General features: G+C 71.2%; 54 protein-coding genes (1 of these 54 cut by a window edge). 9 read left to right on the plus strand and 45 right to left on the minus strand.

Going from position 1 to position 56,518, the window contains the following annotated elements:
- Positions 1-31 precede the first annotated feature (31 nt).
- The 18 genes from AB0D31_RS21735 to proS form a co-directional block, all read right to left on the minus strand.
- The gene (locus AB0D31_RS21735; RefSeq protein WP_362725673.1) at positions 32-589 is read right to left on the minus strand and encodes a helix-turn-helix domain-containing protein; all 558 of its coding nucleotides are present in this window, start codon (positions 587-589) and stop codon (positions 32-34) included.
- Positions 590-710: 121 nt separating this feature from the next.
- Positions 711-1,553, minus strand: a complete 843-nt coding sequence (whiG, locus tag AB0D31_RS21740) for an RNA polymerase sigma factor WhiG (protein WP_362725523.1) — start codon at positions 1,551-1,553, stop codon at positions 711-713.
- A gap of 241 nt (positions 1,554-1,794) precedes the next feature.
- Entirely contained in the window at positions 1,795-2,961 is a 1,167-nt protein-coding gene (gene dprA, locus AB0D31_RS21745; protein WP_362725526.1) for a DNA-processing protein DprA, read from the minus strand.
- On the minus strand, positions 2,958-4,574 hold the full coding sequence (locus AB0D31_RS21750) for a YifB family Mg chelatase-like AAA ATPase (protein WP_362725529.1): 1,617 nt from the start codon (positions 4,572-4,574) through the stop codon (positions 2,958-2,960). The genes dprA and AB0D31_RS21750 overlap by 4 nt, the downstream gene beginning before the upstream one ends.
- Before the next feature lies 1 nt (position 4,575).
- Positions 4,576-4,953 (minus strand): YraN family protein, encoded by a 378-nt coding sequence (locus AB0D31_RS21755; RefSeq protein ID WP_362725532.1) that lies wholly within the window; start codon positions 4,951-4,953, stop codon positions 4,576-4,578.
- Between the two features lie 183 nt (positions 4,954-5,136).
- Positions 5,137-5,445, minus strand: a complete 309-nt coding sequence (locus AB0D31_RS21760) for a DUF2469 domain-containing protein (protein ID WP_003965949.1) — start codon at positions 5,443-5,445, stop codon at positions 5,137-5,139.
- A gap of 55 nt (positions 5,446-5,500) precedes the next feature.
- Positions 5,501-5,986, minus strand: a complete 486-nt coding sequence (locus tag AB0D31_RS21765; RefSeq protein WP_362725535.1) for an NUDIX hydrolase — start codon at positions 5,984-5,986, stop codon at positions 5,501-5,503.
- A 117-nt stretch (positions 5,987-6,103) separates the two neighbouring features.
- On the minus strand, positions 6,104-6,847 hold the full coding sequence (lepB, locus tag AB0D31_RS21770) for a signal peptidase I (protein ID WP_362725537.1): 744 nt from the start codon (positions 6,845-6,847) through the stop codon (positions 6,104-6,106).
- 102 nt (positions 6,848-6,949) lie between these two features.
- Positions 6,950-7,804 carry a signal peptidase I gene (lepB, locus tag AB0D31_RS21775; protein ID WP_362725540.1) on the minus strand — a complete coding sequence of 285 codons (855 nt, stop codon included), beginning with the start codon at positions 7,802-7,804 and terminating at the stop codon, positions 6,950-6,952.
- Complete coding sequence (gene lepB, locus AB0D31_RS21780) at positions 7,749-8,957, minus strand: signal peptidase I (protein ID WP_362725543.1); 1,209 nt, start codon at positions 8,955-8,957, stop codon at positions 7,749-7,751. The genes lepB (AB0D31_RS21775) and lepB (AB0D31_RS21780) overlap by 56 nt, the downstream gene beginning before the upstream one ends.
- Positions 8,950-9,843, minus strand: coding sequence for a signal peptidase I (lepB, locus tag AB0D31_RS21785; RefSeq protein WP_362725546.1), 894 nt, complete (start codon positions 9,841-9,843; stop codon positions 8,950-8,952). Before lepB (AB0D31_RS21785) ends, lepB (AB0D31_RS21780) begins: the two co-directional genes overlap by 8 nt.
- A 56-nt stretch (positions 9,844-9,899) precedes the next feature.
- Entirely contained in the window at positions 9,900-10,250 is a 351-nt protein-coding gene (gene rplS / locus AB0D31_RS21790) for a 50S ribosomal protein L19 (protein ID WP_350232925.1), read from the minus strand.
- Between the two features lie 126 nt (positions 10,251-10,376).
- Complete coding sequence (gene trmD, locus AB0D31_RS21795) at positions 10,377-11,198, minus strand: tRNA (guanosine(37)-N1)-methyltransferase TrmD (protein ID WP_362725549.1); 822 nt, start codon at positions 11,196-11,198, stop codon at positions 10,377-10,379.
- A complete protein-coding gene (gene rimM / locus AB0D31_RS21800) occupies positions 11,198-11,785 on the minus strand; it encodes a ribosome maturation factor RimM (RefSeq protein ID WP_362725552.1) in 588 nt (195 codons plus the stop codon). The genes trmD and rimM overlap by 1 nt, the downstream gene beginning before the upstream one ends.
- Positions 11,786-12,002: 217 nt before the next feature.
- Positions 12,003-12,242, minus strand: coding sequence for an RNA-binding protein (locus AB0D31_RS21805; RefSeq protein WP_030206382.1), 240 nt, complete (start codon positions 12,240-12,242; stop codon positions 12,003-12,005).
- A 2-nt stretch (positions 12,243-12,244) separates the two neighbouring features.
- The gene (rpsP, locus tag AB0D31_RS21810) at positions 12,245-12,682 is read right to left on the minus strand and encodes a 30S ribosomal protein S16 (RefSeq protein WP_362725555.1); all 438 of its coding nucleotides are present in this window, start codon (positions 12,680-12,682) and stop codon (positions 12,245-12,247) included.
- Positions 12,683-12,921: 239 nt separating this feature from the next.
- A complete protein-coding gene (locus tag AB0D31_RS21815; RefSeq protein ID WP_114040425.1) occupies positions 12,922-13,524 on the minus strand; it encodes a hypothetical protein in 603 nt (200 codons plus the stop codon).
- A gap of 393 nt (positions 13,525-13,917) precedes the next feature.
- Complete coding sequence (proS, locus tag AB0D31_RS21820) at positions 13,918-15,330, minus strand: proline--tRNA ligase (protein ID WP_362725557.1); 1,413 nt, start codon at positions 15,328-15,330, stop codon at positions 13,918-13,920.
- A gap of 206 nt (positions 15,331-15,536) precedes the next feature.
- Here proS and AB0D31_RS21825 point away from each other — a divergent pair, with 206 nt between their 5' ends.
- Entirely contained in the window at positions 15,537-16,400 is an 864-nt protein-coding gene (locus AB0D31_RS21825) for an SAM-dependent methyltransferase (RefSeq protein ID WP_362725560.1), read from the plus strand.
- Between the two features lie 181 nt (positions 16,401-16,581).
- Here the strand turns inward: AB0D31_RS21825 and ftsH are convergent, their stop codons facing one another.
- From ftsH to AB0D31_RS21855, 6 genes are all read right to left on the minus strand, one after another.
- A complete protein-coding gene (gene ftsH, locus AB0D31_RS21830) occupies positions 16,582-18,513 on the minus strand; it encodes an ATP-dependent zinc metalloprotease FtsH (protein ID WP_362725562.1) in 1,932 nt (643 codons plus the stop codon).
- A 197-nt stretch (positions 18,514-18,710) separates the two neighbouring features.
- Positions 18,711-20,252: a signal recognition particle protein gene (gene ffh / locus AB0D31_RS21835; RefSeq protein ID WP_362725565.1), complete on the minus strand. Its 1,542-nt coding sequence runs from the start codon at positions 20,250-20,252 to the stop codon at positions 18,711-18,713.
- Positions 20,253-20,388: 136 nt separating this feature from the next.
- Complete coding sequence (locus AB0D31_RS21840) at positions 20,389-22,908, minus strand: [protein-PII] uridylyltransferase (RefSeq protein ID WP_362725568.1); 2,520 nt, start codon at positions 22,906-22,908, stop codon at positions 20,389-20,391.
- Between the two features lie 51 nt (positions 22,909-22,959).
- Positions 22,960-23,298, minus strand: coding sequence for a P-II family nitrogen regulator (locus AB0D31_RS21845; protein WP_267056647.1), 339 nt, complete (start codon positions 23,296-23,298; stop codon positions 22,960-22,962).
- On the minus strand, positions 23,295-24,635 hold the full coding sequence (locus AB0D31_RS21850) for an ammonium transporter (RefSeq protein ID WP_362725571.1): 1,341 nt from the start codon (positions 24,633-24,635) through the stop codon (positions 23,295-23,297). Before AB0D31_RS21850 ends, AB0D31_RS21845 begins: the two co-directional genes overlap by 4 nt.
- 340 nt (positions 24,636-24,975) lie before the next feature.
- Positions 24,976-26,451, minus strand: a complete 1,476-nt coding sequence (locus AB0D31_RS21855; protein WP_362725574.1) for a hypothetical protein — start codon at positions 26,449-26,451, stop codon at positions 24,976-24,978.
- A 461-nt stretch (positions 26,452-26,912) separates the two neighbouring features.
- Here AB0D31_RS21855 and AB0D31_RS21860 point away from each other — a divergent pair, with 461 nt between their 5' ends.
- Positions 26,913-27,578, plus strand: a complete 666-nt coding sequence (locus AB0D31_RS21860; protein WP_362725577.1) for a bifunctional DNA primase/polymerase — start codon at positions 26,913-26,915, stop codon at positions 27,576-27,578.
- A 111-nt stretch (positions 27,579-27,689) separates the two neighbouring features.
- Here the strand turns inward: AB0D31_RS21860 and ftsY are convergent, their stop codons facing one another.
- Positions 27,690-28,895: a signal recognition particle-docking protein FtsY gene (gene ftsY, locus AB0D31_RS21865; protein WP_362725580.1), complete on the minus strand. Its 1,206-nt coding sequence runs from the start codon at positions 28,893-28,895 to the stop codon at positions 27,690-27,692.
- 193 nt (positions 28,896-29,088) lie between these two features.
- On the opposite strand from ftsY, the gene AB0D31_RS21870 reads away from it, so the two are divergent.
- Together AB0D31_RS21870 and AB0D31_RS21875 are read left to right on the plus strand one after the other, a co-directional pair.
- On the plus strand, positions 29,089-30,543 hold the full coding sequence (locus AB0D31_RS21870) for a cytosine permease (protein ID WP_362725583.1): 1,455 nt from the start codon (positions 29,089-29,091) through the stop codon (positions 30,541-30,543).
- Positions 30,544-30,614: 71 nt separating this feature from the next.
- Positions 30,615-31,637 (plus strand): LLM class flavin-dependent oxidoreductase, encoded by a 1,023-nt coding sequence (locus tag AB0D31_RS21875; RefSeq protein WP_362725586.1) that lies wholly within the window; start codon positions 30,615-30,617, stop codon positions 31,635-31,637.
- Between the two features lie 307 nt (positions 31,638-31,944).
- Here the strand turns inward: AB0D31_RS21875 and AB0D31_RS21880 are convergent, their stop codons facing one another.
- From AB0D31_RS21880 to AB0D31_RS21900, 5 genes are all read right to left on the minus strand, one after another.
- Positions 31,945-32,337: a phage holin family protein gene (locus AB0D31_RS21880; RefSeq protein WP_362725589.1), complete on the minus strand. Its 393-nt coding sequence runs from the start codon at positions 32,335-32,337 to the stop codon at positions 31,945-31,947.
- Positions 32,338-32,457: 120 nt separating this feature from the next.
- A complete protein-coding gene (locus AB0D31_RS21885) occupies positions 32,458-33,876 on the minus strand; it encodes a sugar porter family MFS transporter (RefSeq protein WP_362725592.1) in 1,419 nt (472 codons plus the stop codon).
- 233 nt (positions 33,877-34,109) lie between these two features.
- Positions 34,110-37,667 carry a chromosome segregation protein SMC gene (smc, locus tag AB0D31_RS21890; protein WP_362725595.1) on the minus strand — a complete coding sequence of 1,186 codons (3,558 nt, stop codon included), beginning with the start codon at positions 37,665-37,667 and terminating at the stop codon, positions 34,110-34,112.
- Between the two features lie 198 nt (positions 37,668-37,865).
- Complete coding sequence (locus tag AB0D31_RS21895; RefSeq protein WP_267056637.1) at positions 37,866-38,084, minus strand: hypothetical protein; 219 nt, start codon at positions 38,082-38,084, stop codon at positions 37,866-37,868.
- A 391-nt stretch (positions 38,085-38,475) separates the two neighbouring features.
- The gene (locus tag AB0D31_RS21900; protein WP_362725598.1) at positions 38,476-38,769 is read right to left on the minus strand and encodes an acylphosphatase; all 294 of its coding nucleotides are present in this window, start codon (positions 38,767-38,769) and stop codon (positions 38,476-38,478) included.
- Between the two features lie 282 nt (positions 38,770-39,051).
- Here AB0D31_RS21900 and AB0D31_RS21905 point away from each other — a divergent pair, with 282 nt between their 5' ends.
- Positions 39,052-39,891, plus strand: coding sequence for a CAP domain-containing protein (locus AB0D31_RS21905; RefSeq protein WP_362725601.1), 840 nt, complete (start codon positions 39,052-39,054; stop codon positions 39,889-39,891).
- A gap of 213 nt (positions 39,892-40,104) precedes the next feature.
- On the opposite strand, the gene AB0D31_RS21910 is transcribed toward AB0D31_RS21905, so the two are convergent.
- Positions 40,105-40,695, minus strand: coding sequence for a flavodoxin family protein (locus AB0D31_RS21910; RefSeq protein ID WP_362725603.1), 591 nt, complete (start codon positions 40,693-40,695; stop codon positions 40,105-40,107).
- Positions 40,696-40,896: 201 nt separating this feature from the next.
- Between AB0D31_RS21910 and AB0D31_RS21915 the strand changes: the two genes are divergently transcribed.
- Positions 40,897-41,325, plus strand: coding sequence for a helix-turn-helix domain-containing protein (locus AB0D31_RS21915; protein ID WP_362725606.1), 429 nt, complete (start codon positions 40,897-40,899; stop codon positions 41,323-41,325).
- On the opposite strand, the gene mutM is transcribed toward AB0D31_RS21915, so the two are convergent.
- The 9 genes from mutM to AB0D31_RS21960 all read right to left on the minus strand — a co-directional run bounded on the left by mutM (position 41,298) and on the right by AB0D31_RS21960 (position 50,469).
- Complete coding sequence (gene mutM / locus AB0D31_RS21920) at positions 41,298-42,167, minus strand: bifunctional DNA-formamidopyrimidine glycosylase/DNA-(apurinic or apyrimidinic site) lyase (RefSeq protein ID WP_362725608.1); 870 nt, start codon at positions 42,165-42,167, stop codon at positions 41,298-41,300. The genes AB0D31_RS21915 and mutM overlap by 28 nt on opposite strands.
- Before the next feature lie 133 nt (positions 42,168-42,300).
- On the minus strand, positions 42,301-43,110 hold the full coding sequence (gene rnc / locus AB0D31_RS21925) for a ribonuclease III (protein WP_362725611.1): 810 nt from the start codon (positions 43,108-43,110) through the stop codon (positions 42,301-42,303).
- A 19-nt stretch (positions 43,111-43,129) separates the two neighbouring features.
- Positions 43,130-43,303: a 50S ribosomal protein L32 gene (gene rpmF / locus AB0D31_RS21930; protein WP_007493396.1), complete on the minus strand. Its 174-nt coding sequence runs from the start codon at positions 43,301-43,303 to the stop codon at positions 43,130-43,132.
- Positions 43,304-43,305: 2 nt separating this feature from the next.
- Positions 43,306-43,953, minus strand: a complete 648-nt coding sequence (locus tag AB0D31_RS21935; protein ID WP_362725676.1) for a DUF177 domain-containing protein — start codon at positions 43,951-43,953, stop codon at positions 43,306-43,308.
- 226 nt (positions 43,954-44,179) lie between these two features.
- Positions 44,180-45,256 carry an ATP synthase F0 subunit B gene (locus AB0D31_RS21940; protein WP_362725614.1) on the minus strand — a complete coding sequence of 359 codons (1,077 nt, stop codon included), beginning with the start codon at positions 45,254-45,256 and terminating at the stop codon, positions 44,180-44,182.
- Positions 45,257-45,364: 108 nt separating this feature from the next.
- Positions 45,365-45,844, minus strand: coding sequence for a pantetheine-phosphate adenylyltransferase (coaD, locus tag AB0D31_RS21945; protein ID WP_362725679.1), 480 nt, complete (start codon positions 45,842-45,844; stop codon positions 45,365-45,367).
- Positions 45,845-45,870: 26 nt separating this feature from the next.
- On the minus strand, positions 45,871-46,467 hold the full coding sequence (gene rsmD / locus AB0D31_RS21950; RefSeq protein WP_362725617.1) for a 16S rRNA (guanine(966)-N(2))-methyltransferase RsmD: 597 nt from the start codon (positions 46,465-46,467) through the stop codon (positions 45,871-45,873).
- Positions 46,468-46,513: 46 nt separating this feature from the next.
- Positions 46,514-48,733, minus strand: coding sequence for an ATP-dependent DNA helicase RecG (gene recG, locus AB0D31_RS21955; RefSeq protein ID WP_362725619.1), 2,220 nt, complete (start codon positions 48,731-48,733; stop codon positions 46,514-46,516).
- Positions 48,734-48,864: 131 nt separating this feature from the next.
- The gene (locus AB0D31_RS21960) at positions 48,865-50,469 is read right to left on the minus strand and encodes a DAK2 domain-containing protein (RefSeq protein WP_362725622.1); all 1,605 of its coding nucleotides are present in this window, start codon (positions 50,467-50,469) and stop codon (positions 48,865-48,867) included.
- 268 nt (positions 50,470-50,737) lie between these two features.
- Between AB0D31_RS21960 and rpmB the strand changes: the two genes are divergently transcribed.
- Positions 50,738-50,923 carry a 50S ribosomal protein L28 gene (rpmB, locus tag AB0D31_RS21965; RefSeq protein WP_267056627.1) on the plus strand — a complete coding sequence of 62 codons (186 nt, stop codon included), beginning with the start codon at positions 50,738-50,740 and terminating at the stop codon, positions 50,921-50,923.
- A 183-nt stretch (positions 50,924-51,106) separates the two neighbouring features.
- Here rpmB and thiD read toward each other — a convergent pair whose 3' ends face one another.
- Together thiD and AB0D31_RS21975 are read right to left on the minus strand one after the other, a co-directional pair.
- Positions 51,107-51,889 (minus strand): bifunctional hydroxymethylpyrimidine kinase/phosphomethylpyrimidine kinase, encoded by a 783-nt coding sequence (gene thiD / locus AB0D31_RS21970; RefSeq protein WP_362725624.1) that lies wholly within the window; start codon positions 51,887-51,889, stop codon positions 51,107-51,109.
- The gene (locus tag AB0D31_RS21975; RefSeq protein ID WP_362725627.1) at positions 51,886-52,851 is read right to left on the minus strand and encodes a thiamine-phosphate kinase; all 966 of its coding nucleotides are present in this window, start codon (positions 52,849-52,851) and stop codon (positions 51,886-51,888) included. Before AB0D31_RS21975 ends, thiD begins: the two co-directional genes overlap by 4 nt.
- 224 nt (positions 52,852-53,075) lie before the next feature.
- Between AB0D31_RS21975 and AB0D31_RS21980 the strand changes: the two genes are divergently transcribed.
- Positions 53,076-53,309 carry an Lrp/AsnC ligand binding domain-containing protein gene (locus AB0D31_RS21980; RefSeq protein WP_120721180.1) on the plus strand — a complete coding sequence of 78 codons (234 nt, stop codon included), beginning with the start codon at positions 53,076-53,078 and terminating at the stop codon, positions 53,307-53,309.
- 20 nt (positions 53,310-53,329) lie between these two features.
- Positions 53,330-53,800, plus strand: a complete 471-nt coding sequence (locus AB0D31_RS21985) for a DUF3515 family protein (RefSeq protein ID WP_362725629.1) — start codon at positions 53,330-53,332, stop codon at positions 53,798-53,800.
- Here the strand turns inward: AB0D31_RS21985 and AB0D31_RS21990 are convergent.
- The 3 genes in view from AB0D31_RS21990 to AB0D31_RS22000 are tightly spaced (at most 57 nt apart) and all read right to left on the minus strand, a layout consistent with a single transcriptional unit that may run on beyond the window.
- Positions 53,797-54,954, minus strand: coding sequence for a D-alanine--D-alanine ligase family protein (locus tag AB0D31_RS21990; protein WP_362725632.1), 1,158 nt, complete (start codon positions 54,952-54,954; stop codon positions 53,797-53,799). The genes AB0D31_RS21985 and AB0D31_RS21990 overlap by 4 nt on opposite strands.
- Positions 54,955-55,011: 57 nt before the next feature.
- Positions 55,012-56,025 (minus strand): NAD(P)H-dependent glycerol-3-phosphate dehydrogenase, encoded by a 1,014-nt coding sequence (locus tag AB0D31_RS21995; protein WP_362725634.1) that lies wholly within the window; start codon positions 56,023-56,025, stop codon positions 55,012-55,014.
- Positions 56,022-56,518, minus strand: the 3' portion of a protein-coding gene (locus AB0D31_RS22000; protein WP_362725637.1) for a lysophospholipid acyltransferase family protein. Its footprint extends 256 nt past the window's final position; only the last 497 of its 753 coding nucleotides appear in the window; its start codon lies off the right edge, out of view; it ends in the stop codon at positions 56,022-56,024. The genes AB0D31_RS21995 and AB0D31_RS22000 overlap by 4 nt, the downstream gene beginning before the upstream one ends.

Below are 56,518 nucleotides of genomic sequence, written 5' to 3' on the forward strand. Positions count from 1 at the left end.
GGGGGGGGGGGGCGGGGAGGCCCCCAGAGGGTCAGCCCCGGGTGCCGCGCAGGGCCATGGCCACCGCCGCGTCGGTGATGGCGGTGGGGGGCTCCGTGGGGCTTTGTTCGATGCGGCGGACCGCTGCGTCGACGATGCCCTGAAGGAGGACCGCGGCCAGGCGGGGCTGGTCGTGGCCGAGGTCGGCGAGGGCTTCGACGATCATGGCGATGAGGCCGCCGTGCGCGGCGCGGATCTTGTCTCGGGCGCCGGCGTCGAGTTCGCTGGCGGAGATGGCGACGACGGCCCGGTGACGCTGGTCGCCGACGAGGCCGAGCTGATGGCGTACGTACGCCTCGACCTTGCCCTCGGGGGTGTCGGCCCGCTCCATCGCGCCTTCGATCTCTGCGGCCCAGATCGGGAAGTCGGCGGCGCAGAGTTCCTCGACGACCGCGGCGCGCGAGCGGAAGTACTCGTACACGGAGGAGCGGGCGAGGCCCGTGCGCTCGGCCAGGGCCGGGAACGTCAGCGCTTCCGTCCCGCCCTCTGACAGCAGGGAGCGTGCGGCGTCGAGGAGGGCGTCACGCTGCATGGTGCGGTGCTCGGCCACGGAGGCCGCTCGGATCCTGGGCACTGTTCCACTTTACGGCCGGGCCGCCCGAGCAATTTTACGGCCGGGCCGCCCGGGCGATCGGCAGGGACGATTCACCGGACTCCCCCGGTGCGAGGCCTCAGCGCCCGACGTCGGCCAGTTTGGCCCGGAGCTGGAGCACCGACTTGGTGTGGATCTGGCTGACCCGGCTCTCGGTGACGCCCAGGACGTTGCCGATCTCGGCGAGGGTGAGGCCTTCGTAGTAGTAGAGCGTGACGACGGTCTTCTCGCGCTCGGGGAGCGTGTTGATGGCGCGGGCGAGCAGCCGGCGCAGTTCACGGTCTTCGGCGACCTCGACGGGGTCGTCGGCGGAAGTGTCCTCCAGGGTGTCCATGAGGCTGAGCCGGTCGCCGCTCTCCCCGCCCACGTGCAGCAGCTCTTCGAGTGCCACCACGTTGGCGAGCGACAACTGGCTGAAGACCGCGTGGAGTTCCTCCACGGCGATACCCATCTCGGCGGCTACCTCCAGCTCGGACGGGGTGCGTCTGAGCTGGGCTTCGAGGGTCGCGTAGGCGCGTTCCACGGCGCGCGCCTTCTGGCGCACGGAGCGCGGGATCCAGTCGAGGGCGCGCAGTTCGTCGATCATCGCGCCGCGGATGCGGGTGATGGCGTACGTCTCGAACTTGATGGCGCGGGCGATGTCGAACTTCTCGATGGCGTCGATGAGGCCGAAGACTCCGGAGGAGACGAAGTCGGCCTGCTCGACGTTGGGCGGCAGGCCCACGCTCACGCGTCCCGCGACGTACTTGACGAGGGGCGAGTAGTGCAGGATCAACTGCTCGCGCAGCCGCTCGTCGCCGGTGGCCTTGTACGACCGCCACAGCTCGTCGACGGACGAGGGTGCCGTTGGCCGCACGGTGCCGCTGCCGCGGGCAGCGGGCGGCACTGCCGTGCGGTCAGACCCGGAGATGTGCTGGGGCATGCGTTGCCTTGAGCCGTTCTGATGTGCCGTTAGCGGGGGCTGTTTTCGGTCGGGAGCCTCGTGAGCGTAGCGTGACTGCGCCGTCGCGGTGCGCGAAGCGCGGGTGCGCGGGCGCGGCCGCTCCCCCGGGCCGGGGCGCACCCACAGGTCGGGGCGGCCGCGCCGTGCGCGGGCCCCGAAAGCGCTGTCGTGCGGCCCGCGGTGGACATCGCTTCTCACCTTGTCACCCGAATGCCCCAGGTCAAGTACCGCCTCGCCGCGTGCTTGCCGTGTGCAGTACGCCGGGTGTCAACTTCCAGCCGTCGCCGACCCGTTCGACGAATCCGAGGGAGTGCAGTTCGTAGAGCCGGCCGAGGGCTTCGTCGGTGCTGGTGCCGGCTTCTCTGGCGAGATCTCGCACATCGGCCGTGCCGCGGGACGGCAGGGCTTCCAGTACACGGCCGGCGCCGGGTGCGAGCAGGTCGCGGGGCAGGACGGGGCCGCGCCGTGCGGGGGCGAGATCCCCCATGTCACCGACGAGTTCGACGACTTCCGCTGCGTCGGTGACCAGCACCGCTTCGCCGCGCAGCAGTTCGTGGACGCCGGCCGAGAGCCCGCTGGTGGCGGGGCCCGGGACCCCTATGGTGAAGCGCCCCAGTCGCTGCGCCGCGCGGGCCGTGGCGAGTGAGCCGCTGCGGTATTCGGCTTCGACGACGACGGTTCCCCGGGTCAGGGCGGCGATCACTCGGTTGCGCACGATGAATCTGCTGGGCGTTGGATGGTCGCCGGGCGGTAATTCGCCCACGAGGAGGCCCTGTTCGGCGATGCGTCCGATCAACTCGGCGTGGCCGCGCGGGTAGACGACGTCGACTCCGCAGGCGAGGACGGCGATGGTGGCACCGCCTGCGGCGAGGGCGCCGCGGTGCACCGACCCGTCGATGCCGGCGGCCGCTCCGGACACGACGACCCACCCCTTCTCGGCGAGTCCCGAGCCCAGGACGGCGCCCATGTGGGCTCCGTAGGGGGTGCAGGCGCGGGCGCCCACGACGGCGACCGAACGCAGTGCCCATATCCGCAGGTCGGGGCGGCCCCGCGCCCAGAGGCCGACGGGCCGGGCGTCGGCGAGGTCGTCGAGTTGGCGGGGCCATTCCTCGTCGCCGGGGACGAGGAACCTGGCGCCGGCGGCCGCTGCGGTCTCCAGGTCGCGCTCGGGGTCGGCGAGGGCGGCTCGGCGGCGGAGGCCTTCGAGCCGTGCGGGGGTGGCCCCCGGAAGGTCGTCCTGGGGGCCTTGCGGGCGCGTGAGGCGGCGCAGTAGGCCGGCCGCGCCGTAGGTGCGCAGCCAGCGGCCGCCGCGTTCGTCGCCGGGCTCGATGACGCGGGTGAGGGCTGCTCTGGCGAGGCGTTCGGTGCCGCTCTCCGGGGCGTTCACCGCATGCTCCCGGCCGGCATGGGGGCGCCTCGGGAGATGCCGGTGCGCAGTTCGAGGGCGAGGGCGACGTGGCCCTCGTCGGGACGGTCGTCGCCGGCCAGGTCGGCGATGGTCCAGGCGACGCGCAGGACGCGGTCGAGTCCGCGGGCGGTGAGCAGGCCGCGTTCCATGTCGCGTTCGGCGCCGGCGAGGGCGCCGGGCGCGGTGAGCCAGCGGGTGCGCAGTTCGTGTCCGGGTACTTCGCTGTTGCTGTTCCACGGGGTGTCGGTGAGGCGGGCCGCGGTGCGTTCCCTGGCTGCCAGGACGCGCTCGGCGACGAGGACGCTGGGCTCGCCGCGGCCGCCTGCGCCGAGGAGGTCCTCGCGGCGTACGGGTTCGACTTCGACGCGCAGGTCGACGCGGTCGAGGAGCGGGCCGGACAGCCGTGCCTGATAGCGCCGGATCATGGAGGCGGGGCATTCGCAGCCCGCTCCGTGCAGGGTGTGCCGTCCGCAGGGACAGGGGTTGGCGGCGAGGATCATCTGGAAGCGGGCGGGTAGCCGGATCACTCCGGCGCTGCGGGCGATGACGACGTGTCCCGATTCGAGGGGCTGACGCAGGGCGTCGAGGGCTTTTCCGGAGAATTCGGGCGCTTCGTCCAGAAATAGCACTCCTCTGTGTGCGACGGAGACGGCGCCGGGGCGTGGCAGGCCGTTGCCGCCGCCGACGAGGGATTGCATGGTCGCCGAGTGGTGCGGGGCGCAGTAGGGGGCGCGGCGGACGAGGGGTTCGCCGGGCGGGAGGATTCCCGCGACCGAGTGGACGGCGGTGACTTCGAGGGATTCCTGACGGGTGAGGGGCGGCAGGATGCCGGGCAGTCGCTCGGCGAGCATGGTCTTTCCCGCGCCGGGCGGGCCGGAGAGCAGTAGGTGGTGGCCGCCCGCCGCGGCGATTTCGAGGGCGGCGCGGGCGGCGTGCTGGCCCGCGACGTCGACGAGGTCGAGGTCGGTCTCGCGCGGGCCGGATGAGAGGCCGGTGCCGGCTCCGGCGCCGGGCACCACCAGCCCGGCGAGCATGGCGTCGGGGCGGCCCCTCTCGGCGGGCTCCTCCTCAGGTACGGGTTCGTCGGTGAGGACGGCGACGAGCTGGCGCAGGCTGCGGACGCCCAGGACGGAGATCCCGGGGACGAGGCTCGCCTCGGCGGCGGTCTGTTCGGGGACGACGACCTGTTCGTAGCCGGCCTCGGCCGCGGCGAGCACGGCGGGCAGGATGCCGCGGACGGGGCGTACGCGTCCGTCGAGGCCGAGCTCGCCGATCATGACGAGGTCGGTGAGCTCGCGGGGGTCGATGCGTTCGGCGGCGCCTAGGATCGCGCAGGCGATGGCCAGGTCGAAGCCAGCGCCGCTCTTGGGGACGGATGCCGGGCTGAGCCCGACGGTGAGCTTTTTCTGGGGCCAGGCGTCTCCGGAGTTGACGACGGCGGCCCGCACCCGGTCGCGGCTTTCGGCGAGGCTCTTGTCGGGGAGGCCGACGAGGGTGAAGGCGGCGACGCCGGGTTCGAGGCCGGCCTGGACCTCGACGACGACTCCTTCGACGCCGACGAGGGCGACCGAGCAGGTGCGTGCGAATCCCATGTCAGGCCACCCCCCGCACGTGTTCGGCACGCGGGGCGCCCTTGCGGGGCAGGATCACGCCCACGACGTCGATGCGTACGCCGCCGGGCGGTGGGCCTCCGTGGTCCGCGAGCCAGTGGTCTGCGAGCCGTTTGAGGCGGTCGGCCTTGACCGCGGTGATGGCGGCCATGGGGTGTTCGTAGGCGCCGCTTCTGCGGGTCTTGACCTCGCAGATGACGAGCGCGGGGCCGCCGGGCGCCGTCGCATCGTGGGCGACGATGTCGATTTCGCCGGTCCTTCCGCACCGCCAGTTGCGGGCGAGGACGGTCATTCCGGCCGCTTCGAACAGCCGTACCGCCAGGTCTTCGCCGTATTTCCCGAGTGCTCCGCGAGCGTTCATCCGGCACCACCTCCGGCACCGACTCTCACGCATCCCGCGCCAGCGAGTGGATCTTGGTGGACAACTCCGCGGTTGTGGAAAACTCCGTCACTCGAAGGGCGCCCTCCGCGGCACCCGGCCACTTCTCCGAGCCTTGCCTCCGCGCCCGGCGGCGCCCCAACACCCCTCGGTTCAGCCCCCGGTTCAGCCCCCCGGCAGTTCGAGGTCGCTCTTGTTGAGCTCCTCGATGTTCACGTCCTTGAAGGTGAGGACCCGTACCTGCTTCACGAATCTGGCCGGCCGGTACATGTCCCAGACCCAGGCGTCCGCCATCGACACCTCGAAGAACACCTCGCCCTGCACCGAGTGCACCTGCATCTCGTAGTCATTGGTGAGGTAGAAACGCCGCTCGGTCTCGATCACGTATTTGAACAGACCGACGACGTCGCGGTACTCCCGGTAGAGCTTCAGCTCCATCTCGGTCTCGTACTTCTCGAGGTCCTCGGCGCTCATGGCATGTTCCCCTTCAGCCGTGCGTCCCCCTATTGTGCGTCAGCCGCCCCGGCCCCTAAACGATTTCCGGGGCCAGGACCACCGGCGCGTGCGGAGGACCCTCGTCGAGCAGCGTGCGCAGCAGCTCGGCGAGCCTGGTCGGGTACACCGTCTCACGGGCCGCGAGGAGTTCGGCGGAGGTCCACCACCTCAGCCCCGTGGTACTGCGCAGCTCCAGCTCCGTCAGGGCCGTCGGCGCGGCCTCGGTCTGGGTGGTGCGGGCCAGGTAGTACCACTCGTCCTGGTCCCAGCGGCGCCCGTCGAAGGGGAAGGAGCACCTGCGCTGCCACAGCACCGGGCCCAGCTCGACCTCTGTGATCCCGGTCTCTTCCTTGAGTTCGCGCAGGGCGGCCTCGGCGCGGGTCTCATCGCCCTCCAGGCCGCCGCCGGGCGTGAACCACCAGCTGTCGGCGGGGTCTTCGGGCTCGTGGCCGTGCATCAGCAGGATGCGGTCCTGCGGGTCGAGCAGGACGACGCGGGCGACCTTGCGCGGTCCCGTCACGGGCTTCACCTCCCGGTGCCCGGACCGGCCCGGGCGACCTTGCGCGGTCCCGTCACGGGCTTCACCTCCCGGTGCCCGGACCGGCCCGGGCGACCTTGCGCGGTCCCGTCACGGGCTTCACCTGCCCGCGGGCGAGGCGGTGCGGGTCCTGCTGCGCCGGGCGAGCGAGGCGACCGGCCCGTAGGAGGCGCCGGCCAGGATCAGCACGACGCCGAGCACGATGGCGCCCAGGATCAGTTTGAGCGGGCCGGGCCGCGAGAGGCCGCCGGGTAGCTTGGCGAAGCCCGAGGGGCGCTCCAGCATGCCGCCCAGGGGCCATGCAACGGCGTCCACACGGGCGGTCACCGCGGTCAGCGGCACGGAGCCGTTGGCCGCGTCGTCCAGGTGGACGCGGGAGTCGAGCGAGACCAAACGGTCGTCGCCGAGGAGGAAGACCTGGCCTTGCGGGACCTTGGCTTCGAAGGGCGTTCCCGAGGCGGGCGTCATGCCGTGCAGATACGGCTCCTCGACCGGGGTGCCGTTGACGGTCAGCCGGCCGCCCGTGCCACAGCACTTCACGGTGTCCCCGCCGATGCCGACGACCCGCTTGACCATGGGCACGTTGGCCCAGGCCTTGTCCTGGAAGACCACGACGTCGCCGCGGCGTACATCGTCGCCGGATATGCGCTGGGCCAGTACCCGGTCGCCGGCCTTGACGGTCGGCTCCATGGACTGGGTGGGCACGGTGTACGGCTTGTACTGCACGACGCCCCAGGCGAACCCGCCGAGGAAGAGGACACAGCCGACGGCCACGGCAAGCCCCGACAGCACACTGCCGAGACTCCGGCCGCGGCCGTCGTGGTCCAGTCCGTTACCGCTCATCGCAGCGCTCCCTTTCCGGCAGCGCCCCGGGACGCGTGTGGCGCCCGGGACCCCGGAGATCGACATCCGGGACCGCACCCTACCCGGCGGTACGCCCGCCGGTCAGCCCTTGGCCACCGGGCTTTCCGCCTTGACCTGCGCTTGAAGGAGCTTGCGGCGTCGCCACAGCACCATCGGCACGGCGCCGGCGAGACCCACGGCGGCGGGCGCGGCCGAGCCCATGGAGCTCAGGCCGGGCTGGTCGAAGGTGTCGGGGACGCCGAGCCAGTCGAGACGGTTGAGCGGCCAGGCGATGGTGAAGGCGCGGCCGACGACCTCGTCGGTGGAGACCGTGCCGCCGCCCGTGAGCTCCTGGTGGTAGCGGGAGTCCAGGGAGTTCTGACGGTGGTCGCCCATCACCCAGATCCGGCCCTTGGGCACCGTGATCGGCCCGAACGGCTTGTCGTCGCAGGCGCTGTTGCCCGGGTAGATGTACGGCTCCTTCAGGGCCTTGTGATTGACCATGACCGGGCCGCCGGCCTTGCACTCGACCGTGTCGCCGCCGACGGCGATGACCCGCTTGATCAGGTCCTTCTCCTCGGCGGACGGCATCAGGCCGATGAAGCTGAGGAACTTCTGAGCCGCGTTCGGCGTGGGGGTGGGCTCACCGTCGAGCCAGCCGCCCGGGTCGTGGAAGACGACGACCTCGCCGCGCTGCGGCTCCGCGCCGAACCACGGCGTGAGCTTGTCGACGAGCACCCGGTCCCCGCGCTGCAGGGTGTCCTGCATCGAGTCCGAGGGGATCGAGAAAGCCTGCACCAGGAACGTTTTGATCAACAGGGCCAGGACCAGCGCGATGCCGATGAGGAGCGGCAGCTCCTTCCAGAAGGAGCGCGGCTTCTTGGGGGCCCGGCTCTCGCCGTCACCGGGCTCTTCGCCGGACCCGCCGTCGCCCCGGCCGCCGTCCTGCGCCGGCACCCGGTGTTCGGGCGCGGAAGCGTCCACCGGTGTGCCGGGGGGGTGTTCCACCGCGGGTCCCGGGGAGGAATCGGCGAGCTCGCTCTCCGGCCGCTCCTCCGGCTCTTCGCGTCCGGATCGTGCGCCGACCGCCAAATCCCCCACATCCACTCCTCACTCGTTGCCACCGCCTGGCCCGTACGAGGCTCAGGCCCACCACTCCCATAACGAGCGGGAGTTCCGCAGGGGTCGGGGGCTGGGTCGCCTGGTCGGGGTCCGCCGCCGGATCCCGGGACGCCACCCTATGCGACGCGGCCGTCGCAAAAGCGCCGGGCGCGGCGGGCACCGAGCCGAACGTGGGCGGTACTTCGAGCCTGCGCCAGTGAGAGAAAGGCCAGGCCACGACCACTGCGCGGCCCACCACCCCGGAGACGGGGACCGTGCCCTGGTGGCCGTCGTCGAGGTGGTATCGGGAGTCGGCGGAGTTGGTCCGGTGGTCGCCCATGACGAAGATCCGGCCTTGGGGAACCTTTACCTCGAATTGGATTTGCGTGGGCGGATCGGTGGGGGGTGTGAAGACGTAGGGCTCGTCGAGGGGTACGCCGTTGACGGTGATCCTGCCGTCCGTGCCGCAGCACTTCACGGTGTCGCCGCCGACCCCGATGACGCGCTTGATGAGGTCCTGCTCGTTGTCCGACGGCAGCAGGCCGATGAAGGTGAGGCCTTCCTTGATCTGTTTGACGCCGACGGGGTCCTCGCTCGTGGACGTCTTCTGTTCGCCCTTGAGCCAGCCGCCGGGGTCCTTGAACACCACGACATCGCCCCGTTCCGGCTTCGAGCCGAACCAGGGCGTGAGCTTGTCGACCAGGACGCGGTCGCCGATGGTGATCGTCTGCTGCATCGAGCCGGACGGGATCACGAAGGCCTGCACGAGGAAGGTCTTCAGGACGAGGGCGATGAGCAGCGCCACGGTGATCAGGAGCGGTATCTCGCGCACCGCCGACCTGCGTCTGCGTCGTTTCACCCGGCGGGCGAGCCGGCGCCGCTCGGCCCGGCCGGCCTGCCCGCGCCGGCCGGCGGGCGCCGTGGTGGTGGGCGGAGCGGTGGTGGGGCGGGACCCGGTGGGCAGCGGCTGGTCGCGGGCGTCGGGGCGCGGCCGCCCGCGGTTACCCATGTCCCCCGCCGGCATCGCGTACGTCCGCGAAGGCGCCGGAGCTTCCGACCGTCGTCCACCGGCCCAGCGGCCAGCCGATCAGGTCGGCCCGGCCGATGACCCGGTCGACGGGCACCATGCCGCCGCCGGGGTCGCCGAGGTGGTCGCGGGAGTCGCTGGAGCGGGAGCGGTGGTCGCCGAGGACCCACAGGGTGCTGTCGGGCACGACGATGTCGAAGGGCACCTGCGAGGGGGTGTCGCCCGGGTGGAGATAGGGCTCGTCGACGGCCGTGCCGTTCACCTGGATCCTCCCCCGCCGGTCGCAGCAGACCACGTGGTCCCCGCCGACGCCGATGACGCGCTTCACGTAGTCGGTGCCGGCGGGCTCGGTCAGACCGAGGGCCGCACCCAGGGAACGCACCGCACGGCCCACCGGGTTCCCGTCCTGCGTCTCCTGCACGAAAGAGCCCCGGCCGTCGAAGACGACGACGTCGCCGCGGCGGGGGGTGTCGCCGAAGTCGTAGGCGAGCTTGTTCACCAGGACGCGGTCGCCGACCTTGAGCGTCGGTTCCATCGAGCCGCTGGGGATCAGGAAGGGCTGGACCACGAAGTGACTGAGCAGCAGGAGGAAGACGACGCAGAGCGCGAGCAGGGCCCCGGCCTTGCGCCAGGGGCCGTCCAGGTGGCCCGAGAGCCCGGTGGGGCGTGAGCCCGAGGGGGCGGCCGAACGCGGACCCGGGGAGGCGCTGGGATGCGGACCCGGGGAGGCGGTGGGACGCGGGCCCGGAGAGGCGGTGGGACGCAGGCCCATAAGGGCGGTGAAACGCGCGGAGCGCGACCGGCGCGCCTGACCCTGGTCGGGGTCGGCGGGGCGGTCGCGCTCCGTGTGCTGTGCTTCGGTGTCCATCGGGGCCAGAGCTTATCCGGCCGCCGTCAGACCCGTGCGCGGGTGTGAGCCGGGGCTCAGCGGTCGCGCTTCTCCTTGATCTTCGCGGCCTTGCCGCGCAGCTCACGGAGGTAGTAGAGCTTGGCGCGACGGACGTCACCGCGGGTCACGACCTCGATCTTCTCGAAGATCGGGGAGTTCACCGGGAAGGTGCGCTCGACGCCGACGGAGAAGGAGACCTTGCGGACCGTGAAGGTCTCGGAGACACCGGCGCCCTGGCGGCGGATGACGACGCCCTTGAACTGCTGGATACGGGAGCGGTTGCCCTCGATGACGCGGACGTGGACGTTGACGGTGTCACCCGGGCGGAAGGCCGGGACGTCGCTGCGCAGCGTGGCGGCGTTGACGGAGTCGAGCAGGCTTGCCATGAAGGACTACTTCCTCACTGATGCCACAGGTCATCAGCGGAATTCGAGATGAATGGGGTGCTGTGCGCGAAGGGCGGGCGTCGTTCCCCCTGTGGCAGGGGCGCCGGCTGAGCGTACGGCAGCGGCCTATTCTTCCACGTCGCTGGGCCTGCGCCAAAATCGGCCGCCGGGCTCGGGGGCCCAGCCGAGGATCGAGAGGGTTTCGCGGTCCTTCTTGTCGAAGGCGGAGGCCTCACAGCGCTCGATCAGGTCGGGCCGGTGGAGGGCGGTCCGCTTGAAGGCCTCGTCCCTGCGCCAGCGGGCGATCTTGCCGTGGTGGCCGCTGAGCAGGACGTCCGGGATGCCGTGTCCGCGCCACTCGGGGGGCTTGGTGTAGACGGGGCCTTCGAGGAGGTTGGCCATGGCGCCTGGTGCGAAGGAGTCGTCGCGGTGGGACTCGGCGTTGCCGAGTACGCCGGGCAGGAGCCGGGCCACGGCCTCGGTGATCACGAGGACCGCGGCCTCGCCGCCGGCCAGGACGTAGTCGCCGATGGAGACCTCGTACACGGGCAGCCGGGTGGCGTACTCGTCCATGACGCGCCGGTCGATGCCCTCGTAGCGGGCCGGCGTGAAGATCAGCCACGGGCGCTCGGAGAGCTCGACGGCGAGCTCCTGGGTGAAGGCGCGGCCGCTGGGTGTGGGCACGACGAGGACCGGGCCGTGTGCCCCGGACTCGTATCCGTCGGCGAGGGCGTCGTCCAGGCAGTCGCCCCAGGGCTCGGTCTTCATGACCATGCCGGGGCCGCCGCCGTAGGGGGTGTCGTCGACGGTGTTGTGCCGGTCGTACGTCCAGTCGCGCAGGTCGTGGACGTGGACGTCGAGCTGGCCGCGGGCGCGGGCCTTGCCGACCAGGGAGACGTTCAGCGGGTCGAGGTACTCGGGGAAGATGGTGACGACGTCGAGCCGCATCAGCGCGCGTCCTCCGCGTCGCGGGCGTCGTCTTCGCCTGCGGCGGCCTCGTCATCCCTGGATGAGGCGATCTCGGCGCGGTCGTCGATCAGGCCGGGCGGCGGGTCGATGACCGCGCGCTGCTCCTCCAGGTCGATCTCGGTGACGATCTGCTCGACGAACGGGATCATCACCTCGGTTCCGTCGGGGCGCTCCACGATGAAGAGGTCCTGCGAGGGCAGGTGGGTGATCTCGGTGATGCGGCCGACCTCGGTGCCGTCGGCGAGGACCACGTCGAGGTCCATGAGTTGGTGGTCGTAGTACGCGTCGGGTTCGTCCGGGAGCTCCGCCGGGTCCACGTCGGCGATGAGCAGGGTGTTGCGCAGGGCTTCGGCGGCGGTGCGGTCGCGCACGCCCTCGAAGCGCAGCAGCAGCCGGCCGCTGTGTACCCGGCCGGTCTCGATGGTCAGCGGGCCCACCGACGCCGGGTCGGTGGTGAGTACGGCGCCCGGGCCGAGCCTCAGCTCCGGCTCGTCGGTGCGCACCTCAACGGTGACCTCGCCCTTGATGCCGTGGGCGCGGCCGATCCGCGCGACTACCAACTGCACGCTTGCTTCTCCTTCGGACAACTTCCGGCACATTCCGATGACGACCGGTGGCGGGGCTCCACCCGGGCTCTACGCGGCCTCGGTGAAGGCCGCAGCCTTCGTTTCTGCTGGGTCCACTACTAGGTCCACTATCGCCCGGAATACGACTGCGGGCCGGGGAGGGCCAGAAGCCCTCCCCGGCCCGAGCCGGCGTATCTAGGTAAAGCGACCCTACTGGTCAGCGGACCTGGTCCACGTCGACGAGGTCGACGCGGATGCCACGGCCGCCGATTGCACCCACGACGGTGCGCAGGGCGCGGGCGGTACGGCCATTGCGGCCGATCACCTTGCCGAGGTCTTCGGGGTGGACCCGGACCTCCAGCACGCGCCCCCGGCGCAGGTTGCGCGAGGCGACCTGCACGTCGTCGGGGTTGTCGACGATGCCCTTCACGAGGTGCTCGAGAGCCTCCTCGAGCATGCTCAGGCCTCGGTCGACTCGGCGGCGGCCTCGGCCTCGTCCGCCTTCTTCTCGGTCTTCTTGGCCTTCTGGGTGATGGCCTCACCCTTGGCCTCGTCGCCCTCGAGGGTCTTGGCGAAGGCCTCGAAGGAAGCGCGCTTGTCGGCCTTCGGCTCCGGCTGGAGCAGCGGCGCGGGGGCCGGGAGGCCCTTGTGCGCCTGCCAGTCGCCGGTGAGCTTCAGGATGGCGAGAACGGCCTCGGTCGGCTGGGCGCCGACGGACAGCCAGTACTGCGCACGCTCGGCGTTGACCTCGATGCGCGACGGGTTGTACGTCGGGTGGTACAGACCGATTTCCTCGATCGCGCGACCGTCACGGCGAGTGCGGGCGTCGGCGACGACGATGCGGTAGTGCGGCTGGCGAATCTTGCCGAGGCGCTTGAGCTTGATCTTGACTGCCACTGGAGTGGTGTCTCCTGGTCTTGACGTGGTTGGGCACATGAGATGCCACGTGGGGTTGCGGTACTCGGGTGCCCGATGGACGCGTCAGCCGGAGGCGAGAGGGTTCCTGTGCGGCTGTCGAGTACAGCTAGCCATTGTGCCACACGCCTGGAGTGCGCACGCCGGGGGTCCGTAGGGACCTCCGGTGGCCCGCTCCCCCGGACCTCGCCGCCCCTGCCGGCGGCCTGGCCCGGGGTCGGTCAGCCGACCGCGGCGACCACTTCGGCCCCTTCCGGAATGCGGAACGGCTTGCCGCAGCCGCCGCAGACGATGGGGGCCTGGGCCAGGACGGAGGGGACCACGCGCACGTTGCGCCCGCAGTCGCAGACCGCCTTGACCCGCACGCCTCCTCCGGAGGAGCCGTGCCGGGCGGCAGGTCCGCGGAAGGAGCGCTTGGTGTCGGCGGCGGTGGCGACGGTGTGCGCCTTCAGCGCGCGTTGCAGTCGTTCGATGGTGGGGCGGTAGCGGCGCCTGGCCTCGGCGTTCAGCGTGACCAGGGAGAAGCCGCTGCTGGGGTGCGGTTCCTCGGGGTGGTCGAGGCCGAGCTCCTCGGCGATCGCCAGGAACCTCCGGTTGTGGTAGCGGCCGGCGCGGGAGGTGTCGCGGACACCGCGGGCGGCGGCAATGCCGTGGACTGCCTCATGGAGCAGTCGCTCGAAGGAGAGCTCGGCGCCGCAGGCGGACGACGACTCTCCGATCAGGGACTCGGGCGCGGCTAGGTCCGGCAGCTCGGAGTGGTACCGCTGAATGTCGGCCCACGCCTGTGCCAGCTCTGCGGCGAGAACAGGTGGTGTCGTGCTCACGTCGTGACAACGAGCCGCAGGGCCGCTGTGTTCCTATTCCGGGGCATCCCAAATAATTTGCTCGTACCCGTCAGTTGGCATTGATGCGTGCGGACGAGGGCGGGTGCGCTGATCTGCGGAGAAGGCTCACAGCTCACACCAAGGTATGACGTAGCGGCGGGTACGCCCCGGCGGGTAGAAGAAGTACGCACGCGGAAGCGGCCGTTGCCGACGCGGACGCAAGAGGGGTTTCAGCCGACTCGGGGTGGCCTGTGCGCCACCCGTGGCGTGCCGGGCCCGGCACGCCACGGCGGGCCCGGTCCTCCTCGGCAGGCGCGAGCCCTCCCTCGGCGGGCACGACCCCTCCCGCGACAGGGGGGCGGGCCCCCTCCCTTGGCAGGCGCGGTCCTGCCCTCAGTAGGCGCGGGCCACGATCGCGACCGTACCGGGTGCGTCATCGGCGTCGGGCACCGACCCGTCCTCGGCGACCAGGCACCGCACGGACACGGCCTGTTCGGCGAGCTCGGCCTCGCCCTCGGGCCCGAGGTCCGCCCAGGGGATGCGCGCCCAGCCGCCCGCGATCGCGGCCTCGGCCGCCGCACCGACGGTGGCGACATCGCTCGTACGGGACTCCCGGCGCTCGCGGGACTGCTTCAGGAGCAGCGCCTGGTCCTCTTCGAGGACGGCGGGCAGCAGCCCGGCCAGGGCGTCGAGGGAGACGGGTTCCTTGCCGCCGGGGATGCGGCGGGCCAGCATCGCGGTGCCGGCCTCCAGGTCGCGTGGCCCGATCTCGACGCGTACGGGGACGCCCTTGAGCTCCCAGTCCACGGCGCGGCGGCCGAAGGGGGTGTCGATGCGGTCGTCGACCTGGACGCGCAGGCCGGCCGCTCTGAGGCGGTCGCCGACCTCGCGGACCTTGGCGACGGCCTCGTCGCCCTTGATCGCCACGACGACGACCTGGACGGCGGCGAGGCGGGGCGGCACCCGCAGTCCGTCGTCGTCGCCGTGCGACATGATCAGGCCGCCGACCATGCGCGTGGAGACACCCCAGGAGGTCTGCCAGACGAGCTCCCGCGTGCCCTCCTTGGAGAGGTACCGGGTGTCGAACGCCTTGGCGAAGTTGGTGCCCAGTTCGTGGCTCGTGCCCATCTGGAGCGCCTTGCCGTCGCCCATCATCCCTTCCAGGGTGAGGGTGTTGACGGCCCCCGCGAAGCGCTCCCTGGCGGTCTTGCGGCCGAGGACGACATCGATACCGAGGACGTTGATCATGAAGTCGGCGTAGACGTCGCGGTGGATGCGGGCCGCGTAGTCGCGGGCGTCCTCATAGGCGGCGTGGGCGGTGTGCCCTTCCTGCCACAAAAATTCGCTCGTTCGGAGGAAGACGCGCGGCCGCATCTCCCAACGGACCACGTTGGCCCACTGGTTGATGAGCAGCGGCAGGTCGCGGTAGCTCTGGACCCACTTCGAGAAGGAGGCGTTGACGATCGTCTCGGAGGTGGGCCGCACCACGACGGGCTCTTCGAGCTCCTTGCCGCCACCGTGCGTGACCACCGCGAGCTCGGGCGCGAAGCCCTCGACGTGCTCAGCCTCGCGAGTCAGGTAAGACTGTGGGATGAACAGGGGGAAGTAGGCGTTCTGGGCGCCTGCTTCCTTGATGCGCGCGTCCATCTCGTGCTGCATCCGCTCCCACAGGCCGTAGCCGTACGGTCGGATCACCATGGTGCCGCGCACGGGACCGTTCTCCGCGAGCTCGGCCTTGTTGATCAGATCCTGGTACCAGCGCGGGAAGTCTTCCGCCTGGGGCGTGAGAACGGGTGCCTTGGCCATGGCGCGCATGGTACGGCGCAGGGTGGCGGAACGTACATCGCCTTCCGGCCCCTCCTGCCCCGTGCTGTGCGTGCCGGATGCCTCCGCCCTCTGGACGCGGGGCGGGATGCGGAGTTCCCTGGCATACGGGGGAAGTGCGTACGGACATTCACGGGGGGCTGTTCTTCAGGGCACAACTGACCTCTCGGCGGATTGGGGCGCTTTCCATGACACCAACGCTCGTCCGGCATCAGTCCCGCACGACCGCCGCCCCCGTGGCGGGCTCGTCCGAGCGCGCGCGGGACTGGGCGGAGATCCAGGAACGGATGCTGGTCCCTCTTGTCGAAGCGGCGTACCAGCGGCTCGACGTCGGCCCGTCCAGCAGGCTGCTCGGGCTGGGCTGCGGCTCCGGGCTCGCCCTGCTCATCGCCGCCTCGCGGGGTGCCGCGGTGACCGGTGTGGACCGTCCCGAGCGTGCCGCGCGGCTCGCGCTGGCGCGTGAGCGGCTGACGCCGCAGCCCGGCCGGGACGGCGCCCCGGCGACGGGCGCGGCCCGTCTGGTGTCGGGCGGGCCCGCCGACGCCGCGGGGCCCGGTCACGCTCCGTACAACGTGATCACCGCGTTCGAGCCCATCGGCTGTGCGGCCGGTGACACCGAGGGTCTGGTGCCCACGCTGACGTCGGCCGTGGGGCTCGCGGAGCGCGGCACCCCGGTGGTGCTCGTCGGCTGGGGTCCTCCGGAGCGGTGTGCGACATCGGCGGTGCTGCGGGTGGCGACGCGGCTGACCGCCCGGCTGAACGAGGCCCCGCGCTGGCGGCCGAGCCTGCGCGACGACCTGGAGGACGTGGCGGCACGGGCCGGGCTCAGGCCGGACGGTTCGGGCCGGGTGGCGTGCCCCTTCGGGTACGCGGATCTGGACAGCGCGATACGGGGGCTGCTCGCGACGGGTGCCTTCGACGCGGCGGCCCGCGCCACCGACCAGGCCCAGGTGGAGAAGGAGCTCGTCGAGGCGCTCCACGGGCACGTCCGGCGCGACGGCACGGTGTGGATGCCCAATGTCTTTCGCTATCTGATCGCCCGCACACCCTGAATGTTTGCAGGCGACCGCTGGATGTCCGTAACGGCCGCCTGGGGGCGGGCAGTTGAGACACCTCGGTGGGATTGGGCCCACCGAGGACAGTTGGGGTGCCTTGCGGTATCGGGGCGGCGAAGGGCAGTCGAGGCGCCCTCCCGGGATCGAGCCACCCCTCCCCCGGGCCGCTCCGGTCTCGCTACGCCCCCGCCTTCGCCAGGCGGGGGATGCCGGCGGCCCGGTAGGCGGCCGCTTCCTCCAGGGTCTCGTTGGCGAGCAGTGCCTCGGCGAGGGCGTCCAGCTTGTCGCGGTTGTCGCGCAGGAGCCGGCACGCCTGCTCGTAGCACTCGTCGACGATGCGGCGCATCTCGGCGGCGATGGCGTCCAGGGTGCCGGGCGCCGCGGAGAGCCCGTACGCCTGCTGGGCGTCGCTCGGCAGCGCGGCGAGCGGGCCGATGCGGTCGCTCATGCCCCAGCGGGCGACCATGCCGCGGACCAGGTTGGTGACCTGTTCGAGGTCGTTCTCGGCGCCGGTGGTGATGACGTCGAAGACGATCCGCTCGGCGGCCATGCCGCCGAGCGCGCCGATGATCCGGCCGCGCAGATACTCCTCGGTGTACGCGTACTTGTCGGCGTCCGGCGTGGACAGGGTGACGCCGAGCGCCCGGCCGCGCGGCACGATGGTGACCTTGCGGACCGGGTCGGCGCCGGGCTGGAGCATGCCGAGCAGCGCGTGGCCGCTCTCGTGATAGGCGGTGCGGCGGCGCTCCTCGTAGGGCATCACCAGGGGCCGCTCGGCGCCGAGTTGGACCTTTTCCAGGGCGTCGGAGAGGTCGGCCTGCCCGACCTGACGCTGTTGGCGTTTGACGGCGAGCAGCGCCGCCTCGTTGGCGAGGTTGGCGAGGTCGGCGCCGGTCATGCCCGGGGTGGTGCGGGCGACCTGCTCCAGGTCGACGTCGTCGGCCATCGGGATCTCCCGGGTGTGGATCCTCAGGATGGCGGTGCGGCCGTCGCGGTCGGGCGGGCTGACGTGGACGACGCGGTCGAAGCGGCCGGGCCGGGTGAGCGCCGGGTCCAGGACGTCGGAGCGGTTGGTGGCGGCGAGCACGATGACGCCTTCGGAGCCGGAGAAGCCGTCCATTTCGGTGAGGATCTGGTTGAGGGTCTGTTCGCGCTCGTCGTGGCCGCCCATGCCGGAGCCCCCGCCGCGGGCCCGGCCGATGGTGTCGATCTCGTCGATGAAGACGATCGCGGGGGCGACCTTGCGGGCCTCGGCGAAGAGTTCGCGTACCCGCGAGGCACCGACGCCCACGATCATCTCGATGAACTCGGAGGCCGACGCGGAGAAGAACGGCACCCCGGCCTCGCCCGCGACGGCCCGCGCGAGGAGGGTCTTGCCGGTGCCGGGCGGGCCCGCGAGCAGGACACCGCCGGGCATCTTGGCGCCCATCTCCCGGTAGGCGCCGGGGTTCTTGAGGAAGTCGACGACGTCGTTGAGTTCGCCCTCGACCTCGTCGATACCGGCCACGTCCTCGAAGGTGGTGCGCTTGCCGCCGGCCATCTCCACGGGTTTGGGCGGGGCCTTGCGGCCGAGCATCCCGCCGGCGCCACCGCCGAGCCCCGCCCTCATGCGCCGGGCGATGAACAGCCACAGGACGACGAGCAGCAGCATCGGGGCGAGCGAGATGAGCAGGTTGGCGAGGAAACTGCGGTGCTCGACGACCGGCTCGGCGGTGACGGTGACGTTCTGCTTGGTGAGCTGGGCCCACAGGTCGTCGTCGGCGAAGGTGGGGCGCTGGGTGGTGAATTCCGTGTAGTCGCCGCTGCCTTCGCCGGAGGGGACGGGCTCCTTCTTCTTGAGCTTGCCCTGGATGGCGTCGCCCTTGGCGTAGATCTTCGAAACGTTGCCGGCCGCGACCTGTTTGCTGAATTCGGTGTACGAGACGGTCGTCTCGTCGCCGTCGTTGAAGAACGACAGGATCAGGTTGGTGATGAGGTAGACGATCAGGGCGGTGAGGATCAGCCGGCCCCAGCCGCCGGGCATCTTCTTCTTCGGCGCGGGCGGCGGCGGCGCACCTTCCGAGCGCCACGGCTGGTCGGGGCGGTCGCGCGGGGGTACGGAAGTGGGCACGTGCTCTCCTCATGGCCGGTACGCGCCATTATTGGAGACCCGCGCAGATAGGGCATTCCGGGCGGTCCTGACGGGGTGCGGGCCCGGTGACCACTCGGCGCGCCGCCCCGGGCGGGCGGGCACGCGCGAGGGGCGCCGCCCGGACCTGCCGGGAGGCGCCCCTCGTTCGTCGACCGCGGGCTTTCGCCCCAGGGCTGTCAGCCCATGAACTTCTTGAACTCGTCGGGCAGCTCGAAGTTCTTCTGCTCCTCCGCGGAGGGCAGACCGAGCGCGCCGCCCTGCGCCTTGCGCTCGGCGGCCGCGGCCTCCTCGGCCTTGCGCTTCATCGGGTTGCCACTCTTGCGCTTGCCCTTGCTCTGCTTGATCTGCTTCTTCTGCCGGCCGGGACCGCCGCCCATGCCCGGCATCCCCGGCATGCCCGGCATGCCGCCGCCCTGGGCCATCCGGGACATCATCTTGCGGGCGTCGAAGAACCGCTCGACCAGGTTCTTGACGGCGCTGACCTCGACGCCGGAGCCCTTGGCGATACGGGCGCGACGCGAGCCGTTGATGATGGTCGGGTCGTGGCGCTCGCCCGGGGTCATCGACTTGATGATGGCCGCGGTGCGGTCCACATCGCGCTCGTCGATGTTGTTGATCTGGTCCTTGATCTGCCCCATGCCGGGCAGCATGCCGAGCAGCTTGGAGATGGAGCCCATCTTGCGGACCTGCTCCATCTGGGCCAGGAAGTCGTCGAGCGTGAAGTCCTTGCCCTTGCTCGACGCCAGCTTGGAGGCCATCTTCTCGGCCTCGGCCTGGCTGAACGTCTTCTCCGCCTGCTCGATCAGGGTGAGCAGGTCACCCATGTCGAGGATGCGGGACGCCATGCGGTCCGGGTGGAACGCGTCGAAGTCCTCGAGCTTCTCGCCATTGGAGGCGAACATGATCTGCTTGCCCGTGACGTGCGCGATGGAGAGCGCCGCGCCGCCGCGGGCGTCGCCGTCGAGCTTGGAGAGGACCACGCCGTCGAAGCCGACGCCGTCCCGGAAGGCTTCCGCGGTGTTGACCGCGTCCTGGCCGATCATCGCGTCGACGACGAAGAGGACTTCGTCGGGGCTGACGGCGTCGCGGATGTCCGCGGCCTGCTGCATCAGCTCCTGGTCGATGCCGAGGCGGCCCGCGGTGTCGACCACGACCACGTCGTACTGCTTGGAGCGGGCGAACTCGATGGAGTCCTGCGCGACCTTGACCGGGTCGCCGACGCCGTTGCCCGGCTCCGGCGCGTAGACCGCGACGCCGGCGCGCTCGGCGACGACGCTCAGCTGGTTGACGGCGTTGGGGCGCTGGAGGTCACAGGCGACCAGGAGCGGGGAGTGACCCTGCTCCTTGAGCCACTTGCCGAGCTTTCCGGCGAGGGTGGTCTTACCGGCACCCTGGAGACCCGCGAGCATGATCACGGTAGGCGCGGTCTTGGCGAACCTGAGGCGCCGGGTCTCGCCACCGAGGATGCCGACGAGCTCCTCGTTGACGATCTTGATGACCTGCTGGGCCGGGTTGAGGGCCTGGGAGGTGACGAGGCCGGACGCGCGCTCCTTGACCTGCTTGATGAAGGCGCGAACGACGGGCAGCGCGACATCGGCTTCCAGGAGCGCGATGCGGATCTCGCGCGCCGTGGCGTCGATGTCCGCCTCGCTCAAGCGTCCTTTGCCCCGGAGGTTCTTGAACGTCGCACTCAGGCGGTCGGAAAGGGTATCGAACACGGTGGTTGCGGGTCCTCGGCTCGTGGGGCGGTCGGGTGAACGAACCCCAGGGTATCCCGGGGGAGGGCGGCGCGCGGGGGTGCCTGCTGAGCGCATCCCCGCGGGGTGTCCCGCAGGACCGGCTCCGGTACGTCGCTCAGACCGGCCCGGCCGCGTCGCTGAGCGCCGCCTCCAGCTCCTTGGCCACTTTCGCCGCCTCTTGCGGCGCGAGCGGCACTCCGTCTCCGTCCGTCACATAGAAGGCGTCCACGGCGTTGGAGCCCAGCGTCGACACATGGGCGGAGCGCACCCGCACGCCGGCCGTCTCCAGGGCGTGGCCGATGCGGTGCAGAAGGCCGGGGACGTCCTGGGCTCGTACCTCGATGACGGTGGCGTGCCGGGAGGCCGAGGGGGCGACCGTCACCCGGGGCGGTGGCGCCTGGCCGCCGTGGCGCCGGGGGTAGGCGGCCGCGCGTTCGGCCAGGCGGGCCTCGATGTCGAGGGAGCCGTCGAGCGCCCGCACCAGGTCGGCGCGGAGCCGGGCCGCCTGCGGCAGCGCGCCGTACTCGGCGGCCACCCGCCACTGGAGGAGCAGCACCGGGCCGCCGACCGGATCGGGGAGTTCGACGGCGCGCAGTTCCGCGGTGCGGACGGTCAGGCGGTGCAGCGCGAGGACCCCGGCCGTCACGGGCAGGATGCCCGGCCGGTCGGGGACGGCGACCAGGAGTTCCGCACCGAGGGGTTCCTCCTCCCGCTCTCCGTCGGCCTGCGATCCGTCGCCCTGCGCTCCGTCGGCCTGCGCTCCGTTGGCCTGCGCTGCGTCGGCACGGGCGCGCAGCGCGAGGACAGGGCCGCAGGTGCGGTGGGCCTCCACGGCGAGGCGTTCCTGTTCGGCGGTGATCGCGGCGGGCTCGGGGTCGGCGGGCTCACCCGCGAGGACCGCCGCGGCCCGCCCGACCAGATCGGCGACGAGCGCGCCGCGCCAGGACGACCAGGCGGCGGGGCCGGTGGCCAGCGCGTCGGCCTCGGTGAGGGCGTGCAGCAGTTCGAGGGTGCCGGTCGAGCCGACGGCGTCGGCGACCGCGCCCACGGTCGCCGGGTCGTCGAGGTCGCGCCGGGTCGCGGTCTCGATGAGCAGCAGGTGATGACGGACGAGGGTGGCGACGACGGCCACGTCGGCGGCGGTGAAGCCGATCCGGGCAACCATGTCGCGGGCGATGGTCTCGCCGGCCACGGAGTGGTCGCCGGGCCAGCCCTTGCCGATGTCGTGCAGGAGGGCGGCGATCAGGAGCAGGTCGGGGCGGTGCACCCGGCGGGTGAGGTGGGAGGCGCGCACCGCGGTCTCGACGAGGTGGCGGTCGACGGTCCAGGTGTGCACGGCGTTGCGCTGGGGCCGGCTGCGGACGCGTTCCCAGTCGGGCAGCAGCCCGGTGATGAGTCCTTCCGCTTCGAGGGCTTCCCAGACCGGGACGGTGGCGGCGCCCGCGCCGAGCAGGGTGACGAGCTGATCGCGGGCCTCGGCGGGCCAGGGCGTCGGCAGGGGGCGGGCGGTGGTCGCGAGGCGGCGTACGGCGTGCAACGAGATGGGCAGGCCGGACCGGGCGGCCGCGGCGGCGGCGCGCAGCGGCAGGACGGGGTCCTTCTCGGGGCGTGCGGTCAGCGCGAGCACGACCTCGCCGTCCTGCTCGACGACGCCTTCGGCGAGCGGGGTGCGTACGGGGGCGCCGGTGTGGCCACCGCCGAAGAGCCGGCGCAGGCGCGGCCGGGCGGAGCGGGCGCGCAGCACCCGGCCGACCTCGCGCCAGGTGACGTCGCCGGCGTAGGAGATGACGCGGGCCGACGCCGAAACCTGACGGAGCATCACATCGGCGTCGAGGAGGTCCAGTTCGGCCGCGACGGCGTCCTGTTCCTGGAGCGCGAGGCGGTCGGTGGCGCGTCCGGTGCACAGGTGCAGCGCGTCGCGTACGTCCAGGAGGCGGCGGCGTGCCTCGGCGAGGCCCTCCCTCGGGGCGTCCGCGAGCCAGGACGCGGCGACGGCGCGCAGCGCTGTGGCGTCGCGCAGTCCGCCCCTCGACTCCTTGAGGTCGCCTTCCAGGAGGTACTGCAACTCGCCATGGCGCTCGGCTCGTTCACGGCACAGCTCGTCGAGTTCGGGCAGCCGAGCGGGGGCGGTGTTGCGCCAGTCGGCGAGGACGGTGGTGCGCAGCGCGGAGGTGAGGGCGAGGTCGCCGGCGACATGGCGGGCGTCGAGGAGGCCGAGCTGCACCTTGAGGTCGTCGCCCGCGGTCTTGCGGGCCTGGGCGGCGGTGCGCACCGAGTGGTCGAGGTCGAGGCCGAGGTCCCATACCGGGTACCAGAAGCGGTCGGCGAGCAGGGCGACGGCGTCGGTGTCGGCCCGGCCGTCGTGCAGGAGCAGCAGGTCGAGGTCGCTGCGCGGGGAGAGTTCGCCCCGGCCGTAGCCGCCGACCGCGACCAGGGACGCGCCGCTCACCCCGGCCTCGCGGGCGGCGGCGGTGAACAGCGTGGCCAGCCAGGCGTCGGTCAGCTCGGCCAGGGCCGTGCGGCGCGGCGGCCCGGACGACCCCTTCTCGGTGAGAAGGCGCAGCCGGGCCGCCGCGTAGCCGCCGGGCTCGGGGCCCTCGTCACGGGATTCGGTACTCACTTCAACGCTCGCCACCCAGCAGCTCCTTGACCGTGCCGACCCCGACCCCGACCCATCGGACACCGCCTACAGCGCGTCGGGTCCGCGTTCGCCGGTGCGCACCCGTACCGCCGTCTCGACGGGCACGCTCCACACCTTCCCGTCGCCGATCTTGCCGGTGCGGGCCGCCTTGACCACGACCTCGATGAGTTCCTCGGCGTCGTCGTCCTCGACCAGGACCTCGATGCGGATCTTGGGTACGAGGTCGACGGTGTACTCGGCGCCGCGGTAGACCTCGGTGTGGCCGCGCTGCCGTCCGTATCCGCTGGCCTCGGTCACGGTCAGACCGTGCACCCCGAAGGCCTGGAGGGCCTGCTTGATCTCGTCGAGCCGGTGCGGCTTGACGACCGCGGTGATGAGCTTCATGCGTCCACCTTCTTGTTCGCTGCCAGGCCGCCCGGGGCCGCGACGGTCCTGCGGGGTGCGGTGCCGCCGCCCGCGCCGCTGAAGTCGTAGGCCGTCTCGGCGTGTTCGACCTGGTCGATGCCGGAGATCTCGTCGTCCTCGGGGACCCGCATGCCGATCGTCTTGTCGAGCGCGAAGGCGAGGACCGCGGAGACCACCAGGGAGTAGCCGAGGACGGCGCCGACGCCGAGCGCCTGCTTGCCGAGCTGGTCGAGGCCGCCCCCGTAGAAGAGGCCCTTGGCGGTGGACTGTACGCCGCCGGTGGCGAAGAGGCCGACGAGGAGGGAGCCGGTGATGCCGCCGACCATGTGGACGCCCACGACGTCGAGCGAGTCGTCGAATCCGAAGCGGTACTTGAGGTTGATCGCCATGGCGCACAGGACACCGGCGATCACGCCGATCGCGATGGCGCCGAGCGGGCTGACGCAGCCGCCGGAGGGGGTGATGGCGACGAGGCCCGCGACCGCGCCGGACGCGGCTCCCAGCGTGGTGAAGGAGCCGTGGCGGAGCTTCTCGTACACCAGCCAGGCGAGCATGGCGGCGGCTGTGGCGACCTGGGTGTTGACGAACATCACGGCGCCCACGCCGTCGTCGTTGCCGAGCCAGGAGCCCGCGTTGAAGCCGAACCAGCCGAACCACAGCAGGCCCGCGCCGAGCATGACGAGCGGCAGGCTGTGCGGCCGCATCGGGTCCTTCTTGAAGCCGACGCGCTTGCCGATGACGAGGATCACGCCGAGGGCGGCCGCACCCGCGTTGATGTGCACGGCGGTACCGCCGGCGAAGTCGATGACGCCCTTCTTGAAAAGCCAGCCGTCCGAGGCCCACACCCAGTGCGCGACGGGGAAGTAGACGACGGTGACCCACAGGGCGGTGAACAGGGCCCAGGCGCTGAACTTGACACGGTCGGCGAGCGCCCCGCTGATGAGGGCGGGTGTGATGACCGCGAACATCAGCTGGAAGACGGCGAAGACGTAGATCGGGATGGTGTATCCGGGCCAGAGCTGGACCAGGCCGATGCCGCTGAGCCCGAAGTACGCCTTGGACCAGCCGATGAAGCCGTTGCTCTCGCCGAAGGCCAGGCTGAATCCGTAGAGCACCCACAGGATCGTGACGATGCCGAGGCTGATGAAGCTCATCATGAGCATGTTGAGGGTGCTCTTGACGCGGACCATCCCTCCGTAGAAGAAGGCGAGCCCGGGCGTCATGATCATCACCAGCGCTGAGCAGATCAGCATGAATCCGGTGTTGGCGCTGGACAGCTGCGGGGCGTCAGCTGCGAGCGTGATGCCTGGGGGCATCGGCGTCTCCTCGTCGTCGGTAGGCCCGTGCGGGGGCGTTACTCGGGCGGGAACTGGCGGGTGGCCGGTTATGCGCCATGAGGTTGTCCCAGCGCGGTTTCCGTCTATGCCGCACGATGTTTCGCCGCAGTGACGAAGGAGGCGGGCGTGTTACGCGCCCGTGAACTGCCGGATCGGCGGGAGTGCGGGACGGCCGTCCCGGTGGGTCCCGCGGGCACCGGACCGGCCGCGGCCTCACCCGCTTGACCTGGCGTGGGGGAGCCGAGTCGGGCAGAACGGGGTGAAGGTCGCGGCCGGCGTCTTTTGTATGCCGTCGCCGTCGGGGGCGACGTCCGGTGCCTCAGACGGCCTCGGCCGTCTCGGGCAGCTCCCTGGTGAGCAGGTCGGTCATGCGGACCACCTCCGCGACGTCGGAGAAGTCGCGGGCGGCGGTGTCGACGGTCTTGCGCAGCCGGGTGTTGACCCGCTCGGAGCGGACCCGCTTGGCGACTCTGAGGGCCTGCTCGGCCAGGACGGTCGACTGCTCGGGCTCCCGCTTGAGCAGGTGCACGGTGGCCATGCCGATGAGGTTGAGGGCGTAGGAGCGCTGGTGTTCGTCGTCCTTGCCGAACAGGTCGACGGCCCGGCCCATCACGGGCTCGGCGAGCGAGGCGTAGGTGGGGCTGCGGCCGGCCACATAGGCGAGGTCGCGGTAGGAGTGGGCGTTCTCGCCGTTGAGCTCGGCCTCGGAGAAGAAGCGGATCCAGTCGGGCTCCGGCTCGCCGTCGAGCCCGGCGTCACCGAAGGTGTCCTCGGCCATCCGCGCGGCCCGCTTGGTCTTGCTGGGCTGGCCCATGTTGGCGTAGGCGCGGGCCTCCATGGCGTACAGCATGGCCTGGGTGCGGGCGGTCGCGCAGTCGCGGCTGCCGTACTGGGCGAGGTGGATGAGTTCGAGCGCGTCGTCGGGCCGGCCGAGGTGGATCATCTGGCGGCTCATCGACGACAGGATGTACGAGCCGAGGGGCTTGTCGCCCGCTTCCTTGGAGGCGTGCAGGGCGAGCACGAAGTACTTCTGGGCGGTGGGCTGGAGGCCGACGTCGTAGCTCATCCAACCGGCCAGTTCCGCGAGTTCGGCCGCGCATTGGAAGAGACGCTTGGCGGTGGCGGCCGGCTGGGGCTCCTGGAGCAGGTCGGTGACCTCGTGGAGCTGGCCGACGACGGCCTTGCGGCGCAGTCCCCCGCCGCTCTGCGCGTCCCACTGGCGGAACATGGCGGTGGTGGATTCGAGCAGTTCCAGCTCGGGCTTGGAGAGCCGGGAGGGGCGGCGGGCGCTCGCGGCGGTCTCGGGCGGGCCGGGCTCGCTCGCCGGGGAGGGCACGAGCCAGCGCTGCATGGGCTCGATCAGGGCGGGGCCCGCCGCGAGCATCAGGGAGGTGCCGAGGAAGCCACGCCGGGCGAGCATCAGGTCGCTGCGGGAGAACTCGCTGAGCAGCGACACCGTCTGGGGGCCGGCCCAGGGCAGGTCGACCCCGGACACGGAGGGCGACTGGTGGGCCTGGCGCAGGCCGAGGTCCTCGATGGCGACGACGCTGCCGAAGCGCTCGGAGAACAGCTCGGAGAGGATCCGGGGGATCGGCTCGCGCGGCATCTCGCCGTCGAGCCAGCGCCGCACCCGGGAGGTGTCGGTACTGATGTGGTGCGCGCCCATCTGGCGTGCCCGGCGGTTGACCTGGCGCGCCAACTCGCCCTTGGACCAGCCGCTCCGTACGAACCACGAACTCAGCTGCTCGTTGGGGCGCTTGCCGGCGCTCGTACCACTAGCCCCACTGCCGCCCACTGGGACGCCCCCAATCTGCTGAAGCCTCATGTGCGTCGGTTGTGCGTCGATTGCGCGAACCCCTATCAGAATGCCGCTAGTTGGGCCTCCTGTCCCGCGGTTGCACCCGCTCGGACCGGAGACCGGCTTGCCCCCGGCATACCCGCGGGTGCGTATACCCCCCAGGCCTGTGCACCGACAGTAATCCTACGATCACCCGTCCGGCCATGGCGATTGAGGAAACGCCACCATTCGCCACCCCTTCGAATGAACTCCCTTGCGGCCGGGCGCGATTCACTTGACACATGACGATCAGCGTCGGGTGGAGCGGAGTGAGCCGGGGCGCACGGCGCACATCGCACCACCCCTTTCACGACCGTGTCCGACCTGGCGGAGACGGAATGTGACGGGAAAACTCCGGATCGTCACGACTATGTCACTGGCGTCGTAACCACGGACGCGGCAGACCCGTTGGAGGGGGCATGGGCTTCACGATCGGCGGCAGCCGGGGTATCAGGGAGACCGGGCCCGGCTCCTGGCGCCGCGGCCGCTCCACACGGACGTCCCGCACGAGCGAGGTCACCGCGGTGGCCGAATACACCGGCCTGTGGGGCTGGGACGTCGCTCCGGGCGCCCGCGCCCTGAACGGCGAGTGCTCCTGCGGGAGTTCCTCCTGTACCGCGCCGGGCGCGCATCCACTCTCCTTCGCACCGGAGGTCCCGGCCGGCGCCACGCTCGACGAGGTGAGCGAGGCGTGGTCGCGGTGCCCGGGCGCGTCGGTACTGCTGCCGGTCGGGCGGAGCTTCGACGTCCTGGACGTGGCGGCCCCCGCCGGGCGGCGGGCGCTGGTGCGTCTTGAGCGAATGGGGCTTCCGCTGGGTCCGGTGTCGTCGACGCCCACCGGCCGCACCCACTTCTATGTGGCCCCGGGGGCCTCGGGCGAACTCCCGGGGCTGCTCTACCGGATGGGCTGGGACGACGCGGTCCTCGACCTGCGCTGCCCGCCGCGCGGCAGCTATGTACCGGCGCCTCCCTCGGGCGAGGTGAACTGGCTGCGTCCGCCCTCCCTGGACAAGGCGACCCGTCCCCCGCAGGCCCGCCTCCTGCTGGGCACGCTGGCGTACATCTGCCATCGCTCGGCGGCGTAGGCGCCCCGCACCCGCCCCGGCCGCGCGAACGCCCCTGGCCGGGGCGGGCCGGCCATACGAACGCCCCGCCGCACCTGACCGGTGCGGCGGGGCGTCGTTGCGTACGTACCGCTAGTCGCCGATGAGCGCGTCGACGAACGCCTCCGGTTCGAACGGGGCCAGGTCGTCCGCGCCCTCGCCGAGTCCGACGAGCTTGACGGGGACGCCCAGTTCGCGCTGGACGGCGATGACGATGCCGCCCTTGGCGGTGCCGTCGAGCTTGGTCAGGACGATGCCGGTGATGTCGACGACCTCGGCGAACACGCGGGCCTGGACCAGGCCGTTCTGCCCGGTCGTGGCGTCCAGGACGAGCAGGATCTCGTCGAGCGGGCCGTGCTTCTCGACGACGCGCTTGACCTTGCCGAGCTCGTCCATGAGGCCGGTCTTGGTGTGCAGCCGGCCGGCGGTGTCGATGAGGACGACATCCGCGCCCTCGGCGATGCCTTCCTTGACGGCGTCGAACGCGATGGAGGCGGGGTCGCCGCCCTCGGGGCCGCGCACGGTGCGGGCGCCCACGCGCTCGCCCCAGGTCTGGAGCTGGTCGGCTGCGGCCGCGCGGAAGGTGTCGGCCGCGCCGAGCACGACGGACTTGCCGTCGGCGACCAGGACGCGGGCGAGCTTGCCGGTGGTGGTGGTCTTGCCGGTGCCGTTGACGCCGACGACCATCACGACGCCGGGGACGGTCTCGCCGCCCTCGGTCTTGACCTCGCGGTCGAAGTCGGGGCCGAGCAGGGTCAGGAGCTCCTCGCGCAGCAGGGTGCGCAGCTCGACGGGGGTGCGGGTGCCGAGCACCTTGACGCGCTCGCGGAGCCGGTCGACCAGCTCCTGGGTGGGCGCGACGCCGACGTCGGCCGTGAGCAGGGTGTCCTCGATCTCCTCCCAGGTGTCGTCGTCGAGGTGCTCGCGGGAGAGCAGGGTGAGCAGCCCCTTGCCGAGCGAGTTCTGCGAGCGGGCGAGGCGGGCCCGCAGCCGGACGAGCCGGCCCGCGGTCGGCTCGGGCACATCGAGCGCCGGCGCCTCGACGAGGGGCTCCTCGATGACGACCGGGGTGGCGGGCGCCTCGGGAAGGCCGACCTCCTCGATGGTGCGGCGCGGTTCCTGCGCCGTCTCCGCGGCGTCCTCACCGACCTGAGGTTCGGCGGGCGGGGCTGTGATGGTCGGCGTGCTCGGCGGCGCGGTGGGAGGCAGCTGCTTCTTCTTGCGGCTGCTGACCACGAGCCCGCTGATCGCGCCGACCGCGACCAGGGCGATGACTACAGCAAGGATGACGAATTCCATAACCGTCCCAGTATCAGGTATGGGCAGCGGGAGAACCCATTTTGTGGGTTCCTCCGAGCACGGAACGGAATTATGGGGCAGGTGTCGGATTAAAGTACGATAGAGGAGGAAGCATCAACGCGCGTAGAGTCCCCTTCGACCATCCCCACCGGCTCAGCGTCGAGCCGAGCGAGAGGCACGGAACTCCACCCCCATGAACACTGGCACCACCGACGAAGCGCAGAGCACCCTGGAAACGCACGGCCTTGAGCCGGTGCCGGATGCGGAGCGCACCGCGAGAACCCGCGAGCTCTTCCCCACCTGGGTCGCCGCGAACATCAGCGTGCTGCTGCTCACCATGGGCGCCAGCCTCGTCGTCGCGTACAAGCTCAACTTCTGGCAGGCGCTCGTCGTCGCCGTGGCCGCGCCCATTGTCTCCTACGGCCTGGTCGGCCTGATCGGGATCGCGGGCAAGCGCGGCGGCGCCCCCGGCATGGCGCTCTCCCGCGCGGTGTTCGGCCAGCGCGGCAATCTGCTGCCCGGTTCGCTGATCTGGGTGGCGCGCTGGGGCTGGGAGACCATCAACGCGGTGACCGGCGCCTACGCGGTGCTGACCGTGCTCGACATCCTCTTCGGGATCAAGAGCAACACGTTCCTGATCATCATCACGCTCGCCGTCTTCGTGGTCATCACGTTCGCGATCTCGGGTCTCGGCATCCACGTCGTGCAGAAGTGCAACAAGTACGCGACGTTCCTGTTCGGCGCGTTCTCCGTGCTGGTCCTGGTCTATCTGGTCATGAACACCGACTGGTCCGCCGTCTTCCACCAGCCGGCCGGCAAGACCTCCCTGATGGTCGCGGGCACCGGCATGATCGCCGCGGGCGGCGTCAGCTGGATCCCCTCCGCCCCCGACTTCGCCCGCTACCTGCCGCGTACCGCCTCCGCTAAGGCGATCGTCGGCAACTCCATCGGCGGCGCCGGCATCGTGGTCCTGCCGATGGTCCTGATGGGCGCGGTCATGGCCGTCTCCACACCGGACCTGGCCTCCGCCGCCGACCCGGTGTCCTTCCTCGGCGAGATCCTGCCGCTGTGGATCGCGGTGCCCTACCTGCTGATCGCGATCGTCGGCATGCTCCTGATCAACTCGATGTCGATGTACTCGGCGGGCTTCACCGCGCAGACCCTCGGCTTCAAGATCCCCCGGCACTGGGCGGTCTCCGTCAACGCGGTCATCTCGCTGGTCTTCGGCGGCATCCTGATGCTGGTCGCCACCAGCTTCATGGGCTCCTTCATCGCCTTCCTCTCGCTGCTCGCCGTCGCGTTCTCGGCGTGGGTCGGCGTGTTCGGCGCGGACATGCTGCGCCGCACGGAGTACGACGCGAAGGCGCTGCTCGACACCACCCGCACCAGCGCCTACTGGTACAAGGGCGGCTTCTCCCCCGCCGCGGTCGCCTCCTGGGCGGTCGGCCTGCTCGGCGGCCTGATGTTCACCAAGTCCGACTGGTTCACCGGGCCGCTCTCCGCGAACAACCCGATCGGTGAGTACGGCCTCGGCTGGGTCGCCACCATCGTGATCTCGGGCCTGCTGTACGTCGCCCTGCCCAAGCCGCCGGTGGTGCGGGCAGAGGCCGCCGAGACCACCAAGTCCGCCGAGAGCCTGGCTGTCTGACGCCCCGTCAGCTACCGTCCCCCTTCGCCCGGGGTTCCCCACGGAACCCGCTCGGTGGAGGGGGATTTCTCATGCCGTTCACGGTCGTCCGTATGAATCTGGTGGACCCGCACGCCACCGCCCAGTCGCTCTCCGCCCGCTACCGGGCAGCTCTGGAGATGGCCGCGTACGCCGACGACCGGGGCGTCGACACCATCCAGGTCGAGGAGCACCACGGCACGGACAACAACTGGCTGCCCTCCCCCTTTGCCTTCGCCGGCGCGGTCTTCGGCGCGACACAAGGAACTTCAGCGGCGCGCAGCGCCTCCATGGGGGGCGGTGGCCGGGCGACGGGCGGGCGCATCGCGGTGACCGTCTCGGCGATCATCGGCCCGCTGTACGACCCGCTGCGCCTGGCCGAGGACATCGCCGTCCTCGACCTGGTGAGCGGCGGCCGTCTGGTGACGGTCTCGGGGATCGGTTACCGGCCCGCCGAGTACGAGCAGCAGGGCGTCGAGTGGGGCCGGCGCGGCAAGCTCCAGGACGAGCTGCTCGAAACGCTCCTGAAGGCGTGGAGCGGCGAGGAGTTCACGTACCGGGGACGCCGGGTGCGGGTCACACCGCGCCCCTTCACCGAGCCGCATCCGATGCTGCTGGTCGGCGGCTCCTCGCGGGCGGCCGCCAACCGCGCGGCCCGGCTCGGGCTGCCGTTCTTCCCGAGCGCGCACCTGCCGGAGCTCGAGGCGTACTACAACGAGAAGCTCGCGGAGTACGGCACCGAGGGCTTCTGCATGATGCCCGCGGCGCGCACCCCTCTGCTGCACCTCAGCGAGGACCCGGACCGGACATGGGCGGAGTACGGCGAGCACTTCCTGCACGAGGCGCGGATGTATGCGTCCTGGCAGTCCAAGGACATCCGCTCCGCGGTGAAGTCGGGGGCGACGACGGTGGAGGAGCTGCGCGCGGAGGGCGTCTACCGCGTGCTGACACCCGAGGAGTGCGGCTCGCTCGACGCGGAGAGTCTGGTGCTGCATCCGTTGTGCGGGGGGATGCCGGTGGATGAGGGGTGGCGGAGTCTGACCTTGTTCTGCGAACGGGTGCTGCCGCGCCGGTGAGGTCCCGTCCCGTCAACTCCGGCCGCCGCGGCCCTGACTACTCGATACCGGCCGGCATGGGCCACCTCAGCCCGTCCGGCGTGAGAGGACGAGCGCCCTTCAAGGCGCGAACGGGGTCCGGGGCGGAGCCCCAGGGGCCCGGCCTTCGGCGTGCGGACCGTGCGTGGCTGGTCGCGCAGTTCCCCGCGCCCCTGTAGGGCACCCGGAGCCAACCAATCACACCCACCGCGCGGAGCCGGGCAGGGCACCCAACACCGACCGGTCCCGCCCGGCGTGGCGCGAGCTCGCGGGGTTGGGGGAAGCCCCCTCAGGCCGGCTCCGCGGACGCCCTCCGCGGCTTCAGGGCCAGCAAGACGAGCGTCACCGCCCGCACGATGACCCCGCCGAGCAGCGCCGTGAGGAAGCCGTCGACCTCGAAGCCGTCCAGCTTGCCGCCCACCCACTCCGCGAGCAGCCACACCAGCGTGTCCTGGAGGATGCCGGCGGCGCCGAGGATCAGGAGCATGACCGGCGGGCTGGTCCTGATGTCGTCCGGGTAGCACGAGATCAGCTGGTTGATGAACGCGAACACCATGCCGGTCAGCACGAATCCCAGGACGGGCGAGGACCCTTCGCGCAGCGATATCCCGGGGAGCAGCGTCGCCACGCCCACCCCCACGAGTATCGAGCCGACCAGCGGAAGATTGCTCTTTCTTTCCATGGCCGGGAGAATCGCACGCCATCCCCGGACCCAGGAATTCCGTACCAAACCCAAACCGACCGCCCCGGCTCGATGCGCGAGCCGGGGCGGTCGGGTGAGAGGAGAGCGGGGCAGCGGGGATTAGCCCATCTCCTCCAACGCCTTGCCCTTGGTCTCCTTGACGTACTTGAGCACGAAGGGGATCGAGAGCGCGGCGAAGATCGCGTAGATGATGTACGTGCCGGACAGGTTCCAGTCCGACAGGCTCGGGAAGCTCGCGGTGATGGCCCAGTTGGCGATCCACTGCGCGGCCGCGGCGACACCGAGGGCGGCGGCACGGATGCGGTTCGGGAACATTTCGCCGAGGAAGACCCAGACCACCACGCCCCACGACAGGGCGAAGAAGAGCACGAAGACGTGGGCGGCGATCAGAGCCACGACGCCCTCGGTGTTGGGGAGCTTGCCGTCGACGAGGTGGGCGGAGAACGCCCAGGCCTCGACCGCGAGGGCGATCGCCATGCCGATGGAGCCGACGAGCGCGAGCGGCTTGCGGCCGACCCGGTCGACCAGGACCATCGCGATCACGGTGCCGATGATGTTGATGATCGACGTGGTGAACGAGTAGAAGAACGAGCTCGACGGGTCGATGCCGACGGACTGCCACAGCGTCGAGGAGTAGTAGAACGCGACGTTGATGCCGACGAGCTGCTGGAAGACGGAGAGGCCGATGCCGACCCAGACAATGGGCAGGAAGCCCATCTTGGAGCCGAGCAGGTCCTTGAAGCTCGACTTGTGCTCGGACTTCATCGCGTGCTCGATCTCGGCGACGCGCGCGTCGAGGTCGACGTCCTTGCTCTCGACGTCGGCGAGCACCTTCTTGGCGTCCGCCTCGCGGCCGACCGAGATCAGGAAGCGCGGGGACTCGGGGATGGCGAAGGAGAGCAGCCCGTACAGGATGGCCGGGACGACCATCACGCCGAGCATGACCTGCCAGGCCTCCAGGCCGATGATCTTGCCTCGCTGGTCGCCGCCCGCGGCGTTGAGGATGCCCCAGTTGACGAGCTGGGAGATCGCGATGCCGATGACGATGGCGGCCTGCTGGAAGGAGCCGAGCCGGCCGCGGTAGGCGGGCGGTGCGACCTCGGCGATGTAGGCCGGGCCGATGACGGAGGCCATGCCGATGGCGAAGCCGCCGATGATCCGCCACAGGGCGAGGTCCCACAGCGCGAAGGGCAGCGCGGAACCGACGGCACTGATGGTGAAGAGGGTCGCCGCGATCTGCATGCAGCGGATGCGTCCGATGCGGTCGGCGATCCGGCCCGCGGTCGCGGCGCCGATCGCACAGCCGATCAGGGCGATGGCGATGACCTGGGCGAGCGTCCCCGAGCCGATGGAGTACCGGTCGCGGATCGCCTCTACGGCGCCGTTGATCACGGAACTGTCGTAGCCGAAGAGGAAGCCGCCCATCGCGGCCGCCGCCGTGATGAAGATGACATGGCCGAGGTGGTCCGGTGCGGTGTGGCCGCCTCCGGACGCCTGCGCCTGCGCGGTACTGGTCACGTGTACTCCTGGGGCCGCCCGGCAGCGTCGCCGGACGTGAGGGGACTCTTACAAGTGGTGCACACCTTCCGGATACCCACCACTTGAAGGTAAAAGCAACGTTGCAGAGACTATGCCTTCAAGTTTCGAAGTCAATACCTGGGAGGTGGTGACCTTCGAGGCAGGACTCGCCCCACGTTGTTCAAGACTTGAACATGGGCTGGTGCGGCGAAGAGACGGCCGACGCCCCCGGGTCAGCGCAGCCGCTGGCTGATGACCTTGGAGACGCCGTCGCCCTGCATCGCGACGCCGTACAGCGCGTCGGCGACCTCCATCGTCCGCTTCTGGTGCGTGATCACGATGAGCTGCGAGGACTCCTGGAGCTCCTGCATGATCCGGATCAGCCGTTGGAGATTGGTGTCGTCGAGCGCGGCCTCGACCTCGTCCATCACGTAGAACGGACTGGGCCTGGCCTTGAAGATGGAGACGAGCAGGGCCACCGCGGTCAGCGAGCGCTCGCCGCCCGAGAGCAGCGAGAGCCGCTTGACCTTCTTGCCCGGCGGACGCGCCTCCACGTCGATCCCGGTGGTGAGCATGTTGCCGGGGTCGGTCAGGACAAGCCGGCCCTCGCCACCCGGGAAGAGCCGCGAGAAAACGCCTTCGAACTCCCTGGCCGTGTCGCGGTAGGCCTCCGTGAAGACCTGCTCCACCCGCTCGTCGACCTCCTTCACGACTTGAAGGAGGTCGGCCCGGGTCTTCTTGAGGTCTTCCAGCTGCTCGGAAAGGAACTGGTGGCGCTCCTCCAGGGCCGCGAACTCCTCAAGGGCGAGCGGGTTGACCTTTCCGAGCTGCTGGTACGCCCGTTCGGCTGCCTTGAGCCGCTTCTCCTGCTCGGCCCGCACATAGGGAACCGGCTGGTTGCGCGGGTGGTCCGGGTCATCCGGCAACTCCTCTCCGTCGGCGGGCGGTGAGGGGGCCACCGGCTGGTCCGGCCCGTACTCGGCCACGAGCCCCGCCGGCTCGACCCCCAGCTCCTCCAGCGCCTTGGTCTCCAGCTGCTCGATCCGCAGCCGCTTCTCCGCTCCTAGTACCTCGCCGCGGTGAACTGAATCAGTGAGTTTGTCGAGCTCCGCCTTGAGGTCGCGGCCCGCGCCCCGCGCGGCGGTCAGTTCCTGCTCGCGCTCGGCCTTGGCGGAGTCGGCCCCGGCCCGCTCGCGCTCGGCCCGTACCAGCGACACCTCGACGTGGGCGAGGAGGATACGGGCGCCCGACGCGACGGCTTCGGCGACGGCCGCCTCGTGCCGCAGCCGGGCGCGGCGCTGCTCGGCCCTGGCCCGCGCCTCGCGTTCGGCCCGCGCCCCGCGGTCGAGCGCCTCGGCCCGCCCGGCGAGCGCCTTGACCCGCTCCTCGTGCGTACGGGCCTGGAGGCGGGCCTCCATCTCGGTCTGGCGGGCGTTGGCGCCGTCGGCCGCGAGCCGGTCGCGCACCGAGGTGTCGGGCTCCTCCTCGACCGGCATCTCCTCGGCGACGAGCAGCCGCTCGGTCAGCTCCTCGGCTTCCTCGGTGGCCCTTTCCAGGGCCTCCTGGGCCCGGGTGGCCGCGGCGGCGGTCCGTTCGGCCTCGCCGGCCGCTCCCCTGGCCTGCCCGGCGAGGCGGCCGAGCTGCTGGGCGACGGAGGACCGCGCCTTCTCGGCGTGCCGCCTGCGCTCCCCCAACTCCTCGACGCGTGCGGCCAGTTGACCGCGCCACTCGGCTGCCGCCCGCTGCGCCCCGGCCAGTTCCTCGCACCGTACGGCCAGGTCGGCGAGGTCGGCGGCGGCCTCGTCGACGGAGGCCTGGATCTCCAGGAGGCTGGGCGCGCCGGCCGAGCCGCCGTGTGCGAAGTGGGCGCCGAGCACATCGCCTTCGGCGGTGACGGCGGTCAGCGCGGGCCGCGCGTAGACGAGGTCCTCGGCGTCTTCCAGGGTGGCGACCACCACGACGTCGCGGAGCAGGCGCCGCACGGCGGGCATCAGCTCGGCGGGGCCGCGCACCAGGTCGGCGGCGCGGGGCGGGCCGTCACCGCGGGCCGGCCGCTCGTCCTGGTCCTCGGGGGCGCCGCTCAGGAGCAGGGCCGCGCGGCCGGCGTCCTGTTTGCGCAGGGTGCGGATGGCTTCGGCGGCCGAGGAGGGTCCGCTGACCGCGATGGCGTCGGCGGCGGCGCCCAGCGCGGCGGCGACCGGCACCTCGTACCCCTGGGCCACGGTGAGCAGTTCGGCGGCGGGGCCGAGCAGCCCGGTCAGCGCGTCGCGCGCACCGAGCAGCGCGCCCGTGCCGTCCTTGCGGCGCAGGCCGAGAGCGAGGGCGTCGTGCCGGGCGGCGACGGCGGCGCGGGTGCGCTCGGCTGCGGTGGTCTCCTCGCGGGCGGCACTCAGCGCGGCCTCGGCCGCGGCGAGCTCCCGCTTGGCGGTGTCGTGGGCGTCGGCGAGCTCGGTGTCATCGGCTTCGAGGCCGTCCACTTCGGCCTTGAGCTGCTCGTACTCCTCCTCCGCGAGGGCGGCCCGCTCGCCCGCCTCGTCGCGGGCTGCGGCGAGCCGGTCGATCTCCGCCTGCGCGGAACCCGCCCTGCTGCGGGCCGCGTTGACCTGGCCGTGCAGCCGCGCGAGGCCTTCGCGGCGGTCGGCGATGGCGCGGGCCACATCCTTCAAACGCCGTTCCTCGGCGGCAAGTTCCCGCTCCAGGTCGGCGCGGTGGGCGGTGGTGTCCTCCAGGGCGTGCTCGGCCGCTTCGAGTGCGGCTTCGAGTTCGGCCTCCTGCTCGCGGATCCGGGCGGCCTCGCGCTCCATGTCCTCGGGATCGCGGCCGCGCCGCTCCTCGGGGGGCTGGGCGCTCGCGCTGGTGACCCGGGCGTCGGCGAGCGAGATCGTGCCGCGCACCCGCTCGGCCAGCTGGGACAGCTCGTACCAGGTCTGCTGGGCGCGCTGGAGCCGCGGCGCCAACTGCCGTACCTGCTCTTCGAGGTGGGCCTCGCGGGCCAGGGCCGCTTTGAGGTCGGCCTCCGCGCTCTCCTTGCGGCGCAGCAGCTCGGCCTCGTCGGCGATCTCGGCGCTGAGCGCCGCGCGCATGCGCACGAGGTCGTCGGCGAGCAGGCGCAGCCGGGCGTCGCGCAGGTCGGCCTGGATGACGGCGGCGCGGCGGGCGACGGCGGCCTGCCGGCCGAGGGGCTTGAGCTGGCGGCGCAGTTCGTCGGTGAGGTCCTGGACGCGGGCCAGGTTGGCCTTCATCGCGTCCAGCTTGCGCAGCGCCTTCTCTTTGCGCTTGCGGTGCTTGAGGACGCCGGCGGCCTCCTCGATGAAGGCGCGCCGCCCCATCGGGTCGGCGTGCAGGACGGAGTCGAGCTGGCCCTGGCCGACGATGACGTGCATCTCGCGGCCGATGCCGGAATCGGAGAGCAGTTCCTGGATGTCGAGGAGCCGGCAGGTGTCGCCGTTGATCTGGTATTCGCTGCCGCCGTTGCGGAACATGATCCGCGTGATGGTGACTTCGGCGTATTCGATGGGCAGCGCGCCGTCGGAATTGTCGATGGTGAGGGAGACTTCGGCACGGCCGAGCGGCGGGCGGCCGGTCGTCCCGGCGAAGATGACGTCCTCCATCTTTCCGCCGCGCAGCGACTTGGCCCCTTGTTCGCCCATGACCCAGCTGAGGGCGTCCACGACATTGGACTTGCCGGATCCGTTGGGGCCCACGACACAGGTGATGCCCGGCTCGAACTTCAGCGTGGTCGCGGACGCGAAGGATTTGAATCCGCGCAGGGTGAGGGCCTTGAGGTGCACGCCGCCGGACTCTACCTTTCGCTGCCGGTTTCGCCCAGGAAGGTCCTGGGAAGATCAGAGCAGACGAGAAAGGCGGCCGACCCGGTGGCACCGGGCGGAAAGAAAGAAGGGACGCCGAAGCGTCCCTTGCAATACATTGCAGGTGTTGCGGATCTCTCGATCTCGACGAGAGCGACGGAAGCCTCTCTCACCCCAAGATCAGGTGAGTGCGGGCTCCGCCTGCGGGACGTCGATGTCGATGCCTTCGAGCAGCGAATCGCCGTGGTGCGAAGCGGCGGCAGCCGACAGCACGTCGTTCTCGGACTGAATCCGGTTCAGCTCGGACTCAAGGTCCTGGACGCGCTGCTGGAGCCGTCGCATCTCGGCGAGGAGTCGCGGGTCGGAACCGCCGACGTAACCGAGAAGCGCCTTTGCCATGATGGATGGTCCTCCACACTGAGTGACCGACCGAAGCGGTGTGGGTCGTGAGGGAATCGCACCCGCGGTGCTTGGACTTGACTGCGGTTCTTCATGCCAAACAGCTAAGGTGCGCGGGGCTTCCAGAGTCTCACCAAAAAGTTTGACGGTCAACACGATCACGCCCCGTATCCACCGGAAATCCGGGGGCACGCGGCCGCTCAGCACGCGGCGCTGCCTCTTCACGGAACTCGTCGGGGACCCTTGGGGGCGTGGAGATCATCCTTACCTCCGCAGCTTTCCACGCCGCGCTCGGGTTGGCAACAGGCAGATTGTTCGAGGTCAGCGCGGGGTCGCGAGCCGGATGCGGGGGGTCACCACGGCCGGCTGCCGCGCGGGTGCGGCCCCCGGGTCAGCGGATGGCGAAGCCGTCGTAGCCGCCGCGCACTGTGTCCCAGATCTCGGTCACCCCGTCGACCCGGCCCGGTGTGTCGTCGGAGCGGAGCCAGTCGAGGAGACGGTGGCAATTCTCACGCGGCCCCTCGGCGACGACTTGGACGCGCCCGTCGTCCAGATTGAGGGCGAACCCGCTGAGGCCGCCGATCTCCAGGGCATTCGCCCTGGTGAACCAGCGGAAGCCGACTTGCTGTACTCGCCCGCGCACCCAGGCCGTGAGTCGAACATCGCCGTGCGCTTCGTCGTTCATACGTGCACGCTAACGGGCCAATTGCTCACGCTGCACTTCGCCCCCATGGGCCATGGCGTACAGTCGCGACGAAATGAGCCTCACCCGTATGGGTTAGTGCCCATTTGATCATTTCGGGGGCGGCCGGGCCCCCTGCGGCAATGCGACCGGGCATTGTCCACGGCATTGAGGAAGGCACAGCAGATGGGACGCCATCGTCGCTCCGCCGCCGCTCCCGTCCCTGCGGACGGGTCCGCGGGTACGGACGGCCGGTCCACGGGTGGATCGCGCCGCAAGAAGCGGATGATCACTCCCGTGCGCACCGGACTGCTCGGCGTCTCCGCCGCGGTGGCCGTCGGCGCCGTGGCCGTCAGTTCGGGTCTGCTGCCCGGCGGCGGCACGTACAAGGTGAGCGGCGACATCGCGACGGGTGGCCAGGTCCAGACGGACAGCGCGCCCACGCCCAATGTGCGGCCCCAGGGCGGTGAGTCGGAGAGGCCCACCAGTGCGGCGCCCACGCCGTCGCACTCGGCGTCGCCGTCCCAGCCGGCCAAGGCCGCGCCCACGCCGTCCACGCCGTCCACGGCTCCTTCCCCCAGCGCCTCCGCGACCCGGTCGGCCCCCTCGGCCGCCCCCTCGGACACCCCGCGGAAGAAGCTGCAGGCCCCGGCCCCGGCGCCCTCGAAACCCGCCTCCCCCTCGACCGCTCCGACCCACAGCGCGCCGAGCGCCGCGCCCGCTCAGCGCGGCCAGGTGCCGAGCGCCGAGGTGTCGGCGGCGGCGACCGTGATGTCCCTGGTCAACCAGGAGCGGGAGCAGGTGGGATGCAGCCCCGTGGCGGCGGACCCGGCGCTGGGTTCGCTGGCGGCCGCCTTCAGTGACGACATGGCGGCGCGCGGCTTCTTCGACCACACCGACCCGGACGGCAGGACACCGTGGGACCGGGCCGCGAAGGCCGGCGTGCAGGGCCTCGGCGGCGAGAACATCGCCCGTGGCCAGGCGGACGCGAAGGCCGTGATGGACGCCTGGATGGCCAGTCCGGGCCATCGCGCGAACATCCTCAACTGCCAGTACAAGTCCCTGGGTGTAGGGGTGCACTTCGGGCCCGGCGGCCCCTGGTGGACGCAGGACTTCGGCTTTTGATCATGCGATCGATCGCTGAGCACGTACGAGCAATTGATCACGTGACAGGGAATTGATCGTGCATTCGGCCAATTGATCAATGGCCTCGCTCATACGCAATCACGGGTACGTAATGCGTACGCGATGCGTTCGTGCGCACAGACGAAAGGGCCCCACCGGTGCGAACGGAGGGGCCCTTTCGTCTGCTCGGAATCCGAACCGCGGACGGGCGCGTCAGGCGCCGACGGCGGCCTTGCCCGCGAGGAAGACGCGGGCGGTCTCGGTGACGCGGCGGCCCAGGTGCTCGGCGGTCGCGATGTCGGCCTTGTGGACGGCTTCGGGGCCCTGGTCGGAGTTGGTCTGGGCGCCGGCGCCCGCGAAGAAGCCGAGCCGGTTGAGGTCGTACTCGGAGGCCGTGGAGGCGTTCCAGCCGGGCTTGAGGCCGAGGTTCACCCAGTGCATGCCGTGCTGGGCGGCGAGGGTCCCGAAGAACTGCAGGGTGTGGCCCTTGTCACCGCTCTTGGAGCCGGAGTTGGTGAAGCCGGCGGCGAGCTTGTCCCGCCAGGCGTCGGTGAACCAGCGCTTGGAGGAGTCCTCGGCGAACTGGTGGAAGGCGCCGGAGGCGGTACCCATGTAGGTGGGCGAGCCGAAGACGATCGCGTCGGAGGCGTCGAGCAACTCCCACTCGGCTTCGGTGATGGTGTCGACCTTGATGACGTGAACGGTGGCACCGGCCTCGGCGGCGGCCTGGCCGACGGCTTCGGCGAGGACGGCGGTGTGGCCGTATCCGGAGTGGTAGGCGATCGAGACGACAGGAGTGATCACGGCGGTAATCCCCTCAAGGGCGTGGCAGGTCATGCGTACGGGAGGACGGGTCATGCGTATGTAAGGAGCGGAGAAAGCGGGCGCGACCAGGCACGGGCCGATTCCGCGGCGGCTGCCCGCTACGGCGCTGCACTCAGGAAAGCACTAACTTTTGGTTAGCGCAACCTAGGTGCGAGCGCTGTCGGAGCGTATGGTGGAGCTATGGACGAGATCTCTACGGATACGCCGCGCGCCGATAGCCCGTGCCCTGCGGCCGACGCCGACCTGGCGTTCAACGTGTTCGCCAAGTCCTGCCCGTCCCGGCGCACCCTGGAGAACGTCACAGGCCGGTGGGGCAGCCTGACGCTGGGCGCCCTGCACGAGGGAAGCGCCCGCTTCAACGAGCTGCGCCGCAGAGTCGACGGCGTGAGCGAGAAGATGCTCTCCCAGACGCTGCACTCGCTGGAACGCGACGGACTGGTCCTGCGCGAGGCGCAGCCCACCAACCCGCCGCGGGTCGACTACGAGCTGACCGAGCTGGGCCGCGAGGTCGCCGAACGGCTGCTCTCACTCATCCACTTCGTGGAGGGGCGGATGCCGGCGGTCCTGGATGCGCAGCAGAGCTACGACGCGGAGCGCGGAGCCCGCTGACACCGCGGGCAGTAGTAGCTGGACCGGTTCATCCAGGCGCGTCTGCGCATCGGCGTTCCGCAGCGCCTGCACGGTTCGCCCTCGCGGCCGTACGCGTCGAGGGAGCGCTCGAAGTAGCCGGACTCCCCGTTGACGTTGACGTAGAGGCTGTCGAAGCTGGTGCCGCCGACGGCGAGCGCCGCGTTCATCACATCCCGTGCGTGGCCCAGGAGTTCGGCCGCCTTGGGACGGTTGAGGGTCGCGGTCGGGCGGTCGTAGTGCAGCTTCGCGCGCCAGAGCGCCTCGTCGGCGTAGATGTTGCCGACCCCACTGATGAGCGATTGATCGAGCAGTGCTCGTTTGATCGTGGTGCGCCGCAGCCGCAGCGCCACGAAGAAGGCCTCGTCGTCGAAGGCGGGGTCCAGCGGGTCACGGGCGATGTGCGCGATGACGTCGGGCAGGCCGTCCGCGCTGCCGGCGACGGTGGTGTGGAGCGAGAGCCCGCCGAAGGTGCGCTGGTCGACGAAGCGCAGTTCGGTGCCGAGCTCGTCCTGGAAACGCACCCGGATCCGCAGGTGCTTCTCGTCCGGCGCGCCCTGCGGCTGCACGAGCAGCTGACCGCTCATCCCGAGATGCCCGAGCACGGACACCTCCGCGTCCGCGAGCGGCAGCCACAGATACTTGCCGCGCCGGTGCGCGACACCGACACGGTGCCCCTTGAGCCGCGCCGCGAAGTCGTCGCCCCCGGCGAGATGGCGGCGTACGGCGCGCGGATGCAGTACCTCGACGTCCGCCACGGTCCGCCCGGCCACCCAGCGCTCGAGTCCGCGCCGTACGACTTCGACTTCAGGCAGCTCAGGCATGGGCGCAGATTACCCGGTGTACGACGGGCGCTCACAGCGGGCCCGAGCGTGCGGCCGACGGCCCGCCGGGACGTGCGAAGCCCCCGCCCGGGCACCGAAGTGCGCCGGACGGGGGCTTTCGAAGGAAAGGCGCTCAGACCGCCGAGCCACCGGTGGCGGGGGTCGGCGACCCGCCGTCGGAGGTGGTGACGGTGGCCTCGGCCACCGCCTTGGCCCGCTCGTCGGCGTCGGCCCTGATGGACCGCCATGCCGATTCCGCGGCCTGCTGCTCCGCTTCCTTCTTGCTGCGGCCGGTGCCGGTGCCGTACGAGACACCACCGACGCGGGCGGCAGCAGTAAAGGTCTTCTCGTGGTCGGGACCCGTCTCGGAGACCAGGTACTCGGGAACGCCGAGCCCTTCGGCCGCCGTGAGCTCCTGGAGACTGGTCTTCCAGTCCAGGCCGGCCCCTAGGTTCGAGGACTTCTCGATCAGGGGATCGAACAGCTTGTGGACGAGCGCGGACGCCGCCTCAAGCCCCTGGTCGAGATAGACCGCGCCGATCACCGCTTCTAGGGTGTCGGCAAGGATGGATGCCTTGTCCCGGCCGCCCGTGCCCTCTTCGCCCCGGCCGAGCCGGATGAAGGAACCGAGTTCGAGCCCTCGGCCCACTTCCGCGAGCGCACGAGAGTTGACCACCGCGGCCCGGAGTTTGGCCAGCTGGCCTTCCGGGAGGTCGGGGTGGGTGCGGTACAGCGTGTCGGTGACGACCAGACCGAGCACCGAGTCCCCGAGGAACTCCAGCCGCTCATTGGTCGGCAGACCGCCGTTCTCGTACGCGTACGAACGGTGGGTGAGTGCACGCACCAGAAGGGCGGACTCGAGCTGATACCCGAGCCGCCCTTCCAGAAGCGTGTGGGACGAGGCCGTGTTGTTGTCCGCCTTTTTGGCGTTGGACTCAGACATCGGGCCTCTCACCAGCCGCTCAGACCTCGAGGACCTGGCGCTTGTTGTAGGTGCCGCAGCTCGGGCACGCGATGTGCTGGAGCTTCGGCTCATGGCAGCGCTCGCACGCAACCAGGGTGGGGACCGCAGCCTTCCACTGCGACCGGCGGTGGCGCGTGTTGCTGCGCGACATCTTCCGCTTCGGAACAGCCACGGCTACTTCTCCTGCTTCTCGGCGGCATCCTGCACGTCAGACGCAGTGCCGCTCATGTTGTCCTTCTCGCCGTCCTGGATGGTCCCGGCGAGTCCCTGCAATGCCGCCCAACGAATGTCGACGGCGTCATGGTGGTGGTCCGGGTCGTCCGCCAGGCGCGCTCCGCATTCGGAACACAGCCCCGGGCAGTCCTCCCGGCACACCGGCTGCATCGGCAGTGCGAGCACTACCGCGTCACGCAGCAAAGGCTCGAGGTCGAACATGCCGTCCTCGAGCGGAATCATGTCCTCGTCGTCCTCGGCATCGTCGTCCGCGGCTGCCTTGTGGCGGCCCCGGTCGTCGGTGTCGGGGTACGAGAACATTTCCTGGAAGTCCACTTCAACGTCCTGCTGAAGCGGCTCCAGACACCTTACGCACTCCCCCTCGGCCGATGCACGGGCGGTGCCTGTGACAAGCACCCCTTCCATGACCGACTCCAGACGGAGCTCGATGTCCACGGGCCTGCCCTCAGGCACGTGGATGACCTCGGGGATCCCGAGTTCCTTCGGGGCTTCCACGGTGCGGGAGAGCCGCTGGAGCGCACCGGGTCGCCGTCCCAGCTCGTGTGTGTCGAACACGAGGGGGTTGCGGTGGTCGAGGCGCGTGCTCAGGGCTCTTCCTGCTTTCGAGGTAGTGGAGTGGGCTGCCACCGGCTTCGCTGAGCGAATCGGGCAGCTTGGATCGCGGACGTACGCGCGACCGAAGAGCCAGGATACTGGACCGGCCGCCATAGACCCAATCCGGCCCTCTTCGGCCTCTGGGGCCAGGTCCCGGCCCGCACCCGGCCCATCGGACAGGCCCTGCCACCGGACGGGCTCTGCTACCGGACGGGCCCTGCTAGGGGCGGTGCTGCCCGTGGCCCTGTTCGTAGGCGCGCAGCTGATCCAGGTCGATCATGCTGGTGTCGAAGAGGCTGGTCTCGTCGAGCGCGGCCTGCTGCGGCTGGTGCTGGGGCTGCGGCGGCACGTACTGCTGCTGCCCGTGCAGCTGACCCTGGTCGTAGGCGTACGGATCCTGTTGGACGTACCCGTACTGCGCGTACTGCTCCTGCTGCTGGAGCTGGGACTGGTGCTGGTAGCCGTACGGGTCCTGCTGGGGCTGCTGGTAGCCGTAGGGGTCGTACGCCGGCTGCTGCTGCGCCGGGATGTGCGTCTCGGCGGCGTGCGCCGCGACGGGCTCCGGGTCGGCCAGTCCGGCGAGGCCGGCGAGGTAGTCGGCGTCGCTGGTGTGCTGGTGGAGGTCGCCGGCCGCGTCCTGGGCGGCCATGTGGTCGGCGAGGTCGTCGGACGCGGTCCTGCCGTGCAGCTTCTGGCGGCCCCGGCCGACCGCTTCGAGGGTCTTGGCGAGGACCGCCTCGAAGGCGCCCAGCTTGGCGTCGACGTACTCGTCGGCGCGGTGGATGAGCGTCTGCGGGTCGGCGCTGTACTCGGGGGCGTCCTCGTCGGTGCGGCCCTGATCGTCCAGGCCGGGGCCACGGCCGAGCAGCTTCTCGCGGCCGCGGTCGACCGAACCGATCGTCTTGGTGAGGACGACCTCGAAGTTGGCGAGTTTGGAGTCGACGTAGTCGTCGGCCTCGGCGCGGATCTCCTCGGCCTCCCTGCGGGCCTCGTCCAGGATCCGGTCCGCCTCGTCCTGGGACTGGCGGGCGACGGCGGTGTCGGAGATCAGGGTGCCGCGCTGGGCGTGCGCGGACTCGATGATCCGCTCGGCCTCCTGGCGCGCCTGCTCGACCATCTGCTCACGGCCGCCGATCAGCTCCTGGGCCTGGGCGAGCGAGCCGGGCAGCGCCTGGCGCACCTCTTCCAGCATGGCCAGGAGGTCGGCGCGGTTGACCACGCACGAGGCCGACATGGGCATGGACCGGGCCCCGCCGACCACCCCGACGATCTCGTCGAGCTTCTTCTGCACGTCCACCGGTGATCGCCACTCTTCTAACGGATTGGAGACGGACGGGACGACTGTAAGGCCAGTCGGCGCCCGCCCGACACCGGGTGACGGACTGTCAGTCGGCTCGCGGCCGGCTCACTTTTCGGCGAGCCGCGCGACCAGGGCCGCGTGGACCGTGGCCGGCAGCAGGTGGGAGACGTCGCCGCCCCAGGTCGCGACCTCCTTGACCAACGAGGACGACAGGAAGCTGTACGTCGGGTTGGTCGGCACGAACAGGGTCTCCACGCCCGAGAGCCCGTTGTTCATCTGCGCCATCTGCAACTCGTAGTCGAAGTCGCTGACGGCGCGAAGGCCCTTGACGATCGCGGGGATGTCCCGCTGCTTGCAGAAGTCGACGAGCAGTCCGTGGAAGGACTCGACCTCCACGTTGCCGAGGTCGGCCGTCACCTCGCGGATCATCTCGATCCGCTCCTCGATGGTGAACAGGCCCTGCTTCGACTGGTTGATCATCACCGCGACATGTACGACGTCGTACAGACGGGAGGCGCGGGCGATGATGTCGAGGTGTCCGTTGGTGATGGGGTCAAAGGACCCGGGACAGACGGCGCGGCGCATCTGGTGTCCCTCGCTCTCCGGTCCGGTCATGGGGTGTCTCGCGGTGCGTTGTCGCACGTGGAGGCGGCGCGACCGTACCAAAGCGTGCCCTCGCCGTAACGACGGGCCCGCAGCGCTTCGAATCCTTCGGGCCAGCCGAATTCCCCGCCTCTGGTGCTGCGCTCCACGGTGACGAGACACTCCTCCGCTAGCCAGCCCCCGCGGCCGAGTGTGAGCAGGATCTCCCGAAGATCGTCATCGGTGACGGCGTAGGGCGGATCCAGGAAAATCACGTCATACGGGTCGGCGGGCGCCGGGCCCGTCACGATCTGTTCCGCTTTGCCGGTCCGCACTTCGGCGCCCGGAAGCTTCAGCGCCGCCACGTTGTCGCGGACGGTGCGCGCGGCGCGTACGTCGGCCTCGACGAGCAGGGCGTGGGCGGCGCCCCGGGAGAGCGCCTCGAGGCCCACCGCCCCCGAGCCCGCGTACAGATCGGCGATCCGGATGCCGTCGAGCGTGCCGAGCAGCGCCTCCCAGGTGGAGAAGAGGCCCTCGCGCGCCCGGTCGGATGTGGGGCGGGTGCCGGTGCCCGGCGGTACGGCCAGACGACGGCCACCGGCCCGGCCGGCGATCACGCGGGTCATCTCAGTCCTTGTCTGTCCGTGCGTCGGATGTGCTCGCCCCAGTCTCTCAGCCCTTGTCGAGGTACTGCTCGCGGTCCTTGTCGAGCAGGGCGTCCAGAGCGGTGCGCAGGCCGGGCAGGCGGTCGAGGTCCGGGTCGTCGGCGACCACCGTGACGGCCTCCTCGCGGGCGGCGGCGATGACCTCCTCGTCCTCGATGACGGTGAGCATCCGCAGCGAGGAGCGCACCCCGGACTGGGCCTGGCCGAGCACATCGCCCTCACGGCGCTGTTCGAGGTCGATACGGGAGAGCTCGAAGCCGTCGAGCGTGGCGGCGACGGCGTTGAGCCGGGCCCGGGCGGGGCTCGCCTCCGGCATGTCGGTGACGAGCAGGCACAGGCCGGGCGCCGAGCCACGGCCGACCCGGCCGCGCAGCTGGTGGAGCTGGGAGACGCCGAACCGGTCGGCGTCCATGATCACCATGGCGGTGGCGTTCGGCACGTTCACCCCGACCTCGATGACGGTGGTGGCGACCAGGACGTCGACCTCGCCCGCGCCGAACCTGCGCATCACGTCGTCCTTGTCGTCCGGCTGCATCCTGCCGTGCAGGATCTCCGTACGCAGCCCCTGGAGCGGGCCCTTGCGCAGCTGCTCCGCGATCTCGATCACGGCGAGGGGCGGCCGTTTGTCGGCGGTCTCGGCCTCCTCGGCCTTCTTCTTGCCCTTGGCGGTCCGGGCCTCCTCCTCGGCGTCACCGATGCGCGGGCACACCACGTATGCCTGATGGCCCTTGTCGACCTCCTCGCGCACCCGCTCCCAGGCGCGGGCCAGGAAGTGCGGCTTGTCCTGGGCGGGGACGACATGGCTGGCGATGGGCGAGCGGCCGGCCGGCAACTGGTCGAGGACGGAGGTCTCCAGGTCACCGAAGACCGTCATCGCGACCGTGCGCGGGATCGGGGTGGCGGTCATGACGAGCAGGTGCGGGGGCTGTTTGCCCTTGCCGCGCAGGGCGTCGCGCTGCTCGACGCCGAAGCGGTGCTGCTCGTCGACGACGACGAGGCCCAGATCGTGGAACTGCACCTTGTCCTCGATCAGGGCGTGGGTGCCGATGACCAGGCCCGCCTCGCCGGTGACCAGGTCGAGCAGGGCCTGGCGCCGGGCCGGCACCCCCATGGAACCGGTGAGGAGCACGACCTTGGTGCCGAGATCGGCCCCGCCGAGCATGCCGCCCTCGGCGAGCTCGCCCATCATCTCGGTGATCGAGCGGTGGTGCTGCTGGGCGAGGACCTCGGTGGGCGCGAGCATCGCGGCCTGGCCGCCGGAGTCGACGACGGCGAGCATGGCGCGCAGCGCGACCATCGTCTTGCCCGAGCCGACCTCGCCCTGGAGGAGCCGGTGCATGGGGTGCTCGGTCGCCAGGTCGTCGGAGATCTCCCTGGAGACCTTCTCCTGGCCCTCGGTGAGCGTGAAGGGCAGCTTGGCGTCGAAGGCGTCGAGCAGGCCGCCGGGGGCGGGTCGCCTTGCCACGGCCGGGAGTTGGGCGTCCGCATGGCGCCGCCGGGCGAGCGCGACCTGGAGGACGAAGGCCTCGTCCCACTTCAGGCGCTGCCTCGCGTCCTCGATGTCGGCCTTGGTGTGCGGCCGGTGGACCTTGAGGAGGGCCTCGGGCAAGGAGACGAAGCCGCGCCCTTCGCGCAGGGCCTCCGGGAGCGGGTCAACAGCCTCCTGGGCGCTGGGCAGGACCGCGTCGACCGCCTTGGCGATCTTCCAGGACTCCAACCCCTTGCAGGCGGGGTAGATCGGGATCAGGGCGCCGGCCCAGGAGGCGATGTCCGCCCCGTCGTCCGTCTCGGTCTCCGCCGCGTCCGCGCCGAGCTTCGCGTACGTGGGATGGGCGAGCTGCATGCGCCGGTTGAACATCGACACCTTGCCCGCGAACATCGCCCGGCTGCCGGGGAGCAGCTCCTTGTGCGGCTTGTGGATGCCGCGGCCGAAGAAGACCAGCTGGAGGCGGCCGCTGCCGTCGGTGATGGTGATCTCCAGGCGCTGGCCGCGCCCGCCGTTGAAGGTGTGCACCCGGGCGTCGGCGACCTGGGCGACGACCGTGACGTCCTCGTCCAGGGGCAGCTCGGCCAGCTTGGTGAGCTGGCCCCGCTCCTCGTACCGCCGCGGGTAGTGGTGCAGGAGGTCGCCGACCGTGTGCAGGTCGAGCTGGTCGGCCATCACCTTCGCGGTGGGTCCGCCAAGCAGCTTCTTCAGTGGTTCTTCGAGCGCAGGCACGCGATCCATTGCACACCACGGCACTGACAGCCCGCCAAGACCTGTGGATAACCGCTGGTCACGCCCGTGCCGCGCGGGGGGCCACGGAGCCCTCGCCCCCCCGGGGCGCAGGAGCGGGAGCGCGGACCGGGGCGCGGGGCCTACTCCACGCCGATCAGCAGCGGAACCCCTTGGCGTCCGCCCTCGTACACCACGGTGTCGACCGCCAAGTGGGCCTTGCTCACGTGGGTTTCGAGCGCCGCCGCAAGGCCCGGCGGGACGTCCGCGGCGAGGACCAGGGTGACGAGTTCGCCGCCCGCGGCCAGCATCCGGTCGAGGACGGTGCGGGCGGTGCCGGCGAGGTCCTGACCGATGACGACCACGTCGCCGTCGATGAGACCGAGCACGTCACCGGCCTGGCAGACGCCGGCCATCGTCCACGACTGCCGTTCGGCGACGGCCAGTTCGGCATGACGGGTGGCGCCCGCCGCGGAGGTCATCGCGACGACGTCCTCGTCGAAGCGCCGGTCGGGGGCGTGGACCGCGAGCGCCGCGATGCCCTGGACGGCGGCCCGAGTCGGGATGAGCGCGACCCGGATGCCTTCGGCCCTGGCCTGTTCGACGGCGGCCGCCGCCGTGTGGCGCAGCTCGGCGTCGTTGGGCAGGAGCACCACCTCGCGGGCGTGCGCGCGCCGGATCGCCTCGACGAGTTCGCCGCTGGCCGGGGGCTCCCCGGGCCGGGCGAGCACCGTCGTCGCGCCGGCCTCGGCGCAGAGCCCCGCAAGGCCCTCGCCGGGCACGACCGCGACCACGGCCCGCTGGACCTGTTCCCTGGGCGGCTCGGCGGCGGCCGACTGCTCGAAGTGCGTGATGCGGATCCGGTACGGGCGGCCCGCCTCGACCCCGGCCTCCACGGCGGCGCCCGCGTCGTCGACGTGCACATGGACGTTCCACAGGCCGTCGCCGCCGACCACGACCAGGGAATCGCCGAGCCGGTCGAGCCGGGTCCGCAACCGGTCCACGGCCACGTCGTCGGCCTCCAGGAGGTAGATCACCTCGAAGGCGGGGCCCGCCGCCTCGGCCTCGGCCGGGCAGTCCGTCACGGGCACCGGCACGGGTGCCTCTCCGCGCACCACCGGGGCTTCGCCGGAGAGCGCCTGGACCAGGGCGCCCAACACGGTGACCAGGCCCCGTCCGCCCGCGTCCACCACGCCCGCGCGCCCGAGGGCGGCGAGCTGGGAAGGTGTCGCGTCCAGGGCGTCGCGGGCACCCGCGTAGGCGGCCTGCGCCACGGCGGCCGGGGTGCCGCTCGCCTTCCGGGCCGCTTCGGCGGCGGCCGTGGCCACCGTCAGGACGGTGCCCTCGACGGGGTGGGCGACCGCGAGATAGGCGGCGGAGGCGGCCCGGTGCAGCGCCCTGGCCAGGTCCCCGTCGTCCTGGAGGACCTCGGCCATGCCCCTCAGGAGCTGGGCGAGGATCGTGCCGGAGTTGCCCCGGGCGCCGATCAGCGCGCCGTGCGCCATGGCCCGTACGACGTCGGCGGTGGGCGGGACGCCCGCGTACACCGGCGGCTCGGGATAGGCGGCGAAGACGGCCTCGACGGCCTGCGCCGCGGACTCCATCGTCAGATAGAGGTTGGTGCCCGTGTCCCCGTCCGCGACCGGGTACACGTTGATCGCGTCGATCGCCTCGCGGTCCCGGCCCAGTGCGTCGAGCGCCAGCGCGCACCAGCCGCGTACCGCGACGGCATCGAGGGTCTGCGGCACCTGGTGGTCCTCCTTGTGGGAGCGGCGGGCCGGCCGCGTGGGGGATGCGGCCGAAACCGCAGGGTAGACCCGGTGCGGGCCGGGGGCCGGGTCGGGGGCGGCCGCAGCCGTGGTAGTTTCGTATCTCAGGAGCAGGCGTTGTATGCTGCTTCGGTTGCCCGGCGAGAGTCGGGCCGATTCCCCCGGCAAGCCACTTCAGATCTCTGATTCCGGTGCGCCGGATTCACTGTAAGTGCATTTAATGCATCTGAAGCTTTTGGAGTGACCCGTGGCTGCCAACTGCGACGTCTGCGGCAAGGGGCCGAGCTTCGGCAACAACATTTCCTTCTCGCACCGCCGTACGTCTCGTCGCTGGAACCCGAACATCCAGCGTGTGCGTGCCGTGGTCGGTCGGACGCCGAAGCGGCTCAACGTCTGCACCTCGTGCATCAAGGCCGGCAAGGTCTCGCGCTAATTGCGACGTCTGTCGTAGCGCAGCCCTGCGGTTGCCTTGAAAAGCCGGTCCACCTCGGTGGACCGGCTTTTTGCCGTACCCGGACCCGTACCCGGAGCCCGTCCACGCCGGTACCGGAGCCATGCCCGGACCCGTGCCCAGAGGCCGAACCAGGTCCGGACCCCCGGCCCCCATCGGGGCCCCCTACCGGAAGCGCCAGCCGTGGTCGACGGGCCCGATGCCCGCGCCGAGTGCGAACCCCGCACCGATGGCGCCGGTCACGTACTCCTTGGCCGCCCTGACCGCCTCCGGGACCGCGAGCCCCCGGGCGAGGTGGGAGGCGATGGCGGAGCCGAGCGTGCAGCCCGTGCCGTGGGTGTGCCGGTTGTCCAGGCGCGGGGCGCGCAGCCAGTGTTCCTCGTGGCCGTCGGTCAGGAGGTCGAGGGCGTCGCCGGGGTAGTGGCCGCCCTTGATGAGCGCCCAGCGCGGACCGAACCCCAGGATCGCCTCCGCCGCGCGGCGCATTCCGTCCTCGTCCTCGACCAGGATGCCGGTGATCTGGGTCACTTCGTCCAGGTTGGGCGTGGCGACGGTCGCGGTCGGCAGCAGCCGGGTGCGTACGCAGTCGAGGGCCTCGGCGGCGAGCAGCGGGTCGCCGTGCTTGGAGACGCCCACCGGGTCCACGACGACCGGGGCCTCGGTGGTGGCGAGGAGGTCGGCCACGGCCTCGACGAGGGCGGCCGACGCCAGCATGCCGGTCTTCACCGCCTGGACGCCGATGTCGTCGACGACCGCCCGGTACTGGGCCCGCACCGCTTCCACCGGAAGCTCCCACACGCCTTGGACACCGAGCGAGTTCTGCGCGGTGACGGCGGTGACCACGCTCATGCCGTGCACCCCGAGCGCGAGCATCGTCTTGAGGTCGGCCTGGATGCCGGCGCCGCCGCCGGAGTCGGATCCGGCGACGGTCAGCACGCGGGGGATCATGCGGGATCGTCCCCGAAGTGGTCCCAGCCGCCCTGGCTGGTCCAGGGCGCGCCGTCCACGGTGACCGTGGGCAGCGCGGAGGGGTTGAGGACCTCGCCGATCACCTTCCAGCGGGCGGGCAGCTTCACGTCCGGCGGGAACGTCGCCACGATCGCGTGGTCCTCGCCGCCGGTCAGCACCCATTGCAGCGGGTCCACGCCGACGGCCTGGCCGATGTCGCTCATCTGTGTCGGGATGTCGATGAGTCCGGAGCGCAGATCGATGCGGACCTTGCTGGACTCGGCGATGTGCCCGAGGTCGGCGACGAGACCGTCGCTGACGTCGGTCATGGCGGTGGCGCCGAGGCCGGCCGCCGCGGGGCCCGCGTGGTATGGCGGCTCGGGGCGCCGGTGTGCCTCGACGAAGGCGCGCGGCGAGCGAAAGCCGCGCGAGAGCACCGCATAGCCCGCCGCCGACCAGCCGAGCCAGCCCGTCACCGCGACGACATCGCCGGGCTGGGCGCCGGCCCGGGTCACCGGCTCGTGGTTGCGCAGGTCTCCGAGGGCGGTGATGGCGACGGTGATGGTGTCGCCGCGCACGACGTCACCGCCGACGACGGCCGCCCCCGCGACCTGGCACTCGTCGCGGATGCCGTCCATCAGCTCGGTGGGCCAGGTGACCGGGAGTTCGGCCGGGACGACCAGGCCGAGCAGCACCGCGGTCGGTACCGCGCCCATGGCGGCGATGTCGGCCAAGTTCTGCGCGGCGGCCTTGCGTCCGACGTCGTACGCCGTCGACCAGTCGCGCCGGAAGTGGCGTCCTTCGAGCAGGATGTCCGTGCTGGCGACCACCCTGCGGTCGGGCGCGGTCACCACCGCGGCGTCGTCGCCGGGCCCCAGCCTGACCGCGGGGGTGGAGGTGAGCCGGGAGGTCAGCTCCCTGATGAGCCCGAACTCCCCCAACTCGCCCACAGTGCCTTTCACCGTGTCCCACCTCTCATCGTCGTACCCCATCGGCCCCCGTGCGCTTGCGGTCGCGAGCGGTCTCGGGCGTGGGTACCGTCAACACATACGTCAACTTCATGGCGGCTCTCGCCCCACGGCGCGAGCGGCCGGTCGCGCGGGTCTCCCCGTCGCGCGGGGCGACGCGGTACCGTGGCGTCTCTTTCTCTCCCCCACATGATCCTCGTGGCCGCCCTGGAGGTTCCGTGGTACAGGCGTACATCCTCATTCAGACCGAAGTGGGCAAGGCGTCTACCGTCGCCGAGGCCATCGCAGAGCTCGCGGGAGTCATCCAGGCCGAAGACGTCACCGGTCCCTACGACGTGATCGTGCGCGCCCAGGCCGAGACGGTCGACGAGCTCGGTCGCATGGTGGTCGCCAAGGTCCAGCAGGTGGACGGGATCACCCGAACCCTGACCTGCCCGGTCGTCCATCTCTAGCCCCCGCCTACCCTGGGCCGGTGACTTTCTCTCGCCGGCCGTTTCTCATCCTGCCCGTGGTCGCCCTCCTGGCGGCCGCGGGCTGTTCTTCGTCCGACGCCACCGCGAAGGTGGCGGTTCCCTCCCCCTCGGCGAAGGACGCGGCCGCCTGCGCGGCCCTGGACAAGCTCCTGCCCGACACCGTGGCCGGGCAGAAGCGGCACGACCCCACCCCGGACTCGCCGCTCACGGCCCGGTGGGGGGACGGGGACGCCGCGATCGTACTGCGCTGCGGGGTCGCGCGTGCTGACGATATGAGCGACCCCACGAACAACGGCGTTCAGGTGGACGGCGTCTGGTGGGTCGTGTTCCCGCGCCCCGAAGGCCCCCGGTTCGTCACCGCGCTGCGGGAGCCCTACGTCGAACTGCTGACGGGAACGCGGTACGAGCACGACGCCTCCGTGCTCCAGCCGTTCGGCGCCCCCGTCGCGAAGACCACCAAGAGCCTCTAGCGCAGCCCCGTGGGCCGGCGCAGCGCCGCCTGGATGAGCTTGTCGACCAGCTCCGCGTACGCGACGCCGCTCTCCTGCCACATCCGCGGGTACATCGAGATCGGCGTGAAGCCGGGCATCGTGTTGATCTCGTTGATGACGAACTCGCCGTTGTCCTGGAGGAAGAAGTCCGCGCGGACCAGGCCCTCGCAGGACGCGGCCTCGAACGCCTCGACGGCCAGGCGCTGTACCTCCGCGATGGCGTCGTCGCCGATCGGCGCGGGCACGATGCCGGCCGCCGAGTCGATGTACTTGGCCTCGAAGTCGTAGAACTCGTGGGCGGTCACCGGCGGGATCTCGGCCGGCACGCTCGCCCGCGGCCCGTCCTCGAACTCCAGGACCCCGCACTCGATCTCGCGGCCGCGCAGCAGCGACTCGACGAGGAACTTGGGGTCGTGGCGGCGGGCCTCGGTGATGGCCTCGTCCAGACCCTCGAAGGAGTCGACCTTGGTGATGCCGAACGAGGAGCCGGCCCGGGACGGCTTGATGAACAGCGGCCAGCCGTGCTCACCGGCGAAGTCGGCGATGCGCTGGCGGGCGCCCTTCTCGTCCTGCTCCCACTCGCGCGGACGCACCACCAGGTAGGGCCCGACGGGCAGCCCGAAGGAGGTGAAGACGCGCTTCATGTACTCCTTGTCCTGGCCGACGGCGGAGGCGAGGACGCCCGCGCCGACGTACGGGATGCCGGAGAGTTCGAGGAGGCCCTGGAGAGTGCCGTCCTCGCCGTAGGGGCCGTGCAGCACCGGGAAGACGACGTCGACCTCGCCGAGGGCCTTGGGCACCGTGCCGGGCTCGGTGTAGACGACTTCGCGGCTGCCCGGGTCCACGGGCAGGACGACACCGCCCTCGGGGGACTCGGCGAGCTCGTCGACGCTGGGGGTGCGCCGGTCGCTGATCGCCATCCGCTCCGGATCGTCCGCGGTGAGCGCCCAGCGGCCGTCCGTCGTGATGCCGATGGGCAGCACGTCGTACTTCGTACGGTCGATGGAGCGCAGCACGGCGCCGGCGGTCACGACCGAGATGCCGTGTTCCGAACTGCGGCCGCCGAACACCACGGCCACCCGCGGCTTGCGGGGCTGCTTCTCAGGGCTCTGGGGGAGGTTCTCGCTGCTCATATCGCGTTGAGGGTACCCGTTCGGAGCCCCGCGGCCACTGCCACGGGGCCCGGCACGTCAGCGTCGTTCGGCCTTGGCGCTGCGCGACATCAGCTCCTTGAGGGCGACGACCGGCGGCTTGCCCTCGTGGACGATGCCGACGACGGTCTCCGTGATGGGCATGTCGACGCCGTGGCGCCGGGCCAGATCCAGCACGGATTCGCAGGACTTGACGCCTTCGGCGGTCTGCTTGGTGACCGCGATGGTCTCCTGAAGGGTCATGCCCTTGCCGAGGTTGGTGCCGAAGGTGTGGTTGCGCGAGAGCGGCGAGGAGCAGGTGGCCACCAGGTCGCCGAGGCCCGCGAGGCCGGAGAACGTGAGCGGGTCGGCGCCCATGGCGAGGCCGAGCCGGGTGGTTTCGGCGAGGCCGCGGGTGATGAGGGAGCCCTTGGCGTTGTCGCCGAGCCCCATGCCGTCGGCGATGCCGACGGCGAGCCCGATGACGTTCTTGACGGCGCCGCCCAGTTCGCAGCCGACGACGTCGGTGTTGGTGTACGGGCGGAAGTACGGGGTGTGGCAGGCGGCCTGGAGGCGCTGGGCGACGGCTTCGTCGCGGCAGGCGACCACGGCCGCCGCCGGCATGCGTCCCGCGATCTCCTTGGCCAGGTTGGGCCCGGTGACCACGGCGACACGGTCGTCGGAGACCTTGGCGACTTCGGCGACGACCTCGCTCATCCGCTTGGCGGTGCCGAGTTCGACCCCCTTCATCAGGGAGACGAGGACGGTGCCGGGCGCCAGCAGGGGCGCCCATACGGCGAGGTTGTCGCGCAGCGTCTGCGAGGGGACGGCGAGGACCGTGAAGTCGGCGCCGGCCGCGGCCTCGGCGGGGTCGGTGGTGGCCCGTACGGAGGCGGGCAGCTCGATGCCGGGCAGGTAGTCGGGGTTGGTGCGCGTGGAGTTGACCGCGTCGACGAGGTCGGGGCGGCGGGCCCACAGGGTGACGTCGCACCCCGCGTCGGCGAGGACCATGGCGAACGCCGTGCCCCACGAACCCGTCCCGAACACCGCTGCCTTGGTGGTGCCGTGCGTCACTTGGTGTCCTCCCGGGCGGCCTCGCGGCGCTGCTGCGCGCGGACTTCGCGCAGATCGTACGGTTTGGCGGGGGCCTTCTCGCCCCGCAGTTCCTCCAGGATCGAGGTGATCGCGGCCATGATGGTCTCGGTCACCTCCCTGAGGACCTCGGGGGTCGGCTCCTTGTCGTAGAACCGGTCGAGGTCGACCGGCGGTCCGGCCTTCACCTGAAGGGTCTTGCGCGGGAAGAAGCTGACCTTCTTCTCCTTGGCGTACGGCGGCATCGCCAAGTTGGCGCCCCACTGGGCGATCGGGATGACGGGCGCCCGGGTCATCAGGGCGGCCCGCGCGACCCCGGTCTTCGCGGTCATCGGCCACTGGCCCGGGTCGCGGGTGAGGGTGCCTTCGGGGTAGAAGGCCACGCATTCACCGCGCTCCACGGCGTCCACGGCGGCCCGGAAGGCGCCGACGGCGGTGGTGGACTCGCGGTAGACCGGAATCTGGCCCGTGCCGC

Origin of the sequence: Streptomyces sp. NPDC048361 (genome assembly GCF_040651795.1) — a bacterium.
GTDB lineage: Bacteria > Actinomycetota > Actinomycetes > Streptomycetales > Streptomycetaceae > Streptomyces.

Coding starts and splice junctions, on each gene's coding strand:
- whiG (WP_362725523.1), bottom strand. CDS start 1,553: ATGCCCCAGCACATCTCCGGGTCTGACCGCACGGCAGTGCCGCCCGCT.
- AB0D31_RS21750 (WP_362725529.1), bottom strand. CDS start 4,574: ATGGGATTCGCACGCACCTGCTCGGTCGCCCTCGTCGGCGTCGAAGGA.
- AB0D31_RS21755 (WP_362725532.1), bottom strand. CDS start 4,953: ATGAACGCTCGCGGAGCACTCGGGAAATACGGCGAAGACCTGGCGGTA.
- AB0D31_RS21760 (WP_003965949.1), bottom strand. CDS start 5,445: ATGAGCGCCGAGGACCTCGAGAAGTACGAGACCGAGATGGAGCTGAAG.
- lepB (WP_362725537.1), bottom strand. CDS start 6,847: ATGAGCGGTAACGGACTGGACCACGACGGCCGCGGCCGGAGTCTCGGC.
- lepB (WP_362725543.1), bottom strand. CDS start 8,957: ATGGGTAACCGCGGGCGGCCGCGCCCCGACGCCCGCGACCAGCCGCTG.
- lepB (WP_362725546.1), bottom strand. CDS start 9,843: ATGGACACCGAAGCACAGCACACGGAGCGCGACCGCCCCGCCGACCCC.
- rplS (WP_350232925.1), bottom strand. CDS start 10,250: ATGGCAAGCCTGCTCGACTCCGTCAACGCCGCCACGCTGCGCAGCGAC.
- trmD (WP_362725549.1), bottom strand. CDS start 11,198: ATGCGGCTCGACGTCGTCACCATCTTCCCCGAGTACCTCGACCCGCTG.
- AB0D31_RS21805 (WP_030206382.1), bottom strand. CDS start 12,242: ATGCTCGAGGAGGCTCTCGAGCACCTCGTGAAGGGCATCGTCGACAAC.
- proS (WP_362725557.1), bottom strand. CDS start 15,330: ATGGCCAAGGCACCCGTTCTCACGCCCCAGGCGGAAGACTTCCCGCGC.
- AB0D31_RS21825 (WP_362725560.1), top strand. CDS start 15,537: ATGACACCAACGCTCGTCCGGCATCAGTCCCGCACGACCGCCGCCCCC.
- AB0D31_RS21845 (WP_267056647.1), bottom strand. CDS start 23,298: ATGAAGCTCATCACCGCGGTCGTCAAGCCGCACCGGCTCGACGAGATC.
- AB0D31_RS21850 (WP_362725571.1), bottom strand. CDS start 24,635: ATGCCCCCAGGCATCACGCTCGCAGCTGACGCCCCGCAGCTGTCCAGC.
- AB0D31_RS21860 (WP_362725577.1), top strand. CDS start 26,913: ATGGGCTTCACGATCGGCGGCAGCCGGGGTATCAGGGAGACCGGGCCC.
- ftsY (WP_362725580.1), bottom strand. CDS start 28,895: ATGGAATTCGTCATCCTTGCTGTAGTCATCGCCCTGGTCGCGGTCGGC.
- AB0D31_RS21870 (WP_362725583.1), top strand. CDS start 29,089: ATGAACACTGGCACCACCGACGAAGCGCAGAGCACCCTGGAAACGCAC.
- AB0D31_RS21875 (WP_362725586.1), top strand. CDS start 30,615: ATGCCGTTCACGGTCGTCCGTATGAATCTGGTGGACCCGCACGCCACC.
- AB0D31_RS21880 (WP_362725589.1), bottom strand. CDS start 32,337: ATGGAAAGAAAGAGCAATCTTCCGCTGGTCGGCTCGATACTCGTGGGG.
- AB0D31_RS21895 (WP_267056637.1), bottom strand. CDS start 38,084: ATGGCAAAGGCGCTTCTCGGTTACGTCGGCGGTTCCGACCCGCGACTC.
- AB0D31_RS21900 (WP_362725598.1), bottom strand. CDS start 38,769: ATGAACGACGAAGCGCACGGCGATGTTCGACTCACGGCCTGGGTGCGC.
- AB0D31_RS21905 (WP_362725601.1), top strand. CDS start 39,052: ATGATCACTCCCGTGCGCACCGGACTGCTCGGCGTCTCCGCCGCGGTG.
- AB0D31_RS21915 (WP_362725606.1), top strand. CDS start 40,897: ATGGACGAGATCTCTACGGATACGCCGCGCGCCGATAGCCCGTGCCCT.
- mutM (WP_362725608.1), bottom strand. CDS start 42,167: ATGCCTGAGCTGCCTGAAGTCGAAGTCGTACGGCGCGGACTCGAGCGC.
- rnc (WP_362725611.1), bottom strand. CDS start 43,110: ATGTCTGAGTCCAACGCCAAAAAGGCGGACAACAACACGGCCTCGTCC.
- coaD (WP_362725679.1), bottom strand. CDS start 45,844: ATGCGCCGCGCCGTCTGTCCCGGGTCCTTTGACCCCATCACCAACGGA.
- rsmD (WP_362725617.1), bottom strand. CDS start 46,467: ATGACCCGCGTGATCGCCGGCCGGGCCGGTGGCCGTCGTCTGGCCGTA.
- recG (WP_362725619.1), bottom strand. CDS start 48,733: ATGGATCGCGTGCCTGCGCTCGAAGAACCACTGAAGAAGCTGCTTGGC.
- thiD (WP_362725624.1), bottom strand. CDS start 51,889: ATGATCCCCCGCGTGCTGACCGTCGCCGGATCCGACTCCGGCGGCGGC.
- AB0D31_RS21990 (WP_362725632.1), bottom strand. CDS start 54,954: ATGAGCAGCGAGAACCTCCCCCAGAGCCCTGAGAAGCAGCCCCGCAAG.